This window comes from Flavobacterium poyangense, from assembly GCF_011751075.1.
GTDB classification, from domain to species: Bacteria; Bacteroidota; Bacteroidia; order Flavobacteriales; family Flavobacteriaceae; genus Flavobacterium; species Flavobacterium poyangense.
In genome coordinates this window covers 115,344-173,014 of sequence record NZ_JAALLN010000002.1, presented here as the reverse complement: position 1 = coordinate 173,014, position 57,671 = coordinate 115,344, and the positions used below count along the sequence as shown (strand labels likewise).

At 35.4% G+C, this 57,671-nt stretch carries 54 protein-coding genes (1 of these 54 only partly in view); 18 read left to right on the top strand and 36 right to left on the bottom strand.

What is annotated here, in order from left to right; all coding sequences use genetic code 11:
- Positions 1 to 54: 54 nt before the first annotated feature.
- The 5 genes from lepA to G3A47_RS05655 form a co-directional block, all read right to left on the bottom strand.
- Positions 55 to 1,851: a translation elongation factor 4 gene (gene lepA / locus G3A47_RS05675; RefSeq protein WP_166921216.1), complete on the bottom strand. Its 1,797-nt coding sequence runs from the start codon at positions 1,849 to 1,851 to the stop codon at positions 55 to 57.
- Between the two features lie 273 nt (positions 1,852 to 2,124).
- On the bottom strand, positions 2,125 to 2,799 hold the full coding sequence (locus G3A47_RS05670; RefSeq protein ID WP_166921215.1) for a hypothetical protein: 675 nt from the start codon (positions 2,797 to 2,799) through the stop codon (positions 2,125 to 2,127).
- Positions 2,800 to 2,806: 7 nt separating this feature from the next.
- Positions 2,807 to 3,799 carry an alpha/beta fold hydrolase gene (locus G3A47_RS05665; protein WP_166921214.1) on the bottom strand — a complete coding sequence of 331 codons (993 nt, stop codon included), beginning with the start codon at positions 3,797 to 3,799 and terminating at the stop codon, positions 2,807 to 2,809.
- Between the two features lie 77 nt (positions 3,800 to 3,876).
- Entirely contained in the window at positions 3,877 to 4,977 is a 1,101-nt protein-coding gene (locus G3A47_RS05660) for a helix-turn-helix domain-containing protein (protein WP_166921213.1), read from the bottom strand.
- Positions 4,978 to 5,071: 94 nt separating this feature from the next.
- Positions 5,072 to 5,623: a CvpA family protein gene (locus G3A47_RS05655; protein WP_166921212.1), complete on the bottom strand. Its 552-nt coding sequence runs from the start codon at positions 5,621 to 5,623 to the stop codon at positions 5,072 to 5,074.
- Between the two features lie 689 nt (positions 5,624 to 6,312).
- Here G3A47_RS05655 and G3A47_RS05650 point away from each other — a divergent pair.
- The 3 genes from G3A47_RS05650 to G3A47_RS05640 all read left to right on the top strand — a co-directional run bounded on the left by G3A47_RS05650 (position 6,313) and on the right by G3A47_RS05640 (position 8,282).
- The gene (locus G3A47_RS05650) at positions 6,313 to 6,669 is read left to right on the top strand and encodes a hypothetical protein (protein ID WP_166921211.1); all 357 of its coding nucleotides are present in this window, start codon (positions 6,313 to 6,315) and stop codon (positions 6,667 to 6,669) included.
- Between the two features lie 110 nt (positions 6,670 to 6,779).
- Entirely contained in the window at positions 6,780 to 7,799 is a 1,020-nt protein-coding gene (pheS, locus tag G3A47_RS05645) for a phenylalanine--tRNA ligase subunit alpha (RefSeq protein ID WP_047776842.1), read from the top strand.
- A gap of 75 nt (positions 7,800 to 7,874) precedes the next feature.
- Positions 7,875 to 8,282, top strand: coding sequence for a hypothetical protein (locus G3A47_RS05640; RefSeq protein WP_166921210.1), 408 nt, complete (start codon positions 7,875 to 7,877; stop codon positions 8,280 to 8,282).
- 135 nt (positions 8,283 to 8,417) lie between these two features.
- Here the strand turns inward: G3A47_RS05640 and G3A47_RS05635 are convergent, their stop codons facing one another.
- The 3 genes from G3A47_RS05635 to G3A47_RS05625 form a co-directional block, all read right to left on the bottom strand.
- On the bottom strand, positions 8,418 to 9,413 hold the full coding sequence (locus G3A47_RS05635) for an NAD(P)H-dependent glycerol-3-phosphate dehydrogenase (RefSeq protein ID WP_166921209.1): 996 nt from the start codon (positions 9,411 to 9,413) through the stop codon (positions 8,418 to 8,420).
- A gap of 295 nt (positions 9,414 to 9,708) precedes the next feature.
- Positions 9,709 to 10,866: an iron-containing alcohol dehydrogenase gene (locus G3A47_RS05630; protein WP_166921208.1), complete on the bottom strand. Its 1,158-nt coding sequence runs from the start codon at positions 10,864 to 10,866 to the stop codon at positions 9,709 to 9,711.
- Positions 10,867 to 10,870: 4 nt separating this feature from the next.
- Complete coding sequence (locus G3A47_RS05625) at positions 10,871 to 11,641, bottom strand: type 1 glutamine amidotransferase domain-containing protein (RefSeq protein ID WP_166921207.1); 771 nt, start codon at positions 11,639 to 11,641, stop codon at positions 10,871 to 10,873.
- A gap of 86 nt (positions 11,642 to 11,727) precedes the next feature.
- On the opposite strand from G3A47_RS05625, the gene G3A47_RS05620 reads away from it, so the two are divergent.
- From G3A47_RS05620 to G3A47_RS05585, 8 genes are all read left to right on the top strand, one after another.
- Positions 11,728 to 12,624, top strand: a complete 897-nt coding sequence (locus G3A47_RS05620; protein ID WP_166921206.1) for a LysR family transcriptional regulator — start codon at positions 11,728 to 11,730, stop codon at positions 12,622 to 12,624.
- 288 nt (positions 12,625 to 12,912) lie between these two features.
- Positions 12,913 to 13,605: an NUDIX hydrolase gene (locus G3A47_RS05615; protein ID WP_166921205.1), complete on the top strand. Its 693-nt coding sequence runs from the start codon at positions 12,913 to 12,915 to the stop codon at positions 13,603 to 13,605.
- Between the two features lie 73 nt (positions 13,606 to 13,678).
- Entirely contained in the window at positions 13,679 to 14,512 is an 834-nt protein-coding gene (prs, locus tag G3A47_RS05610) for a ribose-phosphate diphosphokinase (RefSeq protein WP_166921204.1), read from the top strand.
- A 40-nt stretch (positions 14,513 to 14,552) separates the two neighbouring features.
- Positions 14,553 to 14,966, top strand: coding sequence for an ADP-ribosylation/crystallin J1 (locus G3A47_RS05605; protein ID WP_166921203.1), 414 nt, complete (start codon positions 14,553 to 14,555; stop codon positions 14,964 to 14,966).
- The gene (locus G3A47_RS23980) at positions 14,963 to 15,994 is read left to right on the top strand and encodes an O-acetyl-ADP-ribose deacetylase (RefSeq protein WP_306783611.1); all 1,032 of its coding nucleotides are present in this window, start codon (positions 14,963 to 14,965) and stop codon (positions 15,992 to 15,994) included. Before G3A47_RS05605 ends, G3A47_RS23980 begins: the two co-directional genes overlap by 4 nt.
- Positions 15,995 to 16,079: 85 nt before the next feature.
- Entirely contained in the window at positions 16,080 to 16,622 is a 543-nt protein-coding gene (locus G3A47_RS05595; RefSeq protein WP_166921202.1) for an RNA 2'-phosphotransferase, read from the top strand.
- A gap of 71 nt (positions 16,623 to 16,693) precedes the next feature.
- The gene (locus G3A47_RS05590; RefSeq protein WP_166921201.1) at positions 16,694 to 18,160 is read left to right on the top strand and encodes a nicotinate phosphoribosyltransferase; all 1,467 of its coding nucleotides are present in this window, start codon (positions 16,694 to 16,696) and stop codon (positions 18,158 to 18,160) included.
- Between the two features lie 149 nt (positions 18,161 to 18,309).
- Entirely contained in the window at positions 18,310 to 18,663 is a 354-nt protein-coding gene (locus tag G3A47_RS05585) for a PKD domain-containing protein (RefSeq protein ID WP_208328341.1), read from the top strand.
- Positions 18,664 to 18,669: 6 nt separating this feature from the next.
- Here the strand turns inward: G3A47_RS05585 and nadD are convergent, their stop codons facing one another.
- From nadD to G3A47_RS05560, 5 genes are all read right to left on the bottom strand, one after another.
- A complete protein-coding gene (gene nadD / locus G3A47_RS05580) occupies positions 18,670 to 19,251 on the bottom strand; it encodes a nicotinate (nicotinamide) nucleotide adenylyltransferase (protein WP_166921199.1) in 582 nt (193 codons plus the stop codon).
- Positions 19,252 to 19,283: 32 nt separating this feature from the next.
- On the bottom strand, positions 19,284 to 19,649 hold the full coding sequence (locus G3A47_RS05575; RefSeq protein WP_166921198.1) for a four helix bundle protein: 366 nt from the start codon (positions 19,647 to 19,649) through the stop codon (positions 19,284 to 19,286).
- Between the two features lie 36 nt (positions 19,650 to 19,685).
- Complete coding sequence (gene gmk / locus G3A47_RS05570; protein WP_166921197.1) at positions 19,686 to 20,258, bottom strand: guanylate kinase; 573 nt, start codon at positions 20,256 to 20,258, stop codon at positions 19,686 to 19,688.
- 198 nt (positions 20,259 to 20,456) lie between these two features.
- A complete protein-coding gene (locus G3A47_RS05565; RefSeq protein WP_166921196.1) occupies positions 20,457 to 21,317 on the bottom strand; it encodes a YicC/YloC family endoribonuclease in 861 nt (286 codons plus the stop codon).
- A gap of 218 nt (positions 21,318 to 21,535) precedes the next feature.
- A complete protein-coding gene (locus G3A47_RS05560) occupies positions 21,536 to 21,886 on the bottom strand; it encodes an arsenate reductase family protein (protein WP_166921195.1) in 351 nt (116 codons plus the stop codon).
- 79 nt (positions 21,887 to 21,965) lie between these two features.
- Between G3A47_RS05560 and G3A47_RS05555 the strand changes: the two genes are divergently transcribed.
- Positions 21,966 to 22,421 (top strand): DinB family protein, encoded by a 456-nt coding sequence (locus G3A47_RS05555; RefSeq protein WP_166921194.1) that lies wholly within the window; start codon positions 21,966 to 21,968, stop codon positions 22,419 to 22,421.
- A 175-nt stretch (positions 22,422 to 22,596) separates the two neighbouring features.
- On the opposite strand, the gene G3A47_RS05550 is transcribed toward G3A47_RS05555, so the two are convergent.
- From G3A47_RS05550 to uvrC, 11 genes are all read right to left on the bottom strand, one after another.
- Positions 22,597 to 23,088 carry a septal ring lytic transglycosylase RlpA family protein gene (locus G3A47_RS05550; RefSeq protein WP_166921193.1) on the bottom strand — a complete coding sequence of 164 codons (492 nt, stop codon included), beginning with the start codon at positions 23,086 to 23,088 and terminating at the stop codon, positions 22,597 to 22,599.
- A gap of 81 nt (positions 23,089 to 23,169) precedes the next feature.
- The gene (locus G3A47_RS05545; RefSeq protein ID WP_166921192.1) at positions 23,170 to 23,595 is read right to left on the bottom strand and encodes a hypothetical protein; all 426 of its coding nucleotides are present in this window, start codon (positions 23,593 to 23,595) and stop codon (positions 23,170 to 23,172) included.
- 107 nt (positions 23,596 to 23,702) lie between these two features.
- A complete protein-coding gene (locus G3A47_RS05540) occupies positions 23,703 to 26,369 on the bottom strand; it encodes a TonB-dependent receptor (RefSeq protein WP_166921191.1) in 2,667 nt (888 codons plus the stop codon).
- A 319-nt stretch (positions 26,370 to 26,688) separates the two neighbouring features.
- Complete coding sequence (gene pgi, locus G3A47_RS05535) at positions 26,689 to 28,332, bottom strand: glucose-6-phosphate isomerase (protein WP_166921190.1); 1,644 nt, start codon at positions 28,330 to 28,332, stop codon at positions 26,689 to 26,691.
- 611 nt (positions 28,333 to 28,943) lie between these two features.
- Positions 28,944 to 30,164, bottom strand: coding sequence for a M23 family metallopeptidase (locus G3A47_RS05530; protein WP_166921189.1), 1,221 nt, complete (start codon positions 30,162 to 30,164; stop codon positions 28,944 to 28,946).
- A 23-nt stretch (positions 30,165 to 30,187) separates the two neighbouring features.
- The gene (locus tag G3A47_RS05525; protein ID WP_166921188.1) at positions 30,188 to 31,132 is read right to left on the bottom strand and encodes a tryptophan 2,3-dioxygenase family protein; all 945 of its coding nucleotides are present in this window, start codon (positions 31,130 to 31,132) and stop codon (positions 30,188 to 30,190) included.
- Complete coding sequence (locus tag G3A47_RS05520; RefSeq protein WP_166921187.1) at positions 31,132 to 31,902, bottom strand: DUF3108 domain-containing protein; 771 nt, start codon at positions 31,900 to 31,902, stop codon at positions 31,132 to 31,134. The genes G3A47_RS05525 and G3A47_RS05520 overlap by 1 nt, the downstream gene beginning before the upstream one ends.
- A 294-nt stretch (positions 31,903 to 32,196) precedes the next feature.
- On the bottom strand, positions 32,197 to 33,357 hold the full coding sequence (gene hppD, locus G3A47_RS05515; RefSeq protein WP_166921186.1) for a 4-hydroxyphenylpyruvate dioxygenase: 1,161 nt from the start codon (positions 33,355 to 33,357) through the stop codon (positions 32,197 to 32,199).
- 157 nt (positions 33,358 to 33,514) lie between these two features.
- Complete coding sequence (locus G3A47_RS05510) at positions 33,515 to 34,672, bottom strand: homogentisate 1,2-dioxygenase (protein ID WP_166921185.1); 1,158 nt, start codon at positions 34,670 to 34,672, stop codon at positions 33,515 to 33,517.
- 211 nt (positions 34,673 to 34,883) lie between these two features.
- Complete coding sequence (locus G3A47_RS05505) at positions 34,884 to 37,193, bottom strand: patatin-like phospholipase family protein (RefSeq protein ID WP_166921184.1); 2,310 nt, start codon at positions 37,191 to 37,193, stop codon at positions 34,884 to 34,886.
- A 9-nt stretch (positions 37,194 to 37,202) separates the two neighbouring features.
- The gene (uvrC, locus tag G3A47_RS05500) at positions 37,203 to 38,996 is read right to left on the bottom strand and encodes an excinuclease ABC subunit UvrC (protein ID WP_166921183.1); all 1,794 of its coding nucleotides are present in this window, start codon (positions 38,994 to 38,996) and stop codon (positions 37,203 to 37,205) included.
- Between the two features lie 338 nt (positions 38,997 to 39,334).
- On the opposite strand from uvrC, the gene G3A47_RS05495 reads away from it, so the two are divergent.
- Complete coding sequence (locus G3A47_RS05495; protein WP_166921182.1) at positions 39,335 to 40,315, top strand: succinylglutamate desuccinylase/aspartoacylase family protein; 981 nt, start codon at positions 39,335 to 39,337, stop codon at positions 40,313 to 40,315.
- The gene (locus tag G3A47_RS05490) at positions 40,302 to 40,871 is read left to right on the top strand and encodes a 5-formyltetrahydrofolate cyclo-ligase (protein ID WP_166921181.1); all 570 of its coding nucleotides are present in this window, start codon (positions 40,302 to 40,304) and stop codon (positions 40,869 to 40,871) included. The genes G3A47_RS05495 and G3A47_RS05490 overlap by 14 nt, the downstream gene beginning before the upstream one ends.
- A 324-nt stretch (positions 40,872 to 41,195) precedes the next feature.
- Here the strand turns inward: G3A47_RS05490 and G3A47_RS05485 are convergent, their stop codons facing one another.
- From G3A47_RS05485 to G3A47_RS05450, 8 genes are all read right to left on the bottom strand, one after another.
- Complete coding sequence (locus G3A47_RS05485) at positions 41,196 to 41,942, bottom strand: tetratricopeptide repeat protein (protein ID WP_166921180.1); 747 nt, start codon at positions 41,940 to 41,942, stop codon at positions 41,196 to 41,198.
- A gap of 94 nt (positions 41,943 to 42,036) precedes the next feature.
- Entirely contained in the window at positions 42,037 to 43,785 is a 1,749-nt protein-coding gene (locus G3A47_RS05480; RefSeq protein WP_166921179.1) for a BatD family protein, read from the bottom strand.
- A gap of 42 nt (positions 43,786 to 43,827) precedes the next feature.
- Positions 43,828 to 44,604: a tetratricopeptide repeat protein gene (locus G3A47_RS05475; protein ID WP_166921178.1), complete on the bottom strand. Its 777-nt coding sequence runs from the start codon at positions 44,602 to 44,604 to the stop codon at positions 43,828 to 43,830.
- A 130-nt stretch (positions 44,605 to 44,734) separates the two neighbouring features.
- Positions 44,735 to 45,769 carry a VWA domain-containing protein gene (locus tag G3A47_RS05470; protein WP_166921177.1) on the bottom strand — a complete coding sequence of 345 codons (1,035 nt, stop codon included), beginning with the start codon at positions 45,767 to 45,769 and terminating at the stop codon, positions 44,735 to 44,737.
- 144 nt (positions 45,770 to 45,913) lie between these two features.
- Entirely contained in the window at positions 45,914 to 46,915 is a 1,002-nt protein-coding gene (locus G3A47_RS05465; protein WP_166921176.1) for a vWA domain-containing protein, read from the bottom strand.
- The gene (locus G3A47_RS05460) at positions 46,915 to 48,543 is read right to left on the bottom strand and encodes a protein BatD (protein WP_166921175.1); all 1,629 of its coding nucleotides are present in this window, start codon (positions 48,541 to 48,543) and stop codon (positions 46,915 to 46,917) included. Before G3A47_RS05460 ends, G3A47_RS05465 begins: the two co-directional genes overlap by 1 nt.
- A 163-nt stretch (positions 48,544 to 48,706) precedes the next feature.
- Positions 48,707 to 49,570: a DUF58 domain-containing protein gene (locus tag G3A47_RS05455; protein ID WP_166921174.1), complete on the bottom strand. Its 864-nt coding sequence runs from the start codon at positions 49,568 to 49,570 to the stop codon at positions 48,707 to 48,709.
- An 81-nt stretch (positions 49,571 to 49,651) separates the two neighbouring features.
- Complete coding sequence (locus G3A47_RS05450; RefSeq protein ID WP_166921173.1) at positions 49,652 to 50,656, bottom strand: AAA family ATPase; 1,005 nt, start codon at positions 50,654 to 50,656, stop codon at positions 49,652 to 49,654.
- A 223-nt stretch (positions 50,657 to 50,879) separates the two neighbouring features.
- On the opposite strand from G3A47_RS05450, the gene G3A47_RS05445 reads away from it, so the two are divergent.
- From G3A47_RS05445 to G3A47_RS05435, 3 genes are all read left to right on the top strand, one after another.
- Positions 50,880 to 51,755 (top strand): aldo/keto reductase, encoded by an 876-nt coding sequence (locus tag G3A47_RS05445; protein ID WP_166921172.1) that lies wholly within the window; start codon positions 50,880 to 50,882, stop codon positions 51,753 to 51,755.
- A gap of 306 nt (positions 51,756 to 52,061) precedes the next feature.
- A complete protein-coding gene (locus G3A47_RS05440) occupies positions 52,062 to 52,814 on the top strand; it encodes an SDR family NAD(P)-dependent oxidoreductase (RefSeq protein WP_166921171.1) in 753 nt (250 codons plus the stop codon).
- A gap of 365 nt (positions 52,815 to 53,179) precedes the next feature.
- Complete coding sequence (locus tag G3A47_RS05435; protein WP_166921170.1) at positions 53,180 to 54,319, top strand: ATP-binding protein; 1,140 nt, start codon at positions 53,180 to 53,182, stop codon at positions 54,317 to 54,319.
- Positions 54,320 to 54,348: 29 nt separating this feature from the next.
- Here G3A47_RS05435 and G3A47_RS05430 read toward each other — a convergent pair whose 3' ends face one another.
- The 3 genes from G3A47_RS05430 to G3A47_RS05420 form a co-directional block, all read right to left on the bottom strand.
- Positions 54,349 to 54,657 carry a hypothetical protein gene (locus G3A47_RS05430; protein WP_166921169.1) on the bottom strand — a complete coding sequence of 103 codons (309 nt, stop codon included), beginning with the start codon at positions 54,655 to 54,657 and terminating at the stop codon, positions 54,349 to 54,351.
- 10 nt (positions 54,658 to 54,667) lie between these two features.
- The gene (locus G3A47_RS05425; RefSeq protein WP_166921168.1) at positions 54,668 to 55,144 is read right to left on the bottom strand and encodes a DUF6932 family protein; all 477 of its coding nucleotides are present in this window, start codon (positions 55,142 to 55,144) and stop codon (positions 54,668 to 54,670) included.
- Between the two features lie 88 nt (positions 55,145 to 55,232).
- Positions 55,233 to 55,976: a DUF3298 and DUF4163 domain-containing protein gene (locus tag G3A47_RS05420; protein WP_166921167.1), complete on the bottom strand. Its 744-nt coding sequence runs from the start codon at positions 55,974 to 55,976 to the stop codon at positions 55,233 to 55,235.
- A gap of 105 nt (positions 55,977 to 56,081) precedes the next feature.
- Between G3A47_RS05420 and G3A47_RS05415 the strand changes: the two genes are divergently transcribed.
- Positions 56,082 to 57,224 (top strand): cystathionine gamma-synthase, encoded by a 1,143-nt coding sequence (locus tag G3A47_RS05415; RefSeq protein WP_166921166.1) that lies wholly within the window; start codon positions 56,082 to 56,084, stop codon positions 57,222 to 57,224.
- A 296-nt stretch (positions 57,225 to 57,520) separates the two neighbouring features.
- Here the strand turns inward: G3A47_RS05415 and G3A47_RS05410 are convergent, their stop codons facing one another.
- Positions 57,521 to 57,671: the end of a T9SS type A sorting domain-containing protein gene (locus tag G3A47_RS05410; RefSeq protein ID WP_166921165.1), read on the bottom strand. 194 nt of this gene lie beyond the right edge of the window; 151 of the gene's 345 nt are visible here — the last part of the coding sequence; its start codon lies off the right edge, out of view — the gene reads right to left on this strand; its stop codon occupies positions 57,521 to 57,523.

The following is a 57,671-nucleotide window of genomic DNA, read 5'->3' as shown; positions in this document are numbered from 1 at the left end:
CAGCGAAAGTTGTCAGGTTTTATCTATATTCTATTTTCTATATTCTAAAAAACTTTAGTCGTTAAGTTTCAAAACAGCCATAAACGCCTCCTGAGGAATCTCAACGTTTCCTACCTGTCTCATACGTTTTTTACCTTTTTTCTGTTTTTCAAGCAATTTACGTTTACGGGAGATATCTCCACCATAACATTTTGCGGTAACGTCTTTACGAAGTGCTTTAATAGTCTCACGGGCAATAATTTTAGCTCCAATTGCTGCCTGAATCGGAATGTCAAATTGTTGTCTTGGAATTAACTCACGTAATTTCTCGGTCATTTTTTTACCGATATTATAAGCGTTGTCTTCGTGGATCAATGCAGAAAGCGCATCAACCGTTTGAGCATTTAGAAGGACATCCAGTTTTACTAATTTTGAAGTTCTCATTCCGATAGGAGAGTAGTCAAAAGAAGCATAACCTTTAGAAACTGTTTTTAAACGATCGTAAAAATCGAATACAATCTCTGCCAACGGCATGTCGAAATTCAATTCAACACGTTCTGTTGTCAAATACGTTTGGTTAGTAATTTGACCACGTTTTTCGATACACAAACTCATTACGTTTCCAACGAAATCCGCTTTGGTAATAATTGTAGCTTTTATGAAAGGTTCTTCGACACGATCTAATTTTGATGGTTCCGGTAAATCGGAAGGATTGTTTACGATAAGTGGAGTTTCAGGCTCTTTTTTGGTATAAGCCAGATACGAAACGTTCGGAACTGTTGTGATTACAGTCATATCGAACTCACGCTCTAAACGTTCCTGAATAATTTCCATATGAAGCATTCCTAAGAATCCGCAACGGAAACCAAAGCCTAAGGCAGCGGAACTTTCAGCACTAAAAACCAGAGAAGCATCGTTAAGCTGCAATTTTTCCATAGACGAACGCAAATCTTCGTAATCCTCTGTGTCAACAGGATAAATTCCTGCGAATACCATTGGTTTTACATCTTCAAAACCGGTAATCATATTTGTTGTAGGAACTTTTGCATCGGTAATAGTATCTCCTACTTTTACTTCGCGCGCTTCTTTAATTCCTGAAATCAAATAACCAACGTCTCCGGCAGAAACAACACTTTTAGGAACCTGATTTAATTTTAAAGTCCCGATTTCGTCAGCAAAATATTCATTGTCGGTTGCCATGAATTTAATTTTTTGCCCTTTTTTGATTTCACCATTTACGACTCTGAAGATTACTTCGATTCCACGAAACGGATTATAAACCGAATCAAAAATCAAAGCCTGTAAGGGTTCATCAGGATTTCCTTTTGGAGCCGGAATTTTTTCGATAATGGCCGCCAAAATGTTTTCAACACCAAAACCTGTTTTTCCCGAAGCATGTATAATGTCTTCTAATTTACATCCCAGTAAATCAATAATATCATCGCTAACTTCTTCAGGATTAGCACTTGGTAAATCTACTTTATTTAAAACCGGAATAATTTCCAGGTCATTTTCTAAAGCTAAGTATAAGTTTGAAATTGTTTGTGCCTGAATACTTTGTGCAGCATCCACAATCAAAAGGGCTCCTTCACAGGCCGCAATAGATCGGGAAACTTCATAAGAGAAGTCAACGTGACCGGGAGTGTCAATTAAATTTAAAATATATTCTTCTCCTTTATACGTGTATTCCATCTGAATGGCGTGACTTTTAATGGTGATTCCACGCTCACGTTCCAGATCCATGTTGTCAAGCAATTGTGCTTTTTCTTCACGAGCTGTTACCGTTTGTGTGGCACCAAGTAAACGGTCTGCCAATGTACTTTTACCGTGGTCAATGTGTGCAATAATGCAAAAGTTACGTATCTTCTTCATTTTAATATGTCAATTCTCTAAACGAGTTTAAGTATTTTTTTTGTAAAACCTGCACCGGAGCAATTGCTTTAGAGCGTGTTATTAAAGCGCAAAGATAGCGCAAAGTTTTGGATTCTGGAATCGTTGTCGTTTGATAGTTGAATTGAAGGAATTAAAATGTTTAATAAAACTCAAATCGGAGTACTTTTTTAGTTGATTTTATCGAATTTTTAAACCCTACAGGTTTCAAAAACCTGTAGGGTTTGTTTATAAAAGGGTTTGTAATAAAAAAAATTAATCAAGTTTGTAATTGTATCCTAATTGTAGATAAAAAGGAACCATAGGTACGGTTTTAAAATCCTGCGTTATGATTTTTCCTAATCTTAGCGTGATATCACTTTGATTAAAAGAGTAACCGGCTTGTATTCCGTAATTGAAATTTCCTCCTGTAGAAGGTTCGTACCATCCATCTTTTACTTCTGGATATACTTCCCGATAGATTTCGCTGTGTTTAAAATGGGTGACGATCGCTTTATCAAAACCAAATTCTATGGCGGTAAACCATTTGGGTTTGTAATAACCAATTACGGCAGTTGCATCAGCACCAAAATTTTGCAGTGTGGCCAAAGGATTTTCAAAACGTCGGTAAATACCGTGCACAGCTGCACTAAAATAGAAATTATTGATTTGATAGACATTGACCTGTCCGCCAATTTTGGTTTTGAAATCATCAAAAACAGTTTCACCCGACGGAATAGAAAAGGAGGCATCAATGACAATTGGTAATTTAGTTTTTAGTTTATAGCCATAAGCAATTCCGTAAACCAGACTGTGTTCCCATCCGATAGAGGCATTTAGGATGTGTTTTTCCTCCTTTTTCAGATTTTTCCAGTTGATGGTTTGAGAGTGGACTGTCGTAAAACTCAAGATCCAAAGTAAGAGAGCGGTAATTATTGATGTCATTTTCATTTTGTGACTATTTTAAAGCATTTAAATAATTCAGAACTAACGGATGGACGTTTTCCCATTTGAAGTAAATCATTTCATGACCCGTACCTTTTACTTCTGCAATTGTTGCGGTATTAAAAAAGGCGGCCTCTTTTTGCGCAAAACCAAATCCGTAAGATTGATTAAGGTCACCGTATAAAAACAGGACCGGAGGCTGGTATTGCTTGAGATTTGTAGTAAAGTCAAAACCGTCATTTTTAGCAATGTCTGCAAGGCTTTCCAAAACAGCAGTTCCAATTCGCCAGAATGGTGACGGTCCGGGGATGCCTTCTTTATTGCCTTTGGCATAGGAGAAATTTGTCGAAAGTGCGAATTTGTAATCGAGTAGCTCGTGTTGGTTTTCTTTGCCGGTCAAGAACTGATCGATGTATAATAAATTGCTTGTAGTTTCAGAAAACAAATCCATTTTTCGGCTCATTTCACCATAGTCATCCAGTAGTTTTTTGTTAAGACCACCCGGCTCGGCAAGGATAACACCATCAATTTGCTCAGGATAAGAATTAACGTAGGCTGCGGCAAGCATCGCACCCCAGGAATGTCCAAACAGGAAAATTTTCTGATTGGGGCCGGTTTTGTAATACTTGATAACCTCGGTAAGATCTTCTAAAAATAAGGGTATGGAATAACTTTTTTTATCATGTCTTTTAGATAATCCGGAACCTCTTTGATCATAGAATATCACATAATAACCATCGTTGGCAAGTTGTTTGGCGTTGAGACCATTTCGGTAATCCGAACCGGGACCGCCATGTAAAAAAACAAGCATCGGATTGTTGGGATTTCCGAAAGTTTCGGCATGTAATTGTGTTCCATTTACAAAAATGGAAGGAAGAGAGTTGTCCTGATCAACGGTTTTTGGAACCAGATTTCCGGGTTCATTAAGTTCATTCCCCTGTTCGCATCCGAAAAAAAGAAATACGGAAACAGCGAATGTCAGCGAATAAATTACGGTACTTTTCATGGCATAATTTTTTAAATTTCTGCAAAGATGTGCCGTATGACGCTACGGGTCGCCCCAACTTGTAAGGTGGTTCTATTTTATTTTAAATATTCTGAAGGAGAAACTCCGGTTGCCTTTTTGAAATTGCGGTTGAAGGCCGTTTTAGAATTAAACCCACATTCGAAAGCCAAAGAAAGCAAAGTGTATTTTTGATTTTCGGGTAGTTGAATCAGATTTTTGAATTCTTCAACTCGGTGACAGTTGATGTAATCGTAAAAATTTTTTTGCTCGACAGAGTTAATGACCTGCGATAGAATGTTTGGATGTACGTTAAGGGTTTGGGATAGTTCCGTTAAAGTTAAATCAGGGTTTTTAAACTGTTTTTCTTTCTGCATCATGGCGGTTAGCTTTTGATGAATGGATTGAAGTTCATCAGCACCTAGACCTGATTTTTCATATTTAACTTTTTCCAGTTGATTTTCAGTTGGCTCACTTTCAATAGAAATTTTTTCCGGAGGGTTGTTTACAGGTAGTGGCTGGTTGGTGAAAATGCCAACCTGTTTAATTCCGAAATAGCCAATGAAAAAAAGATAAAAGACCACGACTGAAAAAATGTACCGATCGTCGGAGAAAATGACAACGAGCCAAATAATAACCAAGCCAAAAATCAGATAACGTAGCCAGGTCAGATTGATTTTTTCTGTAAAAGAGAATTGATCGGTAATATTTTTTCGGTGTTTCGAAAGTTTGTTAAGAGAAAGAAAAGCATATACAATTCCCGAAAGTAAAATCGAAGCATATAAAATGGTAATTAAGTCTTCGTACCCCTTTCCGCCATTTTTAAAGATGCTTATTCTCTTTTCAAAAGGCAAACTAAAAAATGGAATCAGAACAAGAAAAGCAATCAGAAACGGTATGAAATGTAAAAAAGCATATTTCCTTTTCTGATTCGGACTGGTTAAAGCTGTGGTGTATAAATACAAAAAAGGCCCTTGGATCAGTGGTAAAGGAAGTTCAAGCCCCAGTAAAAAAGGGAATTTGATGTAATGGTCATTAAAATGCAGATAAAATAATGACAGATGAAAACCCGTAAAAAATAACCAAAGGGCCAGAATCTTATCTGCGGTGCTTTTGTTTTTCTTACTGATCAGAATAAAAACCAAAAAAGCAGTAATTATGATGCCTGCCAGATACAACATATTCTAAATAATTTTAGTGAAATTTCATGTTGGAAATAGTAGGCAAGATAATTTATTTCTGTCAGATATCTGAGATTGAAATGTTTCTAAAAAATTATTCTTTTTCAGATTCGGCTGAGGACTTTTCTTTAGCATCTTCCTTGTGATTCTCTTTAAAAGCATCGTACCATTTTTCAATAGACGGATAGACAAAGGCCGCTACTTTTTTAACAGGGTTGTAAAAAATAGATCGGTCTAAAGTTTCTTTTTTTGCAAAGATGTTATTGAAATTTATTTTTTCAAAAAGAGCGATAACAATACTTATAATAAGAATGGTCTTTAAGATTCTGAAAAAACCGCCACCCAATTTATTAACTAATCCCAGATGAGCAAAATCAGCAATTCCGGTCAGAAATTTGGCTAACAAATAAACGCCAACCACTACTAGAATAAAAGTCAGGATAAAAGCGGTAACCTGAATATTAGTGGGATTCCAGCTTACATGTTTAGCAATAATGTCTCTCATTAAAGAAGAGAATTTCATGGCTAAATAAATTCCCAATAGTAAAGAAACAAAAGAAGCAATTTCTACAAAAAGTCCATTTTTGATGCCTTTGTATAAACTAAAAGCCAAAAGAGCACCCAAAATAATATCTAAAAAACTCATATTCGTATTTGTGATTAATGAAGCCGCAAATATAGAGGAATTCTAAAATTATTACTGTTAAACAAGGAAGGATATTATTGGTAAACCTGAACTTGATTGTTGAATGGTAATTAATTCAAGTTGCTGTTTGTAAAAATGTAGAATGTAAAATGTAGAATGTAGAATGTAGAATGTAAAATGTAGAATGTAAAATGTAGAATGTAAAATGTAGAATGTAAAATGTAGAATGTAAAATGTAGAATGTAAAATGTAAAATGTAGAATGTAAAATGTGAAATGTGAAAGAAGAGCAAGCTTTAGTTACTTGTAGGCGTGGGGGTGACAGAGTTTGTGTGAATTGATGAAGCACAGTAACAAATTATGAGGTTTTATGTCTAAATCTCTGGCTAGTAAAACTCATTTTTAATCTATCTTTTATTTGCTGTAAGTAAAACAACGAATCGGTTACTTGAGTTAATTATGTCTAAGTTTTAAAAATAATTCGTGCAAATTCGTGCAATTCGTGTTCAATTTTTTGCGCGTAGAATGTTATGTTGTGTTGCGGTGGAATAAAAACTTTAGTGCGTTGTATTTCTAGTTACTATCTTTGCATTTCTTATTTTAGAGTTCAGATTGTAGATTTTAGATAAAAAAAAGATTCTACAAAAACAATCTGAAATCTAAGATCTGCAATCTAAAATCATATAACACATGTCCAGAGATACACAACTAAAAGAGCGCTGGGAGAAGCTCGTTGATATACTTTCAAATCAATTTTCGCAAGGCGAAGACCTTGATTTAGATTCTATTATTTATCTGATCGGAGTTCAGGAACTTGGAAAAGTGCATCGTGAATTCAAAAAAGATGAAAAATTAAATTTAATGCATATTGCTATTTGCCGATTGTTGGAGCCCTATGGCTTTTATGAATTTGAATTTTTCGACGATGAAGGCTGGCCTCATTACCGCGTAAAAGAAGAATTACCGCCTCTAAAGGCAGGTGAACAATCGGTTTTGATGAAAGAAGCGATTGTAAATTATTTTTTAGAAAGAAAGTTAATTGAATAAAATTAAGTTAAAGTCACAATTTTCCGCTAATTGTATTCTTAAAACTGTGATTGTAACGGCTAACTTTCAACTAAAATGACTAAATTTGTTCCCTCAATTATAGAATGGAAATGATAGATAAGATAAAAGAGTATATCGGCGAAGCAGAAGCGTTTTCGACAGAAAATGCAGCAGAGCTGGAAGCATTCCGTATTAAATTCTTAGGAAAAAAGGGAGTTTTAAACGACTTTTTTGCTGAATTTAAAAACGTGCCAAATGACCAGAAGAAAGAATTCGGACAAGTTATCAATGGACTAAAAACAGCTGCTGAGGATAAAGTAAAAGCAATTGTTGAATCATTAGAGAGCAAAGAAGAAGCTAAAGGTGTTTTTGGAGATTTAACACGTGCGGCTGAACCTGTAATCATTGGTTCACGCCATCCAATTTCGATTGTTAAAAATCAGATTATTGATATTTTTGCAAATATAGGTTTTAACGTTTCTGAAGGGCCGGAAATCGAAGACGACTGGCATAATTTTACGGCTTTAAACCTACCGGAATACCATCCGGCGCGTGATATGCAGGATACTTTTTTCATTCAGACCAATCCTGATGTGCTGTTGCGTACGCATACGTCATCGGTTCAGGTACGATATATGGAAAATCATAAACCGCCAATCCGTACCATTTCTCCGGGGCGTGTTTTCCGTAATGAAGCTATTTCATCACGTTCGCACTGTATCTTTCACCAGGTAGAAGGATTGTACATTGACAAAAACGTTTCTTTTGCAGACCTAAAACAAACCTTATTGTATTTTACAAAAGAAATGTTCGGTAAGTCTAAAATTCGTTTGCGTCCGTCTTATTTCCCTTTTACAGAACCTAGTGCCGAGATTGATATCTATTGGGGTTTAAAAACCGAAACAGATTATCGTATCACAAAAGGAACAGGTTGGCTGGAAATTGGAGGATGTGGAATGGTAGACCCTAACGTTCTTAAAAATTGCGACATCAATCCTGATGAGTACAATGGTTTTGCTTTCGGAATGGGAGTAGAGCGTATTGCAATGTTACTGTATCAAATTGGTGATATTCGTATGTTCTACGAGAATGATGTTCGTTTCTTAGAGCAATTTAAATCAAATATATAATTTAAGTCAAAAGTCAAAAGTCGAAAGTCTCAAAGTTGGGACTTTCGGCTTTTGACTTTGTAACTTTTGACAGCTATGAAAAAAGATATAACAATCCCGGAAGTAGAAAATGTATTTCTTGCTGCCGTTCAGGAATGGAGCGATGATTTTATGGAGAAAGTCTGGTACGCTTATTTAGTAAACGATAGTGACTTTAATCTGGATAGTGTTATGGTAGTTTCTAAAGCATTTGGAACTATCGATGGTGAAATGAAAAAGACTTCGATTTTAAGACATGCTTTTGTTGAGGTTCCTGCTGTTTCTGTAGTTAAAATCGAAATGGTAGAGAAAAGCCTTTTAGTTTTAAACAACGAGTTTATGGTGACTTTCTTCATTGGGAATACATTATATGACAAGAAATTCATTTTCAAAGCGAATCATATTAACGAAAACGATACGGAAGAAGTGCCTATTTTGTTTGTTGAAGGGGTTATGGTGAAATAGTGAGGAGTGAAATGTAAAATGTGAAAAGAGAATAGGCTATACAGAAAGAGTCAAGAACAATCAGGTTGTCTTGACTCTTTTTTATTTTATGGTAATAAAGTCTATATTCTCTATTCTCTTTTTTCTAAAAAGAAACTAATCCAAAGACTCCGTTAATTTCTTAAAAACCGATTTAGCATCTTTTCCTTCGTACAGAACGGCATAAACAGCGTCTATGATAGGCGTTTTCGCACCGTAACCCTGATTGAGTTTGTAGGCACTTTTTGTGGCGTAATAACCTTCGGCAACCATACTCATTTCCATCATGGCACTTTTTACAGTATACCCTTTTCCAATCATATTTCCGAACATTCTGTTTCTGGAGAAAACGGAGTATCCTGTAACCAATAAATCGCCTAAATAAGCAGAGTCATTGATGTTACGTTTCATTTTGTGTACCTTTCGAATGAATTTTTTCATTTCACGGATTCCGTTACTCATCAGAACCGATTGAAAATTATCGCCGTAACCCAAACCATGAGCAATTCCGGCAGCAATTGCATAAATATTTTTAAGCATGGCAGCATATTCCGTTCCGATAATATCGTCAGAGATTTTGGCTTTTATATAGTTTCCGGAAAGCGTTTTCGCAACATTTTTGGCTTTGTCCGGGTCGCCACAGGCAATAGTTAAATAAGAAAGTCTTTCTAATGCCACTTCTTCAGCATGACAAGGACCGGTAATTACACCGATATTATAATAAGGAATGTCGTATTGTATATGGAAGTGCTCTCCAACAATTAAACTGGTCTCCGGAACAATTCCTTTAATAGCAGAAAAAATAATTTTATCAGCCAGAGAAACAGTAAGATGTTTTAGTTCTGCATCTAAAAAAGCTGAAGGGATAGCAAAGATGATATAATCTGCGTAGGCTACAGCTTCATTTATATTGTTGGTTAATTTAAGTTTTTGGGTGTCAAATTCCACCGAACTTAAATAATTGGGGTTGTGCTTGTATTTTTGAATGTGCTCTATAGCAGCATCATTACGCATGTACCACGAAATTTCAGAAAGATTTACGCAAAGCATCTTTACAATTGCTGTTGCCCAGCTTCCTCCTCCAATTACGGCAAACTTTAAATTTTCGCTCATTATTTTAATAATTTGAAGCAAAAGTACTTAATAAAGTAGTAATAATACAAAATCTGATTTAAGAATTTTAAATTGACGCTTGTAATCACAATGGTTTTCAGGCAGTTTGCATTAATTGTAAAAATATTTTAACAGTCACACAATAAAATTGTAAGCCTTACGTTGTAAGTATTTATAAATTAGAATTTTAATGAGTTTAGCAAAAATTGAGTTAGTTAGTTTTGTTTTAGTATTTTGAAAAGGCGTTCCTATAGTTAGTTTAAGAACGCCTTTCTATTTTAATTCATTTGAAGTTTTAGTAACTCATTTCTACAATAGATTTTACTTTCTCCAAGGTAATTAGTTGTTTTTCACCCAAACCTTTCCATCCTCTTTCGTCAAAACGGTTTACAATGAAATCAGCAGTTTCGCCATAATTATCTGTGTATTGTGATAATTTGGTGTCCATTCCCATAGTATGGAAGAAAGCTACTGTCTGATTAATCGCTTCTTTTGCCACTTCGTCATCAGAACCCGTTAAGCCAAAAATACGTCTTCCGTATTGTGCCAGTTTTTCTTTTTTGGTGTCAAACATTACCTGATATAAGCTTGGGCCTATAATCGCTAAAGTTCTGGCATGATCGATACCATACAAAGCGGTTAATTCGTGTCCAATCATATGCGTTGCCCAATCAGAAGGAACTCCTTTTTGGATCAAGCCGTTTAAAGCCATAGTACAACTCCACATAAAATTGGAAGCCAAGGCATAATCTGTCGGATTTTCTACCACTTTTGGGCCAACTTCGATTAAAGTCTGTAAAATTCCCTCCGCAATTCGGTCTTGTAAATAACCTTCATGTGGATAGGTCAGATATTGCTCCATTACGTGTGTGTAGGCATCTACAACACCGTTTTGTAATTGTCTTTTTGGTAAAGAGGCAATAACAGTAGGGTCACAGATAGAAAATTTTGGAAATAAAGCACTACCGCCAAAAGCCAGTTTTTCCTGTGTGGATTGAATCGTTACTACTGCTCCCGAATTCATTTCGCTTCCCGTTGCCGGTAAGGTCAAAACAGTTCCAAAAGGCACTGCATTTTCTTTTATTAAAAGACGTTTTTGAAGAATGTCTATCGGATTTCCGTCAAAGTTTACTGCGGCTGAGATAAATTTTACTCCGTCAATGACAGAGCCACCGCCAACGGCAAGAATGAAATCTATTTTTTCTGCTTTAATAACGTCAACCGCTTTCATTAAAGTTTCAAAATGAGGATTGGGTTCTATTCCGCCAAATTCTATAATTTGAAAATCTTTTAAATTTTGGATTACCTGTTCGTGAATTCCGTTTTTAAAAATACTCCCACCCCCGTAGGCCAGAAGGATTTTTGCATCTTTGGGAACTAAGGTTGAAAGTTTTTCTATTTGCCCTTTTCCGAAGATTAAATTCGTCGGATTGTATAATTCAAAGTTTAACATGTACTTATTTTTTACTATTTAGTTGTTGTAATAATTTATCCGCTACCAGTTTAGACGAGGCCGGGTTTTGACCTGTAATTAAAAGACCATCTTCTACTGCATAGGGTTGCCAATTTGCGGCTTTTGAAAATTTTGCTCCATTTTGTGTTAAAGCATCTTCCAATAGAAAAGGAACTACTTTCGACAGGCCAACTGCAGCTTCTTCTTCATTGGTGAAACCGGTTACTTTCTTGCCTTTTACCAAGTATTCTCCTTTTACTTTTACGTTTTTCAAAACTGCCGGAGCATGACAAACAAAAGCAACGGGTTTTTTATGGGTATAAAAAGATTCAATTAAGGCAATTGAACTTTTGTCTTCAACCAGATCCCATAACGGACCATGTCCTCCCGGATAAAATACAGCATCGTAACTCGCCTGATTTATAGTCGAAAGTTTAAGTGTATTTTTTAATTTTTTCTGTAATGTCTGGTCAGCATCAAATCTTTTGGTGTCTTCAGTGGCTGAAGCCGGATCTGCACTTTTAGGATCAATTGGTGGCTGACCTCCAAGAGGAGATGCAATTGTAATTTCGATACCCTTATCAAGTAATTCATAATAAGGAGCGGCAAATTCTTCTGACCAGAATCCTGTTTTTTCTCCGGTGTTGCCTAGTTTATCATTGCTGGTTACTACAAACAACACTTTTTTTATCCCTTTTTTATTTGACTTTTGAGCTGAAACAGTAAGGTTACCAGCTGCGATTGCCAGAAGCGCAAATGCTATTATTTTTTTCATATGATTTAATTTTTAAACAAATTTACAGCTAAAGTGATATCAGTAAAAATAAAATAAACTATGTTTGATATAAATATATTTATGTCATGGTAAATCTGGAATGGTACAGAACTTTTAAATCGGTTTATAAAAACAGGAATTTTTCGATCGCTGCCAAAGAATTGTTTATGAGTCAGCCGGCTGTTAGTCAGCAGATGTCAATGCTGGAAGCGCATGTGGGGAATAAATTATTCAACAGGAAGTCAAAAGGAGTAGAGCCAACTGAATACGCTAAGTTGCTTAATAATTTAATTATTGATGCTCTTGATCGTTTAGAAAATGTTGAAAGCGGTTTTAGGGCTAAGGCTCAGGATTCTAAAAGATTGGTGTCTGTCGGTATTTCAAAAAATTTGTTTAGTAGTTTAGGGAGTATCTTGATTTCCAAGTTTGATTTCATCGATTTTACTTTTGCTGATAATGATTCGCTTTTTGCCCTTGTGGATAGTAAAAAGCTTGATTTTGCTATTGTTACCCGCCGTTATGATACGTTCGATACCGTTCAGGAAATTGTAGGCCAGATAAAATTGGTGATGGTGACTTCTTTAAAACAAGAAATGGAGGAGTTTAATCAGAAGATACAAGCTCAAAATTTTACAGAAATGGAGCGATGGTTAAACGAACAGAAATGGTACAGTCACGAAGCCCGGATTCCGCATATAAAAATATTTTGGTTGCATGCTTTTAACAAAAAAAGGCCATCAATGGTTCCTAATTATATTATTCCATCAGAATATCAGATGTTAGAAACACTTTCGAGAAATTCGGGTGTGGCTATTACCTGGAGTTGTAATGCCAAACAGTTTATTGAGGATAAGAAATTACAGTTGTTGTGGAAAAGCGATCAATTACCAGATGTGGATGTGTTTTTATTAACCGCTAAAAACAATAACTTAAACTCGCTTTTTGAGATAATTTCTACAGAATTGAAAGCTGTTTTGGGATAATGTTGATTGGTTTTCTCGCAAAGTCGCAGAATCGCAAAGTTTTTTGATTTGTTGTCTTGGATTTTTGCGTGAAATTGCTTTTTGGTTGCGGATAAATTTTTTCACGCAGATTTTGCAGATTTATTCAGATTGTTATTTCGGTGCAACAAAATAAAAATATCAGCGCAATCTGCTAAATCTGCGTGATAAAAACTTTGCGATTTTGCGCCTTTGCGAGAAATTGTTTTTTAATCGTTATTCAATTACCTAAAGTAAATTGTATCTATATTTGTGTAAATTATACGCATTATGTCAGGAAATCAAAATATCCGTGTTGCTGTAGACGCAATTGTTTTTGGCTATCAAAACAATCAGTTGTATGTGCTTTTAATTGAGCAAAAGTTTGGATCTAAGGAATCTTACTGGGCTTTTCCCGGCGGATTGGTGAAGAATGATGAATCTTTACAGGATGCGGTAAAAAGAGAGTTGAAAGAAGAGACTAATGTTGCTGTAAATTATTTGGAGCAGCTGTTTACTTTTGGTGATGATGTTTGTCGCGATCCCAGAAATCGCGTTATTTCTGTTGCCTATTTTGCTTTGGTGGATCCCTCTAAATTAATAATCAAGGCTGATTCTGATGCTGAAAAAGTACAATGGTGTAAAGTAGAGGAAGTTCCTATGCTTGCTTTTGATCATAACTTGATTTTGAAAAAAGCAATAGAAAGGGTAAAAGCAAAACTTACCTACGAACCTATTGGTTTTGATTTACTACCCAATGAGTTTCTTTTCTCAGAACTCGAAAATTTATATTGTACCATTTTAGAGAAGGAAATTGACAGAAGAAATTTCAGAAAAAAGATTCTTAGCTTCGGAATTATTGAAGAAACAGCTAATTTCTCTCCGCTAAAAACAGGGAGACCAGCTAAATTATTTAAATTTAATAGTCAGAAATACAGCGCTTTATTAAAGGAGGGGTTTCATTTTGAAATTAAGTTTGCGTAATTTTTACACAAAATAATTGTTTGATAAAAGATAAAATGTATATTTGCGTATAATTAACGCAAACTAAAAAAATATGATACTTAATTTAGACCCGGCTTTTAAACCTTTTAATGGTCAAAAAGAAATAGAATTTAAAAGCTTTACCTTTTCAGGTGGAGAACCACACATCAAAATTAATCCTGATTTTGATGTCAATCAGGAAATTACAATTACACAACGTTTGAACTCCTTTAATGATTTAGGGTTATTGTGCTTGACCGTAGATGCTTTGAGACGAATGGATGTGAAAATCATTAATCTTTTTATTCCTTATTTTCCTGCTGCACGTCAGGACAGAGTAATGATCAAAGGGGAGCCGTTGTCTGTAAAAGTGTATGCAGATATTATAAACGGCATGCAGTTGCAGAAAGTTTTTGTTTTCGATGCTCACTCTGAAGTAACACCTGCTTTGGTTAACAATTGTGAGGTAATCCCCAACCACACTTTTATTCAGACGGTTATAAAAAAGATTGGTAATGATGTAAAATTGATTTCACCGGACGGAGGAGCTTTAAAGAAAATTTATAAAGTTTCTGAGTTTTTAGGTGGAGTCGAGGTGGTGGAATGTAGTAAAAGTCGTGATGTGAAAACAGGAAGATTGTCCGGTTTTAAAGTATACGAAGACGATTTACAAGGGGTAGATTGTTTAATTGTAGATGATATTTGCGACGGAGGCGGAACATTTGTTGGTTTAGCCGAAGAATTGAAAAATAAGAATGCCGGAAAACTATATTTGGCCGTAAGCCACGGGATTTTCAACAAAGGTTTTGAAGTATTAGATTGCTTCGAAAGAATATTTACAACGAATTCTTTTAAAGATTTTGAAGGAGAGAATGTTGAAGTAGTTGGTTTAGATCAGCTGGTATGAAGGTGATTTACCCAATGAATCAAATTGAAATAGTATGACTATGGAAACAACAAGATTGTATCGTCCGGTAGGATTGAAAGAAATGGAATTAATTGCAGAGACCGATTATACTAAATTTCCGCCTAGATTAGATTGGCAGCCTATCTTTTATCCGGTTACGAATCAGCAGTATGCTGAACAAATTGCCTTTGAATGGAATACTGTTGATGAATTTTCAGGATTTATTGGGATTGTCACAGCTTTTGAAGTTAAGACAGTTTTCTTAGAAAAGTATGAAATTCAAAATGTAGGAGATAAAAGTCATAACGAACTTTGGGTTCCTTCTGAAGATTTAATGGAGTTTAATGACAATATATTTGGAGTAATAGAATTGGTAAATGTTTATTTTACAGAGCGTTCTTTTATAAGTGATAATGCTGAGCTGAGAAACAAATTAGATAGTTTTAGAAAATGATTTTAGAAGTTATCAAAGGAGATATAACAGAAGTACAAGTTGATGCAATTGTGAATGCTGCAAATACATCTCTTCTTGGTGGTGGGGGTGTTGATGGAGCAATTCATAGAAAAGGCGGAAAAGCCATACTGGATGATTGCATTGCGATTAGAAATAGACAAGGAGGCTGTAAAGTTGGTGAAGCGGTTATTACCTCTGCAGGAAATTTGCCATCAAGATATGTTATTCATACTGTTGGTCCGGTTTGGAATGGTGGTAAGAGCTCTGAAAAAGAAATGTTGAAGAGCTGTTATTTAAGTATTCTGGAACTGGCAATTAATCATAATATAAAAACGATTGCTTTTCCTAACATAAGTACTGGAATATATAAGTTTCCAAAGGTTCAAGCGGCAGAAATTGCTTTAAATGCTATTTATTTGTTCGATAAGAAAAATGAATTTGAAAGAATAATTTTTGTTTGTTTTGATGATGAAAATTTTGAGATCTATAATAATGTAATGGAAAATGATTTTGAGTATAGAATTAAATCAGGTTTATTTGGTATTGCAGTTGGGGATGCCTTAGGTGTTCCTGTTGAATTTGAATCAAGAGATTATTTGAAGGAAAATCCTGTTTCGGAAATGATGGGGTACGGAACACATTCTCAGCCAATCGGGACTTGGAGCGATGATAGTTCTTTGGCTTTTTGTTTAGCAGAAAGTTTATGTAAAGGTTATGATTTGTCTGACATTGCGAAGAATTTTGTGAAATGGTACGGTGGCGAATTGTGGACACCGCATGGAAAAGTTTTTGATATTGGAATTGCTACCAGAAGTGCAATTCATAATATAGGAAGAGGACATTCGCCGGAATTGTGTGGAGGTTTTGAGGAAAAAGATAATGGGAATGGTTCTCTAATGAGAATTTTACCATTAGTATTTTATCTTCAAAAGGAAAATGATATTGAAGTTATTTATAAGAAAGTTAAAGAAGTTTCGTCCATTACACATGCGCATTTTAGGTCGGTATTTGCCTGTTTTTATTCCTGAAAAATGGATATCTGTTTTGGCAAGAAAAGATGATATTGACGATTTGTCCGAGAGATTTTTCTTGAAATTAAATAAGTAGAATAAAATGAACGAAAAAGAGATAAAAAGAGTAAGTAAGTTTTTAAGCTTCGTACTTCGTCATTCACCTGAAACCATAAATTTAAAATTAGACGAAAACGGCTGGGCCAATGTTGACGAATTGATCCTTCAAAGTAAAAATCAGGAAGTGAAATTAGATTTGGATGCACTAACTATTGTCGTCGAAACCAACGATAAAAAACGGTTTGCGTTCAACGAGGACAAAACAAAAATAAGAGCCAGTCAAGGGCATTCGATAGACATTGAACTGAATCTGAATGAGATTGAACCGCCTGATTATTTGTATCATGGAACTGTAGCTGCAAGTATCGATAGCATTAAAGAAATCGGTTTGCAGAAAATGAGTCGCCAGCACGTACATCTTAGTAAAGACAAAGAAACAGCGATTAAAGTTGGAGGCAGAAGAGGGAAGCCGATTATCTTAATTGTAGCTGCCGGAAGAATGCAGCAGGAAGGCTTCAAGTTTTATCTTTCGGAAAACGGTGTTTGGTTGACGAATGAAGTTCCTGCTAAGTACATTCAGTTTTAAGTGATATCGTCAAAGAATTATATCCAAACGAGAGAGGAAGAAATTAAAGTTAAAAATTAATATAATAAACCATGAACCCATTATTACTAACTGATGGTTACAAAGTAGACCACAGAAGACAATACCCGGAAGGAACAACAGTAGTGTATTCTAATTGGACGCCTAGAAAATCAAGAATTGAAGGTGTTGAAGAAGTTGTGTTTTTCGGATTGCAATATTTCATTAAAAAATATATTATTCAGGATTTTGAATTGCATTTTTTCAAGCAGTCTAAAGAAGAAGTGGTTCAGAAATATGCCAGAAGAATCAATAATTATTTGGGAGAAAATCTCGTTGGAACTAAACATATCGAAGATTTACATGATTTAGGATATATTCCGATGGTTTTTAAAGCATTACCGGAAGGAGCGAGTGTGCCTATTCGAGTGCCAATGTTTACCATGTACAATACTCTTCCGGAGTTTTTCTGGCTGACAAATTATTTCGAAACCTTGCTTTCGGCTGTCGTTTGGTTACCCTGTAATTCTGCGACAATTGCTAAAGAGTATAGAAAAGTATTAGACAAATATGCTCAGGAGACATCATCAGTCCCTGAATTTGTAGATTGGCAGGCGCATGATTTTTCTATGAGAGGAATGGGAGGAATTGAAGCTGCCTTAACTTCTGCGGCAGGTCATTTGTTGAGTTTTACAGGTTCAGATACAATTCCTGCCATTGATTTTATGGAAGAGTATTACAAGGCCAATTCAGATGTGGAATTAATTGCAGGATCGGTTGCGGCCACAGAACATTCGGTAATGTGTATGGGAACTACTGAAGGGGAATGTGAAACTTTCAAAAGATTAATTACTGAAGTTTATCCGAAAGGAATTGTCTCAATTGTTTCTGATACCTGGGATTTATGGAAAGTACTGACGGATTATTTACCGCGATTAAAAGAAGAAATAATCTCCAGAGAAGGTAAAGTAGTCATTCGTCCGGACAGCGGTGATCCTGTAGATATCATTTGTGGAAATCCGAACGGAAAAACGGAACAAGAAAAGAAAGGTGTCATAGAGTTGCTTTGGGATGTTTTCGGTGGAACTACAAACGATAAAGGATTTAAGGAACTGGTGCCACAGATTGGTGCAATCTACGGTGACAGTATTACCGTTGCGAGAGCCACTCAAATCTGTGAACGATTAAAAGTAAAAGGATTTGCATCTACCAATATTGTTCTTGGAATCGGTTCTTTTACTTATCAATACAACACCAGAGATACTTTTGGTTTTGCAATGAAAGCGACTTACGGAGAAGTAAATGGGGAAGGAAGAGCAATTTTCAAAGATCCGATTACAGACGACGGAACCAAAAAATCGGCTAAGGGATTAATGAAAATTGACTTGATAGACGGGGTGTACCATTTAACAGATAATGTTTCCTGGGAAGAAGAACGAAAAGGAGAATTAAAAGAGGTTTTTAGAGATGGAAAACTACTTATTGATCTATCTCTTGCTGAAATCAGAAATAATGTCAAAAAAGAGCTGGCAACAGTATAAAACACAGAAGCCCGAATGTAAATCGCATTCGGGCTTTTTACAGATATGATTTTATGGCTATCAGTCATAAATTTTTTTTTTGAATCTGGAAGAGCAATTCTATTTTTATTGTATATAAATAGTAATTTAAATCTTATAAAAAAATGAAAATGAAATCTCTTATCGTAGTAGTCGCAATTATTTTTCTTGGTTTTTCCTGCAGTAAAAAGGATACAGAAAGAATAATTGATTGTGTTGGAGAATCTTTACGTGTTCACATAACGGACAGTAAGGACGCCACTGACAAAAAGAAAGTTAACTTTACTGTGGATTATAGTGGAAGTTACACCTTTGTTTCTGTAAAATGGGATTTTGGAGATGGAACGGTTCAGGAGGTTACCACTAAAACAATTTCGCACACTTACAGTAAAGCAGGAACTTTTGCTGTAAAAGCGGATATTTCTGTCAAAAGCGGGAAGAGCAATTGTACCTTCTCGCCAAAAAGAAACGTGACTGTTGAATAATATGGGTTATTTCTTGTAGAAATTATTGTGATCAATATATTTCCAAACTTTAGGAGGTAAAAGCGGTTGAATGTTTTTACCTTCTTTAATGTTGTTTCGGATAAAAGTAGCAGAAATTTCTACAATCGGCGCATCGATAATATGAATCTTTGGATGCGATTTTAGCTCGACATTTTCTTCTTCAGCTGATATGCGTGGATAAACATAGATGTCATAATTAGCCAATAACACTTCATAGTTTTTCCATTTATCAAGTGTTTTAAGATTGTCCTCGCCCATGATCAAAGAAAATTCATGGGTTGGATACTTTTCATGTAAATGTGCCAGTGTATTGACAGTATAACTAGGCTGAGGGAGCTTGAACTCGATGTCAGAAGGTTTTATCTTTGGGAAATCTTCTGTAGCCAGATAAACCATTTGCAATCGCTGCTGATCATCCAATAAAGTTGATTTCTTTTTTAACGGATTGTGAGGGGTAACTACCATCCAAATCTGATCTAAACCGGCAAATTCTGCCATATGATTGGCAATGATCAGGTGACCAACGTGAATAGGGTTGTACGTTCCGAAATAAAGGCCTATTTTCATAGTTTTAGTAACTGGTAATTAGTGAGAAGTGATTAGTTTTTTAATGTCTTGGAAAAAGCATTAATCATTTTAGACTCTTCTTCAATTTGACTTAAAATTTCGTTGTACAGATTTTGATTTGTTATAAAACCAAGTTCACTGGCAATTAGTAACTGTGTTTCAATTTCGAATAATGAACCTCTGGAAATATCCAAAAAATGACTAAACGATTTATCTGTATTTCTACCATAACCTTCAGCGATATTTGATGGAATAGAGACAGAAGCTCTTTTTAACTGACTTGTTAGAGCATATAATTCTTCTTGTGGAAATAGTTTTACTAATTGATAAACTAAAGTGACAATTTTAATTCCTTTTTGCCAAATCAATAAATCTTTGTACGATTTTATTTCACCCATTTTTAGCTAATTACTAATTACTTTTCACTAATTACTCTACTTAGAAACAAAAGCTTTAACCAATTGATAAGCCTCTTCTTTGGCGGTATCTAAATCGTAGTTTTTTATAATCGTGTCAAATTGTGGTGCTGTGGCCAATTCTACAGATGCCTTTGCAATTCGCATGTTGATTTTATCATCACTTTCGGTAGAACGTTGTTTTAAGCGGCGTTTTAATTCGTCGACACTTGGGGGTTTTACAAAAACGGCCAGTGTTTGCTCCGGGAATTTATGTTTTATACGCAATCCGCCCGCAACATCAATATCGAAAATCACATTTTTGCCTAATGCCCAAATACGTTCGATCTCAGATTTCAAAGTGCCGTAAAAATTGTCACGGTAAACCTCTTCCCATTCCAGGAAATCTTCTGCTTTAATGTGTTTTTTGAATTCTGTTAACGAAATAAAATAATAATCTTTTCCATTAATTTCTTCTCCACGCGGGTCACGTGAAGCTGCGGAGATTGAAAATTCTAAATTTAAATCTTCTTTCCCAAGTAAATGTCTAACTATAGTTGTTTTTCCTGATCCAGATGGAGCCGAAAAAACAATTAATTTTCCTTTGTTCATTATGTATGCTTTAGACTTTAAGCGGTATGCTGTGCAATGTGCTTTAAGCTTTTAGTTTGTTTTTGTGCTTGTGACTTACAGTTTGTAGGTATATGTTTCCGGTGATAAGCTTTATGTGTCAGGGAATAAGCTTTAGTTTTTAGTTGTCTTTTACTTACATCTTACAGCCTGCATTTTACATCTCACATCTTACAATCGCTACAGAACATTTAAAACCTGTTCCTTAATCTTTTCCAGTTCGTCTTTCATCATCACAACCAGTTTTTGCATTTGGGCGTGATTGGACTTAGATCCCATAGTATTGATTTCGCGGCCCATTTCCTGTGTAATAAAGCCTAATTTTCTACCATTGGCTTCTGTGCCTTTTATCGTCTCTAAAAAGTAGTCTAAATGATTGGTCAAACGTACCTTTTCTTCTGTGATATCTAATTTTTCTAAATAATAGATTAATTCTTGCTCGAAACGGTTTTCGTCTACATTTACCTGCAGTTCTGAAATAGCGGTTTGTAAACGGTCTTTTATAGCCTGAATACGTTCCGGATCAAGAGCCAAAGCTTCGCTCATATACTGACGAATGTTTCCGATTCTGAGATTGAATTCTTTTTCAAGAGATTCGCCTTCGTCTTTTCTGAAATTTAGGATGTTTTGAAGTGCTTCTTCAACGATAAGCTGAATCTGCTCCCAGTCATTTTCGTCAATTTCCTCACGCTCCGTTTTTAAAGTATCCGGCATGCGAATTGCCATTTTCATTAATTCTGTTTCGTCAGCATTTGGATAAACTTCTTGCAGTTGGGCAATATAGTTTCTAACAACAGGAACGTTTACTTTAGTCGAAGTTTGTTCTGCAGTACTTTCAACGTAAATTGCGAAATCAATTTTCCCTCTTTCCAGTTTGGTAGAGATAAAAGTTCGCAGACCTAATTCCATTTCGCGGTAAAGCGATGGCATTCTTACGTTTAGATCTAAGCCTTTACTGTTTAAGGATTTTACTTCGACGGTAATTTTTTTTGTAGGCAATTGCAAAGAAGCTTTGCCAAACCCTGTCATAGATTGTATCATATAATTGAGTGTAAAGGCGCAAAGATAATTAAAAGTTTGCAGTCTTGCGTGTCAAATCGTCAATCTGTTGAGTACAATAGATTTTACAATTTTTTACCACGAATTTCACGAATGTGAAGGAATCAATGTTAGAAAAGATCGAATTTCACAAATTCCGGACCGGTTTTATTTGTGAAATTCGTGGGTAAATTTTGTGAGGGTGGTTTTTTAGGGGGCTTTTATTCCAAAGCTTTCATCACCTGTAAGATATTTTGTTGGCTGTTGCCAATGTAAATTTTGCCATCTATAATAAAAACCGGACGGCTTATGAAGGTGTAATGCTCGAGGATGTATTTTTTAAAATCGGCTTCGGTTAGTGCTTTGTTTTTTAAATCCATCGACTTGTACAACTGCGCTTTTTTGCTAAACAACGCTTCGTAACTCCCCGAAAGTTGATACATTTCTTCCAGCTCAGCTTCGGTTATAGGGTTTTGCTTGATGTCATGAAAAACCAGATTGTGGTCTTTAGGAAGATTTTTGATGATTTTTCTACAGGTGTCGCAAGAAGCCAGGTAATATATTTTGTTCATGATTTCTAAATTTAATTGAGTACAAAGAAAATTCATTTGAAATATAAAATTGCCTAATTTTATAAAAAAAAATAAAATTATGAATTCAGTTTTTGAAGTACACAAAACCGTAAGGAATACTCTTTTAAAGGTTTTGGACAACCATTCGTTAGAACAGTTAAATAAAATTCCGGACGGTTTTAAGAATAATTTAATTTGGAATATTGCACATTGCGTTGCGACACAGCAGGTTTTATTGTACAGATTGTCAGGGTTGCCGATGAAGGTATCGGATGAGTTTGTTGCGAAATACAAAAAAGATACTAAACCCGAAGGTGATGTCTCGCAAGCCGAAGTTGATGAGGTGAGAAAATTGCTTTTGGAAACTTTTGATCAAGCCGTTTTAGATTACGAAAATCAGTTATTTAAGGTGTATCAGGAGTATACAACAAGTATAGGTTTTACGCTTCGTACTATAGAGGATGGGTTAAACTTCAATAATTATCATGAAGGGATTCATACGGGAGTAGTATTGAGTCTTAAAAAGCTTGTTTAAAGATAGAGGTTTGCAATTGGTAAATCTATTCTTTTGCAAAACACAGTTTTTTGTTAAACCATGTAAGTGATGTAAGCTCATTTAAGTAAGGTTTTGTTTTCTGAAATCAATGGTGGAGCAGAAACGCTATTTGAGGTTAAAAAAGAAGCCATCTCACAAGAGATGGCTTCTTTTTTTATTCGATTATGGTTTCAATAGTTACTTTCATGGCGCCGGCACCTTTGTTTTTGGCGATTTCCATGAAGGCTCTTTTAGATAAATCAATTTCGCGTGTTCGTACGAAGGGACCTCGATCGGTAATTTTTACGATTACAAATTTACCATTGGCTTCATTTGTTACTTTTACTCTTGTCCCGAAAGGGAGTTTTTTATGGGCTGCTGTATACTTGTTGTTGTTGAATCTGCTTCCGTTTGCCGTTTTTTTTCCGTTAAAACGGTCAGCGTAGTAGGAGGCATGGGCTGCTTTTTTGTATAGTTTTAGTTTTAAACCTTTATCAGTAAAGACAGAATCTGTTGGGAGTGCTATTATACTTGGTCTGCTGTTTTTTACAGTGTCCTCAACAATTTTAGATTCTGCAGCAGGTTTAGTTTGACTTATAACATAAGTGAAACAACTTAAAAAAAGTAATGTAAGTGAAGGGATTAAAATGTTTTTTTTAATTCTCATAGTTTATTTTTTTCAGACTTGGGGAGTTTGTACAAATAATATGCCGAGATAAAAAAAGTCCTAATTTTAGGACTTAATTTTTTATTGAAACCAAAGGCTCCATGGTATTCTGCTAAAGATTAGTAATAATCCTAATCCGTAAAAAATAGCAAATGTTTTAAATTTTGATTGGCTATTGATAAGTTTTTTATGTTTTGACCAACCAATAGTTATTAATACAATGGCAATAATATTGATTAGTGGGTGTTCTAATGAAGTTAATCTTAGTTCTGCATTAGACATTTGTCCAAAAGCAGCTTTTCCTAATGGAGAAACAAAATAAAGGATTAAACCAATTAAAAGTTGTGTGTGCGTTCCGATTAAAGCAAACAAAGCAATTTTGCGATCTTTTGCTGTAAATTCTTTTTTTGAAGTAAAGCCAATAAGAGCATTTACAACGGCAATCAATAAAACCAACAATGCTAAGTAAGCCCAGCCAGAGTGGAGTTTTTGTATAAAATGGTACATAAAAATTTTTTTTGTTGAAAACAAATATAGCAAAAAAGGGCAATAAAAAAACGGCATTAAACTAAAAGTCAATGCCGTTTTTGGTATTTAGTTAGATTCTAAATATACTAGAAGTTGTAACGTAAGCTAAAGTTCCAAGTTCTACCTATACCAAAGAATCCGTTGTTGGTAACATTGATTCCTCTGTAGTTTGTAGAGGTCGCAGTTGTAGCAGTTGCAGAAGTTAATTCAGATAAATATACTTCATCAAATACGTTGTTCACATTTACTCGGAAACCGATAGAATCATGTTTTCCTTTTCCTACGAATAATTTATATGAAATACCTGCGTCAACTAAATCATAGCTTGGTAGCTCTATGTTATTTTTAACAGCTCCAACGTTAGAGTATAATTTGTCATAGTATCTCCAGTCTGAATCGATAGAAAGGTTGTTAATGATTTCGTATCTGAATCCTAAACCGTAAGTTATTTGTGCAGCATCACCAACTTTACCTCCGTCTACATCTACATTTCTAACATCTAAAGTAGTTAAACTTTCGTCTCTACGTGTTGTTCTAGATTGGTTTTTATATTGCCAGTCACCAACTGAAAGGAATCCAGTTAAGTTAAGTTTGTCCATTGGTCTTGCAGTAAAATCTAATTCAACACCAGTATGAAGTTGTTCAACACCTTCATTAGTTACTAGAATAAGGTCACCTGCAGCAAGAGTTGTGGTTCCGATAACTTGTCCTGCAGTTGCTACATTTGTAGTTGTAGTAACTCTGTCTTTCCAAGAAGTTCTGTAACCATTAACACTTGCAGTTATTAGTTTTGAAGTAAAGGTATATCCTAACTCTAATCCTAGAATTTTTTCATTTTTTGTAAATGGATTTACAGCATTTGTAAAATTCAAATAGATGTTATCGTGGTATGGTTGACGATTGTAGTATCCTGCATTTGCATAAACCGAATGATTTTCAGCAAATTTGTAGCTTGTTCCTCCTTTTACGTTGTATCCTACGTTGTTTACTTTTTCAGAATCTTGGTATTGTGGTAAATAATCGAATCTGTCAACTCTTTGGTGAGATTGATTAGAAAGTGATCCTTGGAAGAAAGCAGAGAAGCTTTCTGTAGAATATTCTAACTGGCTAAATACACCTCCGTAAGAAATAGTTTCTCCATAATCGTAGTCAATTCTTTGGTTTTTACCTACTGTTTTGAATGTTGCTGGCCAAGGTAATGCTCTTGCAGTTTCTGTAACTTTAGTACTAGCCATAGTACCGCTTGGTTTGTCATCGTCACCTTTAAGGTTTCTTGTGTCTGTCCAGCTTGAAAGACCCATAAAATCTACAACTTCTCTAAAGTGAGTTCCTTTGTATGTTCTTAAATCTAAACCAACATTCAATGATAAATTGTCTGTAAGTTCATGTTTTAAATTAGATACTAAACCATACCATTGGTGGTTGTTTACTCCGGCTCTAAGTAAATAAGCTCCGTTTGTACTTCTTCCGTCACCATTTCCTGCACCATTAACTATAGCTTGGTTACTAGTAACTATTTTATCAAAATCTATTTGACCTCCTGCAGGAGTAGTTGGTTTAGTTCCGTAAGGACCTGTTCCACCACCTCTACCCCAAGATCCGTAAAGAACGGTAGATAATTGTGTTTTACTATTGATGTCAAAATCCCAGTTAAGGTTTACAACCGGTTTGTGGTAATAATTGGTTCTTTCAGATTTGTATTCTCCGTTTTGTGTTCCCCAGTTATTGTTGTATTTTCTTCCGAATTTTAAGTATGTATCGATAGATTTAGTAAAGTTTTGATCGTGCCATTGTGGAGCTCCGGTCAATAAAAAGTTAAAACTGTGTCTGTCGTTTGCTTTATATCCAACAGAGATGAAGTACGTTTGTCCTTCTCCTTTTGTTCCGTCATTGTAACCGTCACCTTGCCAGTGTGATAACATAACGCTTGTTCCCCATCCTGATTTACTCATACCTGTGCTATAAGCAGCAGTAGATTTAAAGTAATTGTCGTTGGCTACACCCAAAGAAACAAAACCACCTTCTTGTTTGTCTGTAGCTTTAGTAATAAAGTTTACAGTACCTCCAACAGATGAAATAGCTAACTTAGAAGAACCAAGACCTCTTTGAATTTGAACTGCATTCGCGATATCAGACATACCAGACCAGTTTGACCAGTACATTTTACCATCTTCCATTCCGTTAATTGGTTGCCCGTTTAATAAGAAAGCTGTGTTATCTTGTTGAAAACCACGAACAGTAATTCTTGAATCTCCGTAACCTCCTGCCTGTCCGGCTACATATACAGATGGTGTATTAACCATAGTTTGTGTAATATCTGAGGTACCAATTTTCGCCTGAATTTCTGCTGATTTAATTGTAGAAACTGCGATTGGAGTCTTTCTGTCTTTTGCTAAGTCAATGATTCCTTTACCCATCACAACAATTTCCTCTAATTGGTTATTGTCAGACTCTAAAGGAATTGTTCCTAAATTTGTTGTAGCACCATTAGAAACAGAGAATTTTAAGGTTTTTGTGTTATATCCTAAATAGGTAATAACCAATTCTCCTGTACTAGTTTTTACATCGATTGTAAATTTACCATCGAAGTCTGTTGAAGTTCCGGTAGTAGAACCTTTAACAGCGACATTCGCACCAGGTAAAGTTGCACCAGAGTCATCCGTAATAGTACCGGAAACTTTTCCCTGAGAAAATACGGTTGAAACTATCATGAACAATAGTCCAGTAAGTAACCAATTTTTCATTGTCTTCATTGTTGTATGTTTTTGTTTATTGTTTTTGGCAAAATTATAACAATTATATCGGATAATGTTATCAAAGTGTTAAGAAAAGTAAATTTTGTATAATATGTTGCATATTAAAATGTTTTTTTCTTTTTTTAATAAACAAAAGGACTTTTTTTTAGATTTTAACGACTGTTTTTTGTTAAAATGACAATGTTTTTTGCAGTGCTGTAGTCTAAAACGCTCAAAAAGGCATGTTTGTAGAGGGATTTTGAGCTTTTTTATACGAAAAAACGCCTTAATTTAACATAAATTAAGGCGTTTCAGTAAGTTATAAAAGTAAATAGATCTACTTATTTTTTAAAAAATGATTCAACAAAAAGGTTGTTGAGCTGTCATGGGCTTTAACAGTTTTAGTATTTATCTCCTCTAAAATAGAATTGGCGAGCTGTTTTCCTAATTCTACTCCCCATTGATCAAAGCTGAAAATGTTCCAGATGATTCCCTGTACAAAAATTTTATGTTCGTATAAAGCAATTAAAGAACCTAATGATTTTGGTGTTAGTTTTTGAATCAGAATAGTGTTCGTTGGTTTGTTTCCTGTGAAAACTTTGAAGGGTTTTAAATAAGCCGTTTTTTCCGGAGAAAGTCCTTGTTTGTCGAATTCAGCCTGAACCTGTTCGGCTGTTTTTCCGTTTAATAAAGCTTCTGTTTGGGCAAAAAAGTTAGACATCAGCTTGTCGTGATGATCTTCATTTCCGTATAAAGGCTTTACAAATCCAATAAAATCAGTTGGGATTATTTTAGTTCCCTGATGAATTAGTTGGAAAAAAGCATGTTGTGAATTTGTTCCCGGCTCTCCCCAGATAATGGTTCCGGTTTGGTAGTTTACCGGTTTTCCGTCACGACCGACACTTTTTCCGTTGCTCTCCATAGTGGCCTGCTGTAAATACGGAGCTAATTTTTGTAAGTATTGGGTGTATGGAATCAAGGCTTCGCTTTCTGCTCCAAAGAAGTTATTGTACCAAACGCTTAGTAATGCCAGAATTACCGGAATGTTTTCGTCAAATTCAGCCGTTTTAAAATGCTCATCCATTTCATGGGCGCCTTTCAATAATTCATTATAATTATCAAAACCAATGGCCAATGCAATGCTTAGTCCAACCGCACTCCATAACGAAAATCTTCCTCCAACCCAATCCCACATTGGAAAAACATTGTCAGGATTGATTCCAAATTCTGTTACTTTTTGAATGTTTGTAGAAACAGCCACAAAATGTTTGGCGATATCTTCCTGTTTTGCCGATTTTAGAAACCATTCTTTTATAGTTTCAGAATTGGTTAAGGTTTCCTGAGTGGTAAAGGTTTTAGAAACAATCAGAAAAAGAGTCGTTTCCGGATCTAATTTTTTGATGACCTCGTTTACATGATCCCCGTCAACATTCGAAACAAAATGGGTGTTTAAATGGTTTTTGTAAAATTGTAAAGCTTCAACTGCCATAACGGGACCAAGGTCAGAACCTCCGATACCAATATTCACAATATCAGTAAAAGCTTTTCCTGTAAAACCTTTTCTCTGGCCTGATATAACTTCCTGAGTAAAGTTTTTTATTTTGTTCTTTACTTCATAAACTTCCGGAATTACATTTTCTCCGTCAACTTTTATTACGGCAGATTCCGGTGCACGTAATGCGGTGTGTAAAACGGCTCTGTTTTCTGTCAGGTTGATGATTTCTCCGTTGTAGTAATCTGCAATGGCATTTTTTAATCCAATAGAATTTGCCAGTTCCAGCAAAAGAGTAATGGTTTCAGAACTAATGTTGTTTTTAGAGTAGTCTACTAAAAAGTCGTTCCATTGCAAGTTGAATTTTTCAGCACGAGCATTGTCTTGTTGAAATAATTCCTGTATCGTAGTTGTATGAGTAGCGTTATAGTGGTTTTGCAGATTTTTCCACGCTTCAGTCCCGGTTGGGTTTGTTGTGTTTAAAGCCATTTTTTTTGTTTAATTAGGGATAGGATTATCAAAACAAAAATACTGAAATTACTTTTTATTAGCTTAAAGCTTTGCAATTATATAACAATTAGTTGCGAAAACGTTTTCATGGTTTTCGGATGTTGTTTGGGCTGTATTGTGTGATAGAGAGGTGGTGTAAAGGTTCAAAGCTGCAAAGCGATAAAGGCTCTAAGTCTGAACTAGGTTATTTTAAACTAAGAGATAATCATTGTAATTCTTTTAATCTGTGGCAGTTTTTTTTTGCCACAGATTTCACAGATTTAAAGGATTCTCTTTCTGATTTGTAATTACTATTTAAGAATCGAGTCCAGATTGTAAGGTTTTAGTGTGTCAAATTACTATGAATCTGTATGTTCGAAATTAAACTTAGTATCTTAAAGGTGCGGATAATTGTTTTTAATACATAGAGACATAGTTTTGAAAACGAAAAAAGGCATTTCATTTGTTTAAATGCTCATAGTTTGACTATGTGATGGAAACGAGTAAAATGAATTACGCTGCGATAAAAAAAAATCCGTTTTTATCAGCGTCTTTGCGATAGCAAATCCGCGTCATCCGTGTCCATTCTACGTAATCTATGTAAAATGCTGTTACAGATTTCCGATACTATCGAGTTCTCTTTTCAAAGGTTCGATTTGTTTCATGAAACGGGTTCTGTCATTTCCTGTCAGAGATTCTCCGGTAGGTAAATTAAGTCGAAGGGCATCTACCTGAACGCCATTTTTCCAGAAACGGTAACAAACATGAGGTCCCGAAGCAAGTCCGGTGCTTCCTACTAATCCAATTTTTTGACCTTGCGTTACACGTTGACCGCGACGTACTAAAATTCTGGACATGTGTAGGTATTGTGTCGAGTAGGTGCCGTTGTGTTTTACTTTTACGAAATTTCCATTTCCGGCCGTATATCCTGTTGCTTCAACAACTCCGGATGCGGTTGTAGAAATTGGAGTTCCCGTTGGGGCTGCATAATCAGTTCCTTTGTGTGCTTTCCAGGTGTGTTGCACCGGATGGAATCTGTTCATCGTAAAACGAGAAGTGATTCGACTGAATTTGATAGGTGTTTTTAGGAAAAAGTTTTTCAAGGTTCTTCCCTGATCATCATAGTATTCAATTTTTCCTGACAACGTGTCTTTTTCAAAAGGAAAGGCATAAATGATTTTTCCTTTGTATTCGAAAAAAGCAGCCTCTAAATCTTCAACACCGTCGTAAACTTTATTATTTATAAATCGTTCGGTGAAAATTAGACCGTAACGATCTCCTTTTTTAAGTTTGAAAAAGTCAATGGACCACGAAAAAACCTTAGTGATTCTGCTCGCAAGGGCTGTTTCAACACTTTCGTTTCCTAAAGTTTCAGACAGAGAACTTTTTAAAACACCACCGATAATTTTACGTTTTAGTGTAACGGGTTTTACTTTTTTATAGGCTTTAGCGATACTGTCTCTGAAATCAACTACATAATAAGTTAAGGCGTCAGGCTGGTAAATAAAAACCTGAAGTTTGTTTGTTTTGTTTTTTGATCGAAGTAAAGTATAAGGTTTGTGGTAACGTATGGTTCTTACGTTAAATGAATCTTTTATCTGCTCTACAATGTCATAGACTTTTTTATCCCCGATATTTTGGCTTTGAAAGATCGATCCAAAAGAATCTCCTTTCTGGATAGTGTCGTGAACAACATTAAAATCAGTGTAATTAAAACCAAATTCAACTTTTTTGGCTTTTGGTTTGGTAATTTTGGTTTCGACTTTCTCTTCTGTTTTTTTACATGAAAATATTGAAAACAATATTATTATAATTACGACTGCTTTTTTCAAACTTATATTTTTTTACTGAGAAATTAAACGATGGTTTCTTCGTTACCCCAATTGGACAATTCTTCTTCGGTCCACAATTTAGGAAAAAAGATGCGTCTTTGGTATTTTGGATGCATATATTTTTGCCAATCGCTTCCGCCGGTAGCTTCGCCGTTGCCTTTTCCGCTTTCCAGTATGTATTTTCTTGCAGTATTAAGGTGTTGCATTACCCAGGTGATGTTAACTGTTTGGTCGTAATGACGCATGGCTTGAATAAGTTCCGGGTTTAATTGGTCTTCTTCGGGTAGCTGAGTAAATTTTTGCCAGATGTTTTTTGTTTTAAAAGTAGTGATTTGACGCAAAAACTGATCTTTATACTTATTCTCGAATTCCTGAAGTAAGTATGTTTTTTTTCCTGTTTGATGATCTTTTCCGGCGGACTGCCAATAGAGATTTTCGTAACTGCTTTCTAAATCTGCGTTTTTGTCAGATACTTTCTTGAATTCTTTGTTTGTTAAGTTGAATACATCAGTAGAAGCGAATTCAATTAATCGGTATTGGGCACTTTGAAATCCGCTTGCCGGAGTAAGGGTGTTTCTGAATTTCATGTATTGTTCTACTTCCATTCCTTTTTCCATGATGCTGAATGAATTGGTCAACATGTCAAAGTAGCGGGTAATACGGGAGAGTCTTTCACTAAAAAAAGCGACCTGAATGTTTTCGGTGTCGGCTATCTGGTCAATTTCCCATAAAATCATTTTGAAAATCAGTTCATTTACCTGATGGTACATGATAAATACCATTTCGTCAGGAAGGGTAGTGCGTTGTGTTTGAAGACTTAGAAGGGCATCGGTCTGAATGTAATCCCAGTAGGTGATTGGTTTGGACCAAAGTAGTCCTTCGAGATGAGTCTCCGTTTTTTGATTTATAGCTTGAAATTTAAGGTCAATTTCTTTTAAGATTGATTCAGAATTATCCGGGGTGTTCATTATTTTTTTGCTTTAAATGGATTTTTTAATCCTTTGTATTCATCTAGATCTGCTTTAAGAGAACCTACAGCGAGGTCTGCTTTAATTCTAATTGGAACTTTGTTGTTGTCGTCTGTAATCCAAAGTGTTAGGCTTTCTTTTTCTTTGAATACTCTTCCTGTTTGTACCAAGGGCTTAAAGACCATGGTAGAAACGGTACCAAATTTAGTCGTAATATCTTGACGACCTATATATTTTAACTTAAATTTTGTGATTTCATCATCAAAAAACATGTCAATTGTAATGGAGTCACCTGACTTGAGTTTGTCTATGTTGGGATGATTTCGTAAGTAATAAAAAGAGGAAACGATATCCTGAACATTGTCTTTTATGACAAGCGTTTTTTCTGTGTTGTGTTTGTAGTCTTTTACTAAAATTCTATTCTCGCTTTGATTGAAAAAGCCTTCCTGATTTTTGGTGTAACCACCTTCGTTTATTTTTCTGATATAGCGATAGGGGTCACCGGTTTCTTTGTCAAAATAGCTTTCGTATAAATCTTCTACCTTAAAAAAGAGTTTTGACATTCCGGTGGTGTAACCTTTGCCCACCGCATGAAATACTTTTTTATTGTTTATTGTAGCATCTTTTACTTCTAAAGTGGCGTAACCGGCATTTATGATTCCGTAATGAATTCTGAATTTGAAATATTCCCCGGTATCGAAGGCGTCTTCTTTCTGGGTATCAAAACTAAAGGTGGTGAGAACTAATAAGAGGAGGACTATTTTTTTCATAGTGCTAATTGACAGTTATTTATGAGGATAAATGCAAATTCTATTCCAAATGTACCAAAACAAAAAAACTCAGTCAAGGAATGACTGAGTTTTTATGCTATTAACTAACCAAAAAACTATAAATTATGAAATTTATATCAATTCGGAAGGAAACCACCCCTTCCTGATTTGCGAGTGCAAAGATAGATACAAAGTTTAAAAAATAAATAGTAAAAAGTGAGTTTAACATATCATTTGCATAAAAAGCATCGTTTTACAGAGAATTTTTTTGCATTATGCAAAAATAATGCGTTTTTATAAAGTTCCTCTCAATTCTTGTTCTCTCTCAATTGACTCAAAAAGGGCTTTAAAGTTCCCTGCACCGAATCCTTTTGCTCCCATTCTTTGAATAATTTCGAAAAATAGGGTAGGTCTGTCCTGAACAGGCTTTGTAAATATTTGTAATAAGTAACCATCTTCATCGGCATCGACCATAATGGCTAGTTTTTCAATTTCGTTGATGTCTTCTTTCATCATACCCATATGTTCACCTAATCTTTCAGGAATCGCCTGATAATAGGTGTGTGGCGGAGGAGATAAAAATTCAACTCCACGTGCTCTTAAGTCAGATACGGTTTTGATGATATCGTCAGTTGCAATTGCGATGTGTTGCACTCCGGGACCTCCGTAGAAATCTAAGTACTCTTCGATTTGAGATTTTTTCTTTCCTTCTGCCGGTTCGTTAATCGGGAATTTGATTCTTCCGTTTCCGTTAGACATTACCTTACTCATCAAAGCCGAGTATTCAGTATTGATTTGTTTGTCATCAAAAGATAAGAAGTTTACGAATCCCATAACCTCTTCGTAGAATTTTACCCAGGTATTCATTTCATTCCAACCCACATTTCCTACCATATGATCGATGTATTTCAATCCTGTTGGTGCCGGATTATAGTCTGATTTCCATTCTTGGTAACCCGGTAAGAAGATACCGTTGTAGTTTTTTCTTTCTACAAAAATATGAACTGTTTCTCCGTAAGTGTAAATTCCGGAACGAACCACTTCTCCAAATTCATCTTTCTCTACAGTAGGTTCCATAAAAGAGCGAGCCCCACGTTTCATTGTTTCTTCGTAAGCACTTCTGGCGTCTTCAACCCATAAAGCAGCCACTTTTACACCGTCACCGTGTTTTCTAAGATGGTCGTTGATCGGAGAATCTTGTGTTAACGGAGTGGTCAAAACAATTCTGATTTTGTCTTGTTTCAAAACATAGGATGCTTTGTCTTTTACTCCTGTTTCTAATCCTGCATAAGCTAATGATTGGTAACCGAAAGCCGTTTTGTAATAATGAGCGGATTGTTTTGCATTTCCTACGTAGAATTCTACATAGTCTGTTCCTAATAATGGAAGGAAATCTTGTGCTCCTTCGAATATTTTCTCTAATCCGTATTCTACTGATTTTACTTCTTTACTCATAATCTTTATTTTTTTAATCGGTTAATTGATAAACCGATGGTGTTATTTTTTTTTGATTGTGTTTTTTTACCGCTAAGGGCGCAAAAGTTTTACGCTAAGTTCGCAAAGGCTTTGTTCTTTGCATGTTTTTTCTTTGCGTTTTTTGTAGTTGATTTTTTTACTCTGTCCAGGATTTGTAGTACTGACCATCATCAAGCCCCATAGCTTCCTCTGTAACCATAAGCGGTCTGAAGGTGTCTACCATAACGGCTAATTCCTGAGTTTCTGTATGTCCAATACTGCGTTCCATCGCGCCCGGTGCGGGACCATGCGGAATTCCTTTCGGATGTAAAGTGATATGACCCTGCTCAATATTATTACGACTCATAAAATCGCCATCTACATAATACAACACTTCATCTGAATCGATGTTGCTGTGATTATAAGGTGCCGGAATTGCTTTTGGGTGATAATCGTAAAGTCTTGGGCAGAAAGAGCAAACAACAAAAGTTGCTGTTTCAAAAGTTTGGTGTACCGGTGGCGGTTGGTGAACACGCCCCGTTATAGGTTCGAAATTATGAATTGAGAATCCATAAGGAAAATTGTAGCCGTCCCAACCAACAACATCAAAAGGATGTGTGGCGTAAACTACTTCGTGAATCATTCCTTCTTTTTTGATTTTAATTAAAAAATCACCTTTTTCATCGTGTGTTTCCAATTCGTTTGGCAAGATAAAATCACGTTCGCAGAATGGCGAATGCTCTAAATGCTGACCGGATTGGTTTTTGTAACGTTTTGGGGTATAAAAAGGAGCGTAAGACTCAACATAAAAAAGTCGGTTTTCTTCGGTCTCAAATTCTATTTGATAGATAATCCCTCTTGGAATAATCAGATAATCGCCATATTCGAAAGGAATATTACCCAGCATGGTACGCAACTTTCCTTTTCCTTTGTGAATGAAAAGCATTTCGTCGGCATCGGCATTTTTATAGAAATAATTTCGAAGCGATTCTTTAGGAGCTGCCAGACCAATAATACAGTCTTTATTGACCATCATTGCTTTACGGCTGTCTAAAAAATCATTTTCCGGTTTTAATTCAAATCCTTTAAATAATAACGACTTTATGTTTTTTCCAATTGCGATTTTAGGTTCAACCGAATAGGAACTTAGTATTTCTTTTACCTGTGTTGGTCTGTGAACATGATAAGACAAGGAGGAATGTCCGTGAAAGCCTTCAGTTCCGAATAATTGTTCGTAATAAAAACCTCCGTTTGGTTTCTCGAATTGGGTGTGTCTTTTTTGAGGGAAATCCCCAAGTTTGTGGTATAATGGCATGGTTTTTCAATTAGATAATTTATGAATTAGATAATTAGAAAATGTAAATTGTGAACAGATAACTAGCTCATTTTCTAAGTTGGCTAATTATTCAATTCGATAGCATTACTCCGGATTTCTCTTCATAAGAAATTGAAGATACTCCAATAAACCTGTCCATTTTGTTTTCATCATAACAAATGTCGTAATTTTTATTGATTTAAATTACAAATTAAAATAAAAATCCAATACTAAACCAGGTAAAACTTTTTGACATCTGAGGAGACCAGGAATGTTTGATTTCAATTGGTCCGATAATAGTTTCGAGTCCGTAACCTACTGCATAGCCTGAATACTTAGGCATTGAGATCCAATCGACAGTGGTAAAAATATCATCACCCAGATTAGCAAAATTGGCTGAAATATTAACGTGGTTCTTTTTTAATATTTCGTAATCTACGGTCATATCTGTTTTGATGTAGCTGTTTCCGGCTATACTCAGGAAGTCATATCCATAAAAATAATTGAAGTTGTTGATCTTGTTGTATCCATATCCTCCAAAAATATAATCGAAAAACGGAACACTATCGCTGCCAATATTAAATCCGGCATCGGCTCCGACTTTAAACGTCACTTTTTTGCGAAGTTTGCCTGCAAATGCGATTTCGGCTTTGACCGTTGAGAATGGTTTGAATGCCTTGGTGTAATTCGATGAGGCCAGATAGGATTGTAAATCTGCTGAGAAATACAAGCCCGAACTCGGAAAGCTTTTCCTGTCAAAAGAATCATATTTGAGGTAACCAAAAAGACTAACATAATTGCTTTTCTCAATGACGTTGTCGGTGTCTGAAAGAGTTGGAGAATTTATTGTTAAATATTTGTATTCTAAACCTCCACCCATCAGAAACTTTTGCACAAAGATGGTTTGAAAATAAATCTGGTTGGTCAGATCAGAGAAATCAACGTTGATTTCATTTCCAATCGGACTTTCTTTTGGCAAACGGCTAAAACTGCTGGCGACATTTCGATTGAACTGGTTTAATCTGGAACGAAATCCAAAGCTGATGTTAAAACCATTTTCAACATAATAATTAAGATCGTATCTGAAATTATCTCCCAGAATAACGTCTAGTGAAGTGACATCATTTTTAAGTAACGTTTTTTTGCGCGTAAGGTTTAACAAAATTCCACTTTTGTAAAGGCCATCATAATGCAAACCAAGTTTTAAAAAGGTTTGGGTTGGATTTTCGTGTAAAACAAGATCCAAATCGTCCTGATCTCCGTCGGGTTGTAAGCAGTACGAAATGGTGCTAAAGTTTTGTGTAGCGTTTAGGTTGTTTATTCCTGTTTGCAAATCGTCATACGTTATAGTGTTTCCGGGTTTGAAACGAAGTTTACCGCGAATGTATTCTTTGGTGTAATTCTCTAATTTGTCGTTGTTTATTTTTTTAATGTGAAGGGTATCTGAAGCTAATTTTAATTTTGGTTTTTTATAAAAATGATTTTCGTCGGTCAGGGATTTGATTTTTTCGTAAACAGCAAAAGTGGCTTCTTCTCCTTTTCGGATTATTTCTTCTCCTTTATCGAACGAAACCACACCATAATCGCGGATGTCCGGTCTGATGTAAATATCGGTATCCTTTATTTTGCTTTTCATTTTATCAATCGAATGGAGATTGGTAATCTGAACTAATATTCGCGTGGCATTTTTGAGCCCCTTTCGATTCAATAAATCATCCTGTACATCGACGCCAATAATAATATCGGCACCAAGATTTCGAACTTCTTTTATCGGATAATTGTTGACAACTCCACCATCTACTAATAATTTTCCGTCTATTTCTACCGGAGTGAATAAGGACGGAAAGGCAGCACTGGCGACCATTGCCTGAACCAGATTGCCTTTGTTCAGTAAAACCTCTTCTCCCGTTTCGATATTCGTTCCAATACAAAGGAAGGGTGTTGGTAGTTTGTTGAAATCGCGAATATGACGTACATTTCTTGTCAGACTGCTCAATAAGTTATAGTTGTACATTCCTTTTGAAAGCGCTTCGGGAATACCTACTCTGAAATTACTAAACGGTAAAATAATGGCGTACAATTCGTCATTTTTTTTGCCATAGAAGTTTTTTGAGGAACGCGGAATATAGTCATTTATTAATTCGTCAAAATTGGTCTTTTTGAATATGGAATCAATCTGGGAAGCGTTGTAACCGGAGGCATAAAGACCGCCAATGACAGATCCCATGCTGGTTCCTCCGATATAGTCAATTTTGATTCCGGCTTCTTCCAATACTTTGAGAACACCAATATGCGCAAATCCTTTGGCGCCACCACCACTCAAAACCAAACCAATTTTTGGTCTTCTGACACTGTCCTGCGTTGCTTTTTTTACATTTTCCTGAGAAAAAGTGTTTTGCGAATTTAGAAACAAGAATGTAAAAAGCAGCAACGGCACATTCCAGATCGTAAGGGATGGCTGTGGGAGACGTAAAAATCTTTGTGACTGAGTATTTGAAATGGACAGCTGAATTGGGCGCATAAAAAATAACTAGTTGGTTTTGTAAAAGTCGACAATTTTTTTGGCTTTTGATACTCCTATTACATCAGATATTTCTTTTTCTGTAGCCATTTTCAATCTTTTAACACTTTTGAAATGTTGTATTAACGTAAGCATTGTTTTTTCACCAATTCCCGGAATGCTTTCCACAGAGGAGTTTAGCGCTGCTTTACTACGTTTGTCACGATGAAAAGTAATACCAAATCGGTGCGCTTCATTTCGCAATTGCTGGATCACTTTTAACGTTTCTGATTTTTTATCTAAGTATAACGGAATGGAATCTCCGGGATAGAATAATTCTTCGAGACGTTTTGCAATTCCGATAATGGCAATTTTACCTCTTAATCCTAATTCATCAATACTTTTTAAAGCAGCCGATAATTGTCCCTTTCCACCGTCAATAATGATAAGTTGTGGCAAAGGTTCTTTTTCGTCGAGTAAACGTTTGTAACGACGATACACAATTTCGGTCATCGAAGCAAAGTCATCAGGGCCCTCGACCGTCTTGACATTAAAATGGCGATAGTCTTTTTTGCTTGCTTTTCCGTCTTTAAAAACCACACAGGCTGCAACAGGATTTGTTCCCTGAATGTTGGAGTTGTCAAAACATTCGATATGTCGTGGCTCGGTTGGTAATCGCAAATCTTTTTGCATTTGCGCCATGATACGATTGGTATGGCGATCCGGGTCTACAATTTGCAATTGTTTGAGTTGCTCTATTCGATAGAATTTTGCATTTCGAATCGATAAATCCAGAATCTGTTTTTTATCCCCGAGTTGCGGAACGGTTGTTTTAATGTTTTCTCCTAAATCCATTTCGAACGGAACAATAATTTCTTTTGACAGTAATTGAAATCGTTCTCGAAGTTCAATAATGGCAAGCTCCAATAACTCTTCATCGCTTTCGTCAAGCTTCTTTTTGATTTCTAAGGTATGCGAACGAATAATCGATCCATGCGAAATCTGGAGAAAGTTAATATAAGCGGCACTTTCATCTGATACGATTGAAAAGACATCAATATTGGTGATTTTTGGATTCACAATAGTTGATCGGGACTGATAATTTTCGAGAACTTCTATTTTCTCTTTTATTTTCTGTGCTTCTTCAAAATGCAAATCCTGAGCATATTTGATCATCAGACGTTTGAAGTCTTTCATGCTTTCTTTGAAATTTCCTTTCAGAATTCCACGAATAGCATCGATTTGTTTTTGGTATTCTTCTAATGATTCTAATCCTTCGCAGGGCCCTTTGCAGTTGCCGATATGATATTCGAGACAAACTTTAAATTTTCCTGAATTGATATTTGATTCGCTCAAATCGTAATTGCAGGTTCGCAGTGGGTACAATTCTTTAACTAAATCCAAAATGGTATGCACCGTTTTGAAACTGGTGTAGGGGCCAAAATATTCGGAGCCGTCTTTGACCATTCTACGGGTAGAGAAGATTCTCGAAAAAGGCTCTTTTTTGATACAGATCCACGGATAACTTTTGTCATCACGCAGCAAAACATTATATCGCGGTTGCAGCGTTTTAATTAAATTGTTTTCTAATAAAAGGGCATCGGTTTCGGTAGGAACTACGATGTGTTTTATCGTTACAATTTTTTTTACCAGTACATTTGTTTTGGCGGTATCGTGAATTTTGTTGAAATAGGAAGAAACTCTTTTTTTTAAGTTTTTGGCTTTTCCAACATATAATATTTTTCCGTCTTTGTCATAATATTGATACACACCCGGATTATCCGGCAAGGTTTGGATTTGAAGATCTAAGGACGGTTTTTGCATGCTGTTTTTATTACGGAAGATAGCTGAGAAAGTTTTGCAAAAAGTATCGTGTTTTTGAAAAATAAGCTCAACCGTGATTTAGTTTCAAATTTACAAAATCAAAAGAATAATTTCTATATTTAGATTTTATAATTATAAGCCATTGGTTGTAATTCATAAAAAATATATTTAACACATAGAAACATAGATTTTATGTCTATAAAAGAGTGCAAAAAAGAAATACATTTCTTTCGCATAGCTAAGCTATGGCAATTTAAATAAGTGTAACGTCTTTTTCTGTTTTATGAACTATGTCTCTATGTGTTAAAGAATAATTGGACCCAAAAGGTTAATTCTATATGAAAAATAACAAACCCATCATTATTTTTGGCGAATCGATTTTGCCGGGAGAAAGCAGAACGATAAATGTCGAAATTGCCCGATTGCATACCACTACAAAATTGAACATTCCTGTTATTGTACGTCGCTCAAAACTAGAAGGACCGGTGGTTTTATTCTCTGCCGGAATTCACGGTGACGAAATAAACGGAGTGGAGATCGTACGTCAGCTTATCAGTAAAAAAATAAACAGACCAAGTCGTGGTACTATCATTTGTATTCCGATTATCAATATTTATGGTTTTGTAAATAAATCCAGAGAGTTTCCGGACGGCAGAGATTTAAATCGTGTTTTTCCGGGCAGTAAAAAAGGTTCATTGGCGAGTCGTTTTGCTTTTCATATAGTGGAAGAAATTCTGCCCATTTTAGATTATGCAGTTGATTTTCATGCCGGAGGTGCGAGTCGTTTTAATGCTCCACAGATTCGAATCACAGAGAACAATCCGGAATTAAAACTTTTGGCAGATGTTTTTAATGCGCCTTTTACTTTGTATTCTAAAAACATCAATGGTTCTTTTAGAAATACATCTGAGAAAGCAAACGTAAAAATGTTGCTTTTTGAAGGTGGGAAATCATTAGATATTAATAATGAAGTGGCTAATGAAGGGGTAATGGGAGCCAAACGCTTGTTGCATTATTTAAAAATGCTGGACTCCAAACAAATCGTAGAAGAGGCAAAAGAACCCTCTATTTATATTAAAAATTCGGTTTGGCTGCGCGCCAGATATTCCGGGTTATTGCATGATTTTAGTATGATTGGCCGCTTTGTAACTAAAGGAACAATTTTGGCCATAATTACAGATCCCTTTGGTAAATTTGAGCAAAAAGTAAAAGCGCCTCACGACGGATTTGTAATCAATGCCAATCATTCGCCAATTGTTTACCAGGGTGACGCCATTTATCATATCTCTAAAAATTTTCCTGATCATGTCGATGAATAAAAAAGAAGTAAGAGTCCATTACAAAAACCTTCGCAAAGAATTGAGTTTGGATGCTGTAGAAGATAAAAGTTTAGCGATCGCTAATAAAATAATCGAACTGCCGATTTGGAATAAAACCTATTATCATGTCTTTCTTCCTATCGAAGAGCAAAAAGAAGTAAACACAGAATATATTTTACATTTGCTTTCCGGGAAAGACAAAGAAATTGTGGTTTCTAAAAGTGATTTTGAAACCAGAGCGATGAGTCATTTTTTATTGACGGATAATACAAAAATCAAAAAAAACGAATACAATATTCCGGAGCCGATAAATGGTTTGCCAGTGGCGTCAGAAATGATAGAGGTTGTTTTTGTACCGCTGCTTGCTTTTGATCTTGAAGGAAATCGGGTAGGCTACGGGAAAGGTTTTTATGATAAGTTTTTAGCAGAATGTAAACCCGAAACCATTAAAATCGGACTTTCTTTTTTTGAAGCGGAGGAACAAATCGAGAACATCTTTGAGTTAGATATCAAATTAGATTATTGTGTTACGCCTGAAAAGGTTTACGAATTCTAGCGGTTTTTTAAACCATATAAGTTAGGTAAGGAAATATAAGTGTTGTGATGAGTAACAGAGGTTTAAAAAAAAATGGTTCGCTTATTTTCTAACCGCAAAGTTCGCAAGGATTTTTGCTTTTGCTGAAAGTCTTTTTCACGCAGATTTAGCGGATATTCTTGCTTAGTAATTTCGATAAAAATATCTGCTAAATCTGCGTGAAAAAATTTCACTACAAACATAGGAGTTTGCAAGGTTTTGTTTAGAAAAAACTTAGCGCACCTTGCGGTTAAACAATGCAGCCTTACCTGTACTACTATAACTTATATGTTTTAAAGAAAAGCGCTATTTAACTTCTTTAATGGTAGAAGCATCAATCCAGCCTTCTGTTCCGTCTGTTAATTCTATTCTTTTCCAGCTTCCCACGGTTTCCATAACATAGACTTTTGCTCCTTCGTGTAATAAGAAAACAGCAGAACCTGCTTTTTGAGGTTCGCTTCTTACTTCACTTATTTCAGCAAAAACGATGGCAGGACGGTCATTGTCAAAATGATCTTTTTCAGACATTCCGGCGGCAACACTTAGCAGTAGAGCAACCAAAAGAATAAACATTCCGATAAAGTAGATTCTTTTTGAAAGGGTAAGTTGTGAAAAGTAATATCCGATAAAGCTTAGTAAAAAAGCAAAAGCAATTCCGACCGCGATTTTTGCCCAGGTATTATAGTCAAAAATACCGGTGAAATTCTGGATGAGTTTTGCAAAACCAACTTTTGGAACTTCTTTGATTTCGTCAATAGTCAGTTTTTTGGCGAATTTTAGATTGTTTAAAGTCTGTTCGTCATGAGGTTTTAAAACCAACGCTTTTTCATAATTGTATATAGAAGGCGCTACTTTGTTGAGTTTGTAATAACTGTTGGCTAAGTTAAAATACAATTCAGCCGATTGCAGTTTGTCTTCTTTAATAACATTTTCATATTCTTCTACCGCTTGCTGATATTGCCCTTTTTGATATAAAACATTTCCTTTTTCGAAGCCATTCTGGGCAAAGAAAACCTGGGAGATTAATAAAAAGACGTAAAGTATATTTTTCATTTGATGTTCTTTATTGTCACAATAATTTAAACTCTGTGAACTTAAATTCAGCACAATTGTTGTCTGATTCCTAAATGTGCCTTGCCGTTAAGCATTAAACAATTTGTTTCTCTAATTCAGAAATAATTAAAACAGCTCTGTCAAAATCCTGTTGAATCGAAGTACTCGATGCAGGAGCATAACGTGCAAATTCACAGTTTTCTGTAAGATTGATGAAATTTTGCACCGATTCCGGATTGGCATTTCTCGATAATAATAACTCACTAATGTTGTCTTTGCTCATTTCTGAAGTTTCAATATGTAATTTAGCCTTCAGGAAATTGTGCATGGCTTTTTCAAGGGCAATATAAAAAGGCTCTTTATTGGCAAGCTGTTTTTTAGCTTCAGATAAATATTTTTTAGCCAGTTTATTGTTCATTTTAATCCTGTTGCCGGTTACGTCACCATCAATTGCTTCTTTTTTCTTTTTAGCGATAATGATAATTGGCAGAATGATAAAAGGAAGGAACAATAAGCTGTAATACAGATTTGAACCATAAAAGTCATTTTTAGCTATTGCAACTAATGTCGTTTTAGGTTTTATGTATTTAAATTGTTCTGTTTTTGAAATAACATTTTTCGAGGCATTTGCTGTAGTACTCGCTTGAGCCTGCATTGGGCCATCTAAAACATCAATCATTATTTCTGATGAAGTAACGGTTTTATAAGAGCCGGTATTCAAATCGAAATAAGAGAACTGCATTGGTTTTATCGCGTATTTTCCTTTATACTGTGGAACAATAGTATACTTGTCGGATATTCTTCCCGACATTCCGCTTAACGAAGTCGTTACCTTTTCGTCATGAACGGGATCGTACATTTCTAATGCGTTTGGTACAACGGGCTTAGGTAATGTAAACAGTTTCATGTTTCCGGTTCCGGTGGCGCTTACTACTAAATCCAGACTTTCACCGCTTTTAAGGGTTGTTTTAGAAGGGGTAACTCTAAAATCAAATTTACCTACAGCTCCACTAAATCCTTCCGGTTTACTTGCCTCAGGAAGTGGTCTTACGTTGATTGTTTTTGCTCCTGCAGATACAATTTTATTGCTTTCTGTTAAAATCATTTGTCCAAACATATCACGACGATTCGTTGGCAATCGTACTCCAATATCTAAAGAGAGTGGGTCAATAGTAAGTCTTCCTGATTTCTGCGGATATAAAATGGTCTTCTTCAGGATAACAAAATAACATCTTTGACCACGATAACTGCCTTCTTCAAGAGACAATTGTTTAACATCTATATTTTGATTCCAAAAATCATTGTATTTTGGTTTTGCCAGTTCTTTAAATCCGGTTACCTCAATATTAAAAAAGTATAATTTATAAACTACTGTAATAGGTTCATTCAGATACGGGTTAGTTTTAGAAATTTCTGCTACAAGATTTAATGTCTCTTCCGGGTATCCCGATGGTCTGTCATTAGGGTCTCTTTCCTGAGCAACGGCATTTGTAACCGATATTTTTATAGGGGATGTTTTATAAGTCTGACCATTGTATTCTATAGAAGCCTGTTTGATGGTGAGAGTCCCTTTTTGTGCAGGTTGTAATATGTAAGAGTATATTTTTTGGAAAGAACTTTTGCCATTTATCCAGGATTGACTCACTTGCTGACTTGGTCCGGCTGCGATTTTAAACCCGTCAAACGAAGGCTGATCAAAATTATCTCCATCAACATTCATGATAAAGTCAATTCGAAGTCTTTCGTTTAGTCCAAGCGTGTTTTTGCTTACTTTGGCTTCAAATTGAACTTGAGCCATAAGCCCTTGAAAAGTGAATAGTAATAGAATTAAATATCTTTTCATTACTTGTTTGTCAGTGTTTTTTTTTATTGTTAATGAGCTATCCTACCAGTCTTTTTCTGTTTTTCTAGGACTTCCTTTTACTTTTTGTGCGTTAACTTTATCTTGAATTTTCTTTTCTTCGTTGTTTACAGCATCTAATAAGTTCTGAACACGTTCTTTTGAGATTCCGCCCGGCGTTGGTTTCGGCTCTCCGTTATTGTCTGATTTATCGTCTTTCTTCGGATCGTTTTTTCCGTCTTTTTTATCCTTGTCTTTATCGCCTTTGTCGTTTTTCTTCTGATCGTCTTTTCCGTCCTTTTTGTCTTTATTGTCGCCGTCTTTTTTCTGATCGTCTTTTTTGTCGTTCTTTTTATCCTTGTCCTTGTTGTCTTTGTTTTTATCGTTTTTAGGAGGATTTTCTTTTAGCTTTTGTTTGGCCAATGCATAATTGTAACGTGTTTCATCATCTGTAGGGTCATTGCGCAAGGCTTGCTTGTAGGCTTCCACAGCCTGCGTATAGTCTTTCTCTTTCATGAAGACATTTCCTAAATTGTGAAAAGCCTTATGTTTATCAGGTCGGGTTTTGGCATTTTTTATGGCTTTTGCATAAGCCAGTTTAGCTTCAGAAGCCTGATTTTGTTTGTAAATAGTATTTCCTAAATTGTAAGAGGCTATACCGCGTCTCGGGAATTTAGATTCCGAAATTCTATAATTTGCTTCTGCATCAACAAATTTATTCTGTTTATATTCCGCATTGCCATCAGGTAATGTTTTGTCTTTCTCCTGAGCCGAAACCGCCAGAGAAACTGTTAGTAAAATATAAAGAAGTAAATTTTTCATTCTAATTTTTTGTTTTTTTTGCCACGAATTACGCTAATTAGCACTAATTAGTTTTTTCTTATCTTGAATTTTACAACAGAATAACTTGTATTTTGATTTGTGTAAAATCTAGTAATATGGGGCTATTTTTTTATTTCTTTTCGTTAAATAAATTCAACTCTTTTATCCAGTTTGTTTTTCTTTCTAAAAGGAAAATGTCAACAAACAACAACAGGAATGCAAAACCAATAAACCATTGGAACTGGGATTGAAAATCTGCCATTTGTGTCGCTTCAAATTCTGTTTTCTGGATGTTATTGAGCGCATTTTTTACATACTCTAAAACCTCTTTGGTACTGCCGCCATAGACATAACCGCCTTTTGTGGCTTTTGCAATGGTTTTTAAACCTTCCTGATTTAGTTTTGTAATAACAACCTCATTGTTATTGTCTTTTTGGTAGCTTTCTACTATACCGTTTCTTTTTAAAGGAATTGTACCTCCTTTTTCAGTTCCGATTCCAATGGTGATGATTTTCATTCCCATTTTGTTAGCTTCTTCGGCAGCTGCTGAGGCTCCTTCAGAATGATCTTCCCCGTCAGAAATTAAGATTAATAATTTACTGGTTTTACTTTTTTCATCAAAATAAGTCGATGATAATCGGATGGCTTCGTCCAGCGAAGTTCCTTGTGAGGAAACCATATCCGGACTCATGCTCTGAAGGAACATTTTGGCAACACTGTAATCTGATGTGATGGGTAAAACCGGGAAAGCACTTCCGGCATAAGCTACAATACCAATTCGGTCACTTCCTAACTGATTGATAATTTGCGAAACCAATTGTTTACTTTTCTCTAAACGATTTGGCGCCACATCTTCGGCAAGCATACTTTTAGAAACGTCAACAGCAAAAACAATATCAATACCTTCTCGTTTTACCGTTTCCATTTTGGTCCCGATCTTCGGATTTACCAAACCGATAATTAAACAAAGTAGTGCCAAAAGAAGTACAACCAGTTTTAAGACAGGTTTGAAAACAGAACGTTCCGGGCTCAGTTTTTTGACCATTTCCAAATCACCAAATTCGCGTTGTTTTTTTCTTTTCCAATACATATTGAAAAAGAAAATACACACCACAATTGGGAGTAAGAATAAAAGGTATAAATATTTTTTTTCGTCTAATTCCATAAAATTTTTAAATTCCAATTGAGAAATTCCAAATTCCAAATCTTCGGAGTTTTGGTTGTTTCAAATTTGCGTCTTTGTAAGCTTAATTTTCAAGTTTTAAATTTCAATTGGAATTTGGAATTTCAAAACTTGGAATTTTTTAATTTAAATAAAGCTTCTGTAAACCGTATTTCGTAAACCGACTTCTAGCAGTAATAAAAAGGCTGCGAGTAAAACAAAAGTTCTGTATTTTTCGTCGTAATCGTAGAATTTTAATTCCTGTATTTCGGTAGTTTCTAATTTATTAATTGCATTGTATATTTCGGCTAGCCTATCGTTACTGGTCGCTCTAAAATAAGTTCCGTCAGTTTTTCTGGCAATACTTTTCATCAATCGTTCGTCGATTTCTACTTTTTGAAGTTTAAATAAAAAGCCTCCATTTGGTCCGTAAGCGTAGGGTGATTCTGCCATTCCGTTACTTCCAATACCTACGGTATATACTTTTATTCCGTATTGTTTTGCAATATCGGCAGCCGTTTCAGGCTCAATAAAACCGGCATTATTTACACCGTCGGTCAATAATATAATAACCCTGCTTTTTGCTTTACTGTCTTTAAGTCTGTTTACAGCGGTTGCCAATCCCATCCCAATTCCGGTACCGTCTTGCAGTGTGGTATCGTATTTAATTCCTTTGATTGCTTCTAAGATAATCGCTTTGTCACTTGTAACTGGGGTTTTGGTATACGCTTCTGAGGCATATAAAACCAATCCGATTCTGTCATTAGGTCTTTCTCCAACGAAATCTGCCGCTACTCTTTTTAAAGCCTCCATACGGTTTGGTTTTAAATCTTTGGCGAGCATACTCCCCGAAACGTCAATGGCCATGACAATATCAATTCCTTTTGTTGTTTTAGTCTGATTGCTGATATCTACCGTACGTGGTCTTGCTAATGCAACAATTAAAGATGATAAAGCAATTACCCTGAAAACATACAAAGAAGGCTTTAGTTTTGTCAATAGTGAAGCACTATTATTAAAACCGGCCGTTGAACTCATCTTTAAAGTTGCCGATTGCTGGTTGCGTTTCCAGAAAAACCAAAAGATTGCAATTGGAATTAATAGAAACAACCAAAAAAATTCTGGATTTAAAAAAGTGATCTTGCTCATTAGTTACTTGCTTTTCTAAGTTCAACAGAATTTAAAACGCGGGTTGTAATATCATTGGCGTAGGTATCACCTTCTTCGTGAAGAATCGTGATTTGTTGCAGTCCCTGATCTTGTTTGAAAAGCAAAATTTCATAATATGCTTTTGCACTTGTTTTGTCAACCGGATTTAAGATAGTCATTGTTCCGTAGCCTTTCAGACCCTGAACTCCTTCATTGGTTTGGAAATCTTCTTGTTTCACGATTATATTTTGTCCGCCCTGAGCTTCAATTACTTTTAATGCTCCTTCTAGTGTTTTTGCCAAATCCAGCTCAACCGGATTTTTGAATTTACTGGTAGAAACGGTAATATAGAAATTGTCAATCATGCTTCCGTACGCAAAAAGCTGCATCTCCTTTATTAGAGCCATTGTCTCTTTTGGGAGCGCTTTTTCGGTATCCATTCGTTTTAGAACTTTTGGAGTCTCAATTAAAACACCCGGATTTCCGTATTCACTTTTTACCCATTCTCCTTCTAATAATTCTTTAGTTGGATGACCGAGAATATTGTCTTTTACATATTTGAAACCTTTGGTAACAATAAAGAATGTAGTGACAGCAAACAATACAAAAACAACTGAACCAACCGCAGTTGCAATACGTTTGTTTCGTTTTTTTAATAATTGAAGTTTGATTTGTTTTTGTCTCTGTGCTTCATTTAATAATTCATCTTCCTCAGGTACTTCCGTAGGAATGGCATTATCAAGTGTTAAGATTACCTTTTGGATTTTGTTTCGGTCTTCGGTAATTTCGAAATCTAATGGTTTTGATTTAGCGAATTTTACTAAATCGGCCTGACGCAGAACACGTTCTAAATTCTCAACCGTTTCAGGTGTCAAAGTCATTTTCTTTTTGGTAGAAGCCGTTCTGATTCCCTGAATCAATTCAGAAGTAGTGCTTTCCATAGCCGGAATCTGAATGGCCTCTTCAATATAATTTCGGGCAATATCAGTTAATTCACTATAGTATTCTTTTACTTCTCCTTTTTGCCAAAGTTCTTTTTTCTCCAGATTGTTTAATAAACTGGTCGCTTTTTCGATCGGTGTTTTATAAACTTCTTCTTCAATTTTTTTCTTTTGGCGTTTTTTGATGAACCAATACACAAAAACACCAATTCCAACCATCAAGAGAACGGCTAAAACGTATTTCCACCAATCACCAATACTACTCTCAACAGTGGTGATGTCTTTGATGTCGTACATTTTTTGCTGTAAGGTGTCTACCTTTACATTGGCTACTTCAACTGAAATTGGGTCGGTTAAAAAAGGCTTTTTGTCAATTAGAATTTTGATGCTCGGAATCGTATATCTTCCCGAATCAAATTGGGTTAAGCCATATTTTTTGATCAGTTCGTAAGTGTCATTCTTCTTAACGGTATCAATTGGGTACGATTGAATAACTTCTAAAGGACCGATGTTTTTTAGTTTAGGAAAAACAACTTTAGATTTTGAACTCACTACTGTTTTAAGCGTTAACTTAAATTCAGCTCCAATTTTATTTTTTGTAGTATCAATACTGGTTTCAACCTGCTTGCTCTGGGCAAAAACAGCCGAAGAAAGTAAAAATAAAAATATGTAAAGTTTAAATTTCATTTGATTTATGATTTCAGATTTTAGTCTAAAATGAATGCTTAAAAATGGAACACAGTTGACGCAGTTTTTAAGCGGATTTATATTTGTGTAATGCAGAACTTTAAATTATTCGATTTCAAAAAAATCTACAATCTAAAAATCTGCCATCTAAAAATTTATCATTTTATCTCGATTTGAAATACCCTAATAATTTGGTTACGTAATTTTCATCTACTCTGGTGTTTACAACACCTGCGCCGGATTTACTAAAAGTTTCCTTAAAATAATTTACTCTTGCCTGATAATGTTTCTCATAATTCAATCGAACCGTTTTTGAGCCTGTATCGACCAGTTGAATTTTACCGGTTTCAGCATCAAGCATGGTTACCATACCTAAATTTGGGATTTTTTCCTCACGAATGTCATACACACGAACGCCGGTAAGATCATGTTTTTTAGAAGCAATTTTCAATGTTTGCTCGTAGTTTTCAGACATAAAATCTGAAATCATAAAAACGATAGCCTTCTTTTTTTGCGTTCCTGATAAAAACTTCAATGCCTGAGCAATATCGGTTTTCTGACTTTTAGGTTCAAATTCGATTAATTCGCGAATGATTCTCAAAACATGTGAACGCCCTTTTTTTGGGGGAATATACAATTCTATATTGTCTGAAAATAATATTAAACCAATTTTGTCATTATTTTGTGTAGCCGAAAAAGCCATTGTCGCCGCAATTTCGGTTACAATGTCTTTTTTAAACTGGCTTTTTGAACCAAAACCTTCTGAGCCTGAGATGTCCACCATTAAAACCATGGTCAATTCACGCTCTTCTTCAAAAACTTTCACATGAGCTTCATTATAGCGCGCCGTTACGTTCCAGTCGATGTTACGAATATCATCGCCGTACTGATATTGACGTACTTCGCTAAAAGTCATTCCTCGTCCCTTAAAAGAAGAGTGGTATTCTCCCGAAAAGATATGATTACTCAGTCTTTTGGTTTTGATTTCTATTTTCCGTACTTTTTTTAAAAGCTCTTTTGTATCCATTTTATTTGTTTAAAGTTTAAAAGTTTCAAGTTTCAAGTTTGTTCTGCAACAACCTGAAACTTGAAACATTAAACAAATTTTTTAAGGTACTTCAATCTCGTTTACGATTTTGTTGATAATGTCTACAGAAGTAATGTTTTCGGCCTCAGCCTCATAGGTAATTCCAACTCTATGGCGTAAAACATCATGTACAACAGCACGAACGTCTTCCGGGATTACATAACCACGACGTTTGATGAAAGCGTAACATTTTGCGGCATTAGCTAAATTGATACTTCCACGTGGAGATGCTCCAAAACTGATAAGAGGTTTTAAGTCTGCCAGTTTGTATTTTTCCGGGTAACGGGTAGCAAAGATGATATCTAAAATATATTTTTCGATTTTTTCGTCCATATAAACTTCACGAACAGCTTCTTGCGCACGCAAAATTTGTTCAACTGAAACAACCGGATTTACTTTTTCGTAACTTCCTTTTAAGTTTTGACGAATTACAAAACGCTCCTCATCAATTTTTGGGTAGTCGATCACGGTTTTCAACATAAAACGATCGACCTGTGCTTCCGGAAGCTGATAAGTTCCTTCTTGCTCAACAGGGTTTTGAGTTGCTAAAACTAAAAACGGACGATCCAGTTTGAAAGTAGTATCACCAATGGTTACTTGTTTCTCCTGCATGGCCTCTAATAAGGCTGACTGAACCTTTGCCGGAGCACGGTTAATCTCATCGGCAAGTACGAAATTGGCAAAAATGGGCCCTTTTTTAATAGAGAATTCGTTTTGCTTGATGTTGTAAATCATCGTCCCGATAACATCGGCAGGTAATAAGTCTGGCGTAAACTGAATACGGCTGAAAGATCCCTGAACCGCTTGCGACAAAGTATTAATCGCTAAAGTTTTGGCTAATCCCGGAACACCTTCCAATAAAATATGTCCCTGTCCAAGCAGACCAATCAATAAACGCTCGACCATATGTTTCTGGCCCACAATGACTTTGTTCATTTCCATTGTAAGAAGGTCTATAAAAGCACTTTCTCTTTCAATTTTTTCATTTATCGCTCTAATGTCTAAAGTCGTTGTATTTTCTTCCATATAAATATTTTTAAAACTTTTTTAAGACGTTGATTTTTATGCCTAACTTTTGAGAGTGCAAATTGAATATTTTTTGAGAAGTAAGATGTTAAAGAATGGTTAAAACTTCGACCAACGACCTAATTTTAAGGGCGAATTGTGAATCTATTTTTATATTTTTAAGAACTTTGGTGATTATGCTTTACAAATGCATATTTAATACCAAAAATAACGCAATACTACCATGAGCAAAACAACATTATCGCCTATAATTTCGGGCACTATGAATTGGGGTGTATGGGATAAAAACCTTACACTTAAAGAAATGGAAAACATGATACAGGTCTGTATCGAAAACAAAATTACGACTTTTGATCACGCCGATATTTACGGATCCTATACTACGGAAGCCGATTTTGGAAAAGCATTTCACGCCAGTAAAATTTCCCGAGAAAAACTACAATTAATTACAAAGTGCGGAATCCAGATGATCGCCGAAAAACGTCCGGAAAACAAAATCAAACACTACGAATATTCTAAAGAATATATCATATGGTCTGTTGAAGAATCTCTGAAAAAATTAAAAACAGATTATGTTGATGTTTTTTTATTGCACAGACCAAGTCCGTTAATGCAAGCAGATGAAATAGCCGAGGCCGTTGAGAAATTAAAAGCCGAAGGGAAAATTTTAGATTTTGGACTTTCAAATTTTACCAGCTCTCAAACCGAGTTGATTCGCCAGAAAACAGAAGTAAGTTACAATCAGGTACAATTTTCGGCAACACATTTTGAAGCAATGACGGACGGAAGTTTAGATTATATGCAAACTCACGGAATCCGACCATTGTCATGGAATCCGCTTGGGACTGTTTTCAGAGAAGACACTAAAAAAACACGTCGTCTGAAAAAACTACTTTCGACTTTAGTAGAAAAGTACCATTTTGGTTCTGATACACTTTTGCTTTCCTGGATTTTAAAACATCCTGCAAAAGTGATTCCGATTGCCGGAACAGTAAACATTGCAAGAATTCAATCGCTGATGAAAGCAGTAGAATTAGAAATGGATAAAGAAGACTGGTTTGCTATCTGGAGCGAGAGTATGGGGGACGATGTGGCTTAGATAGCAGTTTGCAGTTTCGGTTTACAGTTTGAAAAATTGACACTCGGAGGTAGCTAATTTATTTCTGAGTTTTACAAATAACCTGCTGGGTGTGATTTTTTAACACATAGGAACATAGTTTTGAAAGTGAATTAAAGATGTTTCACTTCTTTAAAAGTTCAATTGTCAGTCTGAGCGAAGTCGAAGACCTCATGGTTTAGCTATGTGATAGAAATGAGTTTCTTTTTTGTATTCTTTTTCATAATTAAAGTTTATGTTTCTATGTGTTAAAAATTTACACCCAACTGGTTACAAATAATTAATTTAATGAAAAAAACAGTCTTAATTACTGGAGCCACTAGCGGAATTGGAAAAGCAACCGCACAAATAATGGCTAAAAATAACTATAAAATTATTCTTTGCGGAAGACGTACAGATCGTTTGGCTGAACTTGAAAGCGAACTTTCGACTTTCACGGAAGTGCATTCTTTATCGTTTGATGTACGAGATAAAGTGGCCGCTTTTGAAAGTATTAATTCTTTGCCGGAGGCGTTTTCTGTGATTGATGTTTTAATCAATAATGCCGGAAATGCACATGGTTTGGATCCAATTCAGAACGGAGATGTCGATGACTGGGATGCTATGATTGATATTAATGTAAAAGGGCTTTTATATGTTTCTAAGGCAGTAATGCCGCAAATGATCGAAAGAAAATCAGGACATATCATCAACATTGGGTCAACAGCTGCAAAAGAAGTATACCCGAACGGAAATGTATATTGTGCCTCAAAACATGCCGTTGATGCTATTACAAATGGAATGCGAATTGATTTGAATCCGTACGGAATCAGAGTGGGTGGAATACATCCGGGGATGGTTGAGACCGAATTTAGCGAAGTACGTTTTAAAGGTGATGTCGAAAGGGCTTCAAATGTTTACAAAGGATTTGATCCCTTGCAAGCAGAAGATATTGCTGATATTATTCATTTTGTAGTGTCAAGACCTTATCATGTTAATATTGCCGAGTTGGTGGTGATGAGTACGGCACAAGCATCGTCTACGATTGTTAGAAGAAATTGAGATTGGTTTTGTTGAGATAAAAAAGGACATGTAAATTACTATGTGTTTGTTTAACCGCAAAGTTCGCAAAGGTTTACGCAAGGTGCACAAAGATTAAACGATAAAGTTTTGCGCGCTCTTATCTTTGCTAAGTATTTTTTCACGCAGATTTAGCAGATTTAGCAAGATTGTTTTGCTGGAATTGCAGAATAAAAATATCAGCATAATCTGCTAAATCTGCGTGAGAAACTTTGCGCACCTTGCGGTTAAATAAGCATAAAGTTTATAAAGTATCAGCCTTTTCTAAGTACAGAAATTTGTGAAAATTAGTGCAATTGCTTTGACAGTTCACTATCGCTCGAGCCGTGGCTAAAAAAAACGAAACGATGATTAATAAACGCCTTTTAATTAAAAACTTACTCGCACACAACGACGAGAGCAGTTTTTATGATAAAAAAAGACAATTGAATCTGCATACCCGTGAAGGAAAAGGAAAGTTTTTGAAACACATTTGCGCATTGTCCAATTCAAATCCTACCAATAATTCGTATATCGTGGTTGGGGTTGAAGATCAGGATAACGAGATTGTGGGGGATGATTTCTTTGATGATAGCCGAATACAAAATCTGGTAAATGCTTTTTTAGAGAATCCTCCTAAAATCCAGTACGAAAATGTTCCGTTTCCAAATCTTCCGAAAGACAGGGTAGTCGGATTGGTTACGATTAAACCCAAGAATAAAGTATCGTATTTTAAGAAAGGAATCCATACCATTCTCGCCAATAGTGTTTTTGTACGTCGTGGAAGTAATTCGATTCCGGTTGAAGGAGAAATCGAAAAGAATTACCAGAATATCGAGACGGTTATCGGAATTGAAAACAGCTCTCGAAACAGCATCCAATATACGCTGGACGGCGTTATCGATTTTATGAATTTCAGGCACAAAGATATGTCGCCTAAATACCATGTTTTTAAAGAATTGTTTGTGATCTGCTGGGCCGGAGTTCCTAAAAAGTCCAGAGATAAGACCTTTTTATCCCGTGTAGATATCGAATTAATTAACGAGCAGATTAAGCTTTTTTATTCGGCTCAGGATGTGGTTACTATTGTTTATGACGACGATAGTTTTACAATAACCGAGTATGTGCCGTTAGGTCTCAATGATAAAACAAGTTATTACCCTTTAGAGGAACAAACGATTCGCTTTTTTGATAATGGTTACTATAAAATCGATCGTAAAATGCTTTTCCAGCCTCCGGAATTCAATCGCCGAATGCTGTTTCATATTTACAATTCGAATGTGGCATTGCTTCTGAAGTTGCAAAAAGGAGGGGGGCTTTCGGAAAGAGAATTGATCGATTTAGAAAACCTTCCGTCTACTTTTATGATTTGTTATCTGAACGGTTTTGATGATGCCAAGCAGAAACTGATAGATTCCAAGTTGCTTTTGAAACCTTTCGGACCGGTGTATTTATCCTTTAAAGAGGCACTCCGGATTTTGCGGAAAATGAAATATGATGTGCAATGAGAAAGGGCTGAGAGGTTAAGTTGTTTACGTCAGTTGTAATTCTCTGCGAAAACGGTTTCAATTTTTTTTAAACTGTCATTTTCTTCAAATTGTAAATGTGTGATCTCATTATTGTAAAATTTTTCAATGAAAAGTTTGATGATGTACATGACTTCAGCTCTATTATCGCTATTCGTTAAAAGTTCTTGAACTAAATAATTGCTTAATTTTAATTTTTGACTTTTATACTGGTTAGACATTAAAGTAGAGTTGGAATTTTTATGTAAGAGAATCATCTTATCGACCTTGTCTATTTCTTCTATTAAATCCAGAATATGATATAATTTAGTATCTGTCATATGAAGTAAATTAAAATTTTATTTCCAAAAAGCCTTTTGATAGTTTATTCCCTCGGATCCTTCTTGTTTTTGTAAAACGATCCATCCAGTAGGCTTTGTCACTAATACATCTAAAATTATTTACGTGGTTCTCAGGATAGGTTTCTACAATATAAGCATCGACTCCATAAATGATTTCTGAGTTTGGGTATGTGAAATTATCTAATTTTGATCCTAGCTGAGAAACAATATTATGATGGAGAAATGTGATCAAATCGATATCTCCCGGGTTATACTTTTTTGTTACATAAGAACCGTTAATCCATTGGTGTAACTCATCTAAGTTACATACTTTTTTGAAATCTTCATTGTATTTAACATAAGCTTCGAAAATTTCTTTCCTTTTTTTCGAAGGTATTTTTAATACAAATTCATTTTCTAACTCCAGGATAGTAGAAATGATTTTGTTGTCAGGGACTAATAGGCCTGAACGGTTAAAGGTTAGCATAAGAAAAAAAGTTAATGTTTAATTTCAAATATATGAAAAAAATAAGAATTAACTTTCTTTTTTTGTTTCTGAAATGTATGTGAAACGGCTATTGAAAAATTAAAAACGGTTTAATTTTGTCATAAGGTAATAAAAGGTCTTTTGGTCCATCTGCATAGGAAGCAGCTTCATAGGAGTTGTAATACAATAGCAAACCTTCAGAGGTGTAAAAAATATTCTGAGGCAATTGAAATTTGTCGTTTTCAAACATTAATCCGGTCGCATTAATGTTTGCCTTTTCAGGGATTTTGTATTTTGCTCTGAATTCTTTTTCGGCAAGAGCTTTGAATTCTTTTTGATTTTTGAATATCTGATCGTTAAAAATTAATTTTCCTGTTTTAGGATTAAACAGTAAAGAACGATAACCCTGATAACCGTGCGCTCCTCCTGTAAAAGTGTAATGATCAATTTTTATGTTTATAATCTGCTCGGATTGGAACTCGACATTACCAATGATTTTGGCTTCCCATCCAAAAGTTTCGGTTGGGAATTTTTTATGCATTTCTTCATAAGAAGCAATAAAAGAGGAGGCCAATGAATTATAATCGGCTGACTTTAATGGTTTCTCTTCAAAATAAACAATTTCTTTTACTACCGAAAAGATCTTTTTATTTATGCTATCCGCAACAATCGGAATCTTTTTTGCAATTGGAAGATCGATGGTGATACTTGGACAATCTTTATCACAAGGCAAAGTCGATTTTTTTTGAAATGTTTCATTTTCAAAAGAGAGTTCTTTGCTGCAGCTCACAAGCAAGAGAAACGAAAAGACTAAAAAAGTGTACTTTTTCATGTGTAAAAATGTTAATTATATACAAAGGTAAGAAGTTGTGAGAGGATTAAAATAAATTAAACGGTAAATTTGTACTCATAAATCAGGTTAAATAAAGAGAATCATATGAAATTCAATACAAAAGTAATACATGGTGGCCAGCACCATGATCCAAGTACAGGGGCTGTTATGCCTCCGGTGTATCAAACTTCAACTTATATTCAGACTAGCCCGGGGCAACCTTTGGGAGATTATGAGTACAGCCGTGCATCAAATCCTACACGTACAGCTTTAGAGAACGCTTTGGCAAGTATAGAAAACGGTACACGCGGATTGGCTTTCTCATCTGGTTTGGCTGCTACAGATTGTGTGTTGCGATCTTTTAAAGCCGGTGACGAAGTAATTGCCATGGACGATTTATATGGCGGTACCTACAGAATGTTTTCAAGAGTGTATAAGGACTCAGGGATTAAGTTTCATTTTGTTGATATGACGGATATCGCAAAGTTGAAAGCTTTAATTAACGAAAACACAAAATTGATTTGGGTAGAAACACCAACAAATCCGTTGATGAAATTGGCCGATATTCAGGAAATTGCTAAAATAACCAAAGAGCATAAAATCTGGTTGGCAGTAGACAATACGTTTGCAACTCCTTATTTGCAAAAACCTCTTGATCTGGGTGCAGACATTGTAATGCATTCTGCTACAAAATATTTAGGTGGGCATTCTGATGTTATCGCCGGAGCTCTTATTGTAAAAGACGAAGCTTTAGGAGAACAGTTGCATTTTCAACAATTTGCGACAGGAGCTACACTTGGACCAATGGACAGTTTTTTGGTTTTGAGAGGAATTAAAACGCTTTCTCTTAGAGTACAGAGACACTGTGAAAATGGAGAAAAAGTAGTGGAATATTTGAGTAATCATCCAAAAATAAAGACCGTTTATTATCCGGGACTTCCAAATCATCCGTTTCATGAAATTGCTAAAAAGCAAATGAAAGCGTTTGGAGGAATGGTGTCGTTTGATTTTAAATCAGGTAAGAAAGAAGATTCTATTGCCTTTTTAGAGAAACTTAAAGTTTTCACACTGGCTGAATCATTAGGAGGAGTAGAATCATTGGCAAATCATCCTGCTTTAATGACACATGCTTCTATTCCGGCCGACAAAAGAGCAGAAGTAGGTATTACCGACGATTTGGTACGATTGAGTGTGGGTATCGAAGATGCAGAAGATTTAATCGCCGACTTAGAACAGGCTTTAGCATAAAACAATAAGAAACGTCTCCACTGGAGGCGTTTTTTTTTGCTCAATTTTAATCATATTAGTAATGTAAGCACATTTAACTAAGTTTTATAACTGGGTGTTTTTTTTTGTGTTTGTTTTCTTGCGAAGATGCCGAATTTTTTACACAAACTAATTCGCTTTATCAGTTTGCTATTGTTTAAGATTTGTTGACTATCAGAAAGAATATAGTGTTAAAAGTAAAATCTAAACAATAATGATTTGAGATAATAATTTGGAATTTGAGATTTAAAAGATTGGGATTTATTTCAAAGAAATTTCTATTCTTTAATCACTTTTAAAGTTTTAGAGAGGCCTACGGCGGTAATTTTTATAAAATAAACCCCGGGAGCCAAAGCTGACATATCAACATTTCCCTGAGTAGAATGAATTGATTTTTCGATTACGGTTTGCCCTAAGAAATTAATAACA

Bases quoted from the DNA above. Each gene is read 5' to 3' on its own strand.
- lepA (WP_166921216.1), bottom strand. From the start codon at position 1,851: ATGAAGAAGATACGTAACTTTTGCATTATTGCACACATTGACCACGGT.
- G3A47_RS05670 (WP_166921215.1), bottom strand. From the start codon at position 2,799: ATGAAAATGACATCAATAATTACCGCTCTCTTACTTTGGATCTTGAGT.
- G3A47_RS05665 (WP_166921214.1), bottom strand. From the start codon at position 3,799: ATGAAAAGTACCGTAATTTATTCGCTGACATTCGCTGTTTCCGTATTT.
- G3A47_RS05660 (WP_166921213.1), bottom strand. From the start codon at position 4,977: ATGTTGTATCTGGCAGGCATCATAATTACTGCTTTTTTGGTTTTTATT.
- G3A47_RS05655 (WP_166921212.1), bottom strand. From the start codon at position 5,623: ATGAGTTTTTTAGATATTATTTTGGGTGCTCTTTTGGCTTTTAGTTTA.
- G3A47_RS05650 (WP_166921211.1), top strand. From the start codon at position 6,313: ATGTCCAGAGATACACAACTAAAAGAGCGCTGGGAGAAGCTCGTTGAT.
- pheS (WP_047776842.1), top strand. From the start codon at position 6,780: ATGATAGATAAGATAAAAGAGTATATCGGCGAAGCAGAAGCGTTTTCG.
- G3A47_RS05640 (WP_166921210.1), top strand. From the start codon at position 7,875: ATGAAAAAAGATATAACAATCCCGGAAGTAGAAAATGTATTTCTTGCT.
- G3A47_RS05635 (WP_166921209.1), bottom strand. From the start codon at position 9,413: ATGAGCGAAAATTTAAAGTTTGCCGTAATTGGAGGAGGAAGCTGGGCA.
- G3A47_RS05630 (WP_166921208.1), bottom strand. From the start codon at position 10,866: ATGTTAAACTTTGAATTATACAATCCGACGAATTTAATCTTCGGAAAA.
- G3A47_RS05625 (WP_166921207.1), bottom strand. From the start codon at position 11,641: ATGAAAAAAATAATAGCATTTGCGCTTCTGGCAATCGCAGCTGGTAAC.
- G3A47_RS05620 (WP_166921206.1), top strand. From the start codon at position 11,728: ATGGTAAATCTGGAATGGTACAGAACTTTTAAATCGGTTTATAAAAAC.
- G3A47_RS05615 (WP_166921205.1), top strand. From the start codon at position 12,913: ATGTCAGGAAATCAAAATATCCGTGTTGCTGTAGACGCAATTGTTTTT.
- prs (WP_166921204.1), top strand. From the start codon at position 13,679: ATGATACTTAATTTAGACCCGGCTTTTAAACCTTTTAATGGTCAAAAA.
- G3A47_RS05605 (WP_166921203.1), top strand. From the start codon at position 14,553: ATGGAAACAACAAGATTGTATCGTCCGGTAGGATTGAAAGAAATGGAA.
- G3A47_RS23980 (WP_306783611.1), top strand. From the start codon at position 14,963: ATGATTTTAGAAGTTATCAAAGGAGATATAACAGAAGTACAAGTTGAT.
- G3A47_RS05595 (WP_166921202.1), top strand. From the start codon at position 16,080: ATGAACGAAAAAGAGATAAAAAGAGTAAGTAAGTTTTTAAGCTTCGTA.
- G3A47_RS05590 (WP_166921201.1), top strand. From the start codon at position 16,694: ATGAACCCATTATTACTAACTGATGGTTACAAAGTAGACCACAGAAGA.
- G3A47_RS05585 (WP_208328341.1), top strand. From the start codon at position 18,310: ATGAAATCTCTTATCGTAGTAGTCGCAATTATTTTTCTTGGTTTTTCC.
- nadD (WP_166921199.1), bottom strand. From the start codon at position 19,251: ATGAAAATAGGCCTTTATTTCGGAACGTACAACCCTATTCACGTTGGT.
- G3A47_RS05575 (WP_166921198.1), bottom strand. From the start codon at position 19,649: ATGGGTGAAATAAAATCGTACAAAGATTTATTGATTTGGCAAAAAGGA.
- gmk (WP_166921197.1), bottom strand. From the start codon at position 20,258: ATGAACAAAGGAAAATTAATTGTTTTTTCGGCTCCATCTGGATCAGGA.
- G3A47_RS05565 (WP_166921196.1), bottom strand. From the start codon at position 21,317: ATGATACAATCTATGACAGGGTTTGGCAAAGCTTCTTTGCAATTGCCT.
- G3A47_RS05560 (WP_166921195.1), bottom strand. From the start codon at position 21,886: ATGAACAAAATATATTACCTGGCTTCTTGCGACACCTGTAGAAAAATC.
- G3A47_RS05555 (WP_166921194.1), top strand. From the start codon at position 21,966: ATGAATTCAGTTTTTGAAGTACACAAAACCGTAAGGAATACTCTTTTA.
- G3A47_RS05550 (WP_166921193.1), bottom strand. From the start codon at position 23,088: ATGAGAATTAAAAAAAACATTTTAATCCCTTCACTTACATTACTTTTT.
- G3A47_RS05545 (WP_166921192.1), bottom strand. From the start codon at position 23,595: ATGTACCATTTTATACAAAAACTCCACTCTGGCTGGGCTTACTTAGCA.
- G3A47_RS05540 (WP_166921191.1), bottom strand. From the start codon at position 26,369: ATGAAGACAATGAAAAATTGGTTACTTACTGGACTATTGTTCATGATA.
- pgi (WP_166921190.1), bottom strand. From the start codon at position 28,332: ATGGCTTTAAACACAACAAACCCAACCGGGACTGAAGCGTGGAAAAAT.
- G3A47_RS05525 (WP_166921188.1), bottom strand. From the start codon at position 31,132: ATGAACACCCCGGATAATTCTGAATCAATCTTAAAAGAAATTGACCTT.
- G3A47_RS05520 (WP_166921187.1), bottom strand. From the start codon at position 31,902: ATGAAAAAAATAGTCCTCCTCTTATTAGTTCTCACCACCTTTAGTTTT.
- hppD (WP_166921186.1), bottom strand. From the start codon at position 33,357: ATGAGTAAAGAAGTAAAATCAGTAGAATACGGATTAGAGAAAATATTC.
- G3A47_RS05510 (WP_166921185.1), bottom strand. From the start codon at position 34,672: ATGCCATTATACCACAAACTTGGGGATTTCCCTCAAAAAAGACACACC.
- G3A47_RS05505 (WP_166921184.1), bottom strand. From the start codon at position 37,193: ATGCGCCCAATTCAGCTGTCCATTTCAAATACTCAGTCACAAAGATTT.
- uvrC (WP_166921183.1), bottom strand. From the start codon at position 38,996: ATGCAAAAACCGTCCTTAGATCTTCAAATCCAAACCTTGCCGGATAAT.
- G3A47_RS05495 (WP_166921182.1), top strand. From the start codon at position 39,335: ATGAAAAATAACAAACCCATCATTATTTTTGGCGAATCGATTTTGCCG.
- G3A47_RS05490 (WP_166921181.1), top strand. From the start codon at position 40,302: ATGTCGATGAATAAAAAAGAAGTAAGAGTCCATTACAAAAACCTTCGC.
- G3A47_RS05485 (WP_166921180.1), bottom strand. From the start codon at position 41,942: ATGAAAAATATACTTTACGTCTTTTTATTAATCTCCCAGGTTTTCTTT.
- G3A47_RS05480 (WP_166921179.1), bottom strand. From the start codon at position 43,785: ATGAAAAGATATTTAATTCTATTACTATTCACTTTTCAAGGGCTTATG.
- G3A47_RS05475 (WP_166921178.1), bottom strand. From the start codon at position 44,604: ATGAAAAATTTACTTCTTTATATTTTACTAACAGTTTCTCTGGCGGTT.
- G3A47_RS05470 (WP_166921177.1), bottom strand. From the start codon at position 45,769: ATGGAATTAGACGAAAAAAAATATTTATACCTTTTATTCTTACTCCCA.
- G3A47_RS05465 (WP_166921176.1), bottom strand. From the start codon at position 46,915: ATGAGCAAGATCACTTTTTTAAATCCAGAATTTTTTTGGTTGTTTCTA.
- G3A47_RS05460 (WP_166921175.1), bottom strand. From the start codon at position 48,543: ATGAAATTTAAACTTTACATATTTTTATTTTTACTTTCTTCGGCTGTT.
- G3A47_RS05455 (WP_166921174.1), bottom strand. From the start codon at position 49,570: ATGGATACAAAAGAGCTTTTAAAAAAAGTACGGAAAATAGAAATCAAA.
- G3A47_RS05450 (WP_166921173.1), bottom strand. From the start codon at position 50,656: ATGGAAGAAAATACAACGACTTTAGACATTAGAGCGATAAATGAAAAA.
- G3A47_RS05445 (WP_166921172.1), top strand. From the start codon at position 50,880: ATGAGCAAAACAACATTATCGCCTATAATTTCGGGCACTATGAATTGG.
- G3A47_RS05440 (WP_166921171.1), top strand. From the start codon at position 52,062: ATGAAAAAAACAGTCTTAATTACTGGAGCCACTAGCGGAATTGGAAAA.
- G3A47_RS05435 (WP_166921170.1), top strand. From the start codon at position 53,180: ATGATTAATAAACGCCTTTTAATTAAAAACTTACTCGCACACAACGAC.
- G3A47_RS05430 (WP_166921169.1), bottom strand. From the start codon at position 54,657: ATGACAGATACTAAATTATATCATATTCTGGATTTAATAGAAGAAATA.
- G3A47_RS05425 (WP_166921168.1), bottom strand. From the start codon at position 55,144: ATGCTAACCTTTAACCGTTCAGGCCTATTAGTCCCTGACAACAAAATC.
- G3A47_RS05420 (WP_166921167.1), bottom strand. From the start codon at position 55,976: ATGAAAAAGTACACTTTTTTAGTCTTTTCGTTTCTCTTGCTTGTGAGC.
- G3A47_RS05415 (WP_166921166.1), top strand. From the start codon at position 56,082: ATGAAATTCAATACAAAAGTAATACATGGTGGCCAGCACCATGATCCA.